The 57,671-nt window shown below is 72.6% G+C and carries 25 protein-coding genes and 3 pseudogenes (1 of these 28 running past the window's edge); 19 read left to right on the forward strand and 9 right to left on the reverse strand.

Annotated features, from left to right (window positions below; translation table 11 throughout):
• Positions 1–45: 45 nt before the first annotated feature.
• Positions 46–3,948: an amino acid adenylation domain-containing protein gene (locus tag ACIQMX_RS27415; RefSeq protein ID WP_402481945.1), complete on the forward strand. Its 3,903-nt coding sequence runs from the start codon at positions 46–48 to the stop codon at positions 3,946–3,948.
• A gap of 1,416 nt (positions 3,949–5,364) precedes the next feature.
• On the opposite strand, the gene ACIQMX_RS27420 is transcribed toward ACIQMX_RS27415, so the two are convergent.
• Entirely contained in the window at positions 5,365–6,564 is a 1,200-nt protein-coding gene (locus ACIQMX_RS27420) for a cytochrome P450 (RefSeq protein ID WP_402481946.1), read from the reverse strand.
• Positions 6,565–7,047: 483 nt separating this feature from the next.
• Here ACIQMX_RS27420 and ddaH point away from each other — a divergent pair, with 483 nt between their 5' ends.
• From ddaH to ACIQMX_RS27460, 8 genes and pseudogenes are all read left to right on the forward strand, one after another.
• Positions 7,048–7,890, forward strand: coding sequence for a dimethylargininase (gene ddaH / locus ACIQMX_RS27425; protein ID WP_363078487.1), 843 nt, complete (start codon positions 7,048–7,050; stop codon positions 7,888–7,890).
• A 380-nt stretch (positions 7,891–8,270) separates the two neighbouring features.
• Complete coding sequence (locus ACIQMX_RS27430; protein ID WP_402481949.1) at positions 8,271–9,434, forward strand: pyridoxal phosphate-dependent aminotransferase; 1,164 nt, start codon at positions 8,271–8,273, stop codon at positions 9,432–9,434.
• A 28-nt stretch (positions 9,435–9,462) separates the two neighbouring features.
• On the forward strand, positions 9,463–10,626 hold the full coding sequence (locus ACIQMX_RS27435; RefSeq protein ID WP_402481951.1) for a cytochrome P450: 1,164 nt from the start codon (positions 9,463–9,465) through the stop codon (positions 10,624–10,626).
• A gap of 77 nt (positions 10,627–10,703) precedes the next feature.
• Positions 10,704–23,198 (forward strand): SDR family NAD(P)-dependent oxidoreductase, encoded by a 12,495-nt coding sequence (locus tag ACIQMX_RS27440; protein WP_402481954.1) that lies wholly within the window; start codon positions 10,704–10,706, stop codon positions 23,196–23,198.
• A gap of 378 nt (positions 23,199–23,576) precedes the next feature.
• Positions 23,577–30,050: pseudogene (locus ACIQMX_RS27445) on the forward strand (SDR family NAD(P)-dependent oxidoreductase); the annotation flags it as partial.
• A pseudogene (locus ACIQMX_RS27450) lies at positions 30,047–30,796 on the forward strand (thioesterase II family protein); the annotation flags it as partial. The pseudogenes ACIQMX_RS27445 and ACIQMX_RS27450, both read left to right, overlap by 4 nt.
• A 42-nt stretch (positions 30,797–30,838) precedes the next feature.
• Positions 30,839–32,110 (forward strand): alpha-hydroxy-acid oxidizing protein, encoded by a 1,272-nt coding sequence (locus tag ACIQMX_RS27455; protein ID WP_402482391.1) that lies wholly within the window; start codon positions 30,839–30,841, stop codon positions 32,108–32,110.
• Entirely contained in the window at positions 32,107–34,950 is a 2,844-nt protein-coding gene (locus tag ACIQMX_RS27460) for an amino acid adenylation domain-containing protein (protein WP_402481957.1), read from the forward strand. The genes ACIQMX_RS27455 and ACIQMX_RS27460 overlap by 4 nt, the downstream gene beginning before the upstream one ends.
• 134 nt (positions 34,951–35,084) lie before the next feature.
• Here the strand turns inward: ACIQMX_RS27460 and ACIQMX_RS27465 are convergent, their stop codons facing one another.
• The 4 genes from ACIQMX_RS27465 to ACIQMX_RS27480 all read right to left on the reverse strand — a co-directional run bounded on the left by ACIQMX_RS27465 (position 35,085) and on the right by ACIQMX_RS27480 (position 38,518).
• Positions 35,085–36,398 carry a cation:proton antiporter gene (locus ACIQMX_RS27465; RefSeq protein WP_402481959.1) on the reverse strand — a complete coding sequence of 438 codons (1,314 nt, stop codon included), beginning with the start codon at positions 36,396–36,398 and terminating at the stop codon, positions 35,085–35,087.
• Positions 36,392–37,153: an alpha/beta fold hydrolase gene (locus ACIQMX_RS27470; protein WP_363077769.1), complete on the reverse strand. Its 762-nt coding sequence runs from the start codon at positions 37,151–37,153 to the stop codon at positions 36,392–36,394. The genes ACIQMX_RS27465 and ACIQMX_RS27470 overlap by 7 nt, the downstream gene beginning before the upstream one ends.
• Positions 37,154–37,264: 111 nt before the next feature.
• Positions 37,265–38,218 (reverse strand): chlorinating enzyme, encoded by a 954-nt coding sequence (locus tag ACIQMX_RS27475; RefSeq protein WP_363077771.1) that lies wholly within the window; start codon positions 38,216–38,218, stop codon positions 37,265–37,267.
• A gap of 27 nt (positions 38,219–38,245) precedes the next feature.
• On the reverse strand, positions 38,246–38,518 hold the full coding sequence (locus ACIQMX_RS27480; protein WP_363077773.1) for an acyl carrier protein: 273 nt from the start codon (positions 38,516–38,518) through the stop codon (positions 38,246–38,248).
• A gap of 494 nt (positions 38,519–39,012) precedes the next feature.
• Between ACIQMX_RS27480 and ACIQMX_RS27485 the strand changes: the two genes are divergently transcribed.
• The 8 genes from ACIQMX_RS27485 to ACIQMX_RS27520 all read left to right on the forward strand — a co-directional run bounded on the left by ACIQMX_RS27485 (position 39,013) and on the right by ACIQMX_RS27520 (position 48,873).
• On the forward strand, positions 39,013–39,231 hold the full coding sequence (locus ACIQMX_RS27485) for an MbtH family protein (RefSeq protein ID WP_363077775.1): 219 nt from the start codon (positions 39,013–39,015) through the stop codon (positions 39,229–39,231).
• A 59-nt stretch (positions 39,232–39,290) separates the two neighbouring features.
• The gene (locus ACIQMX_RS27490) at positions 39,291–40,241 is read left to right on the forward strand and encodes a thiamine pyrophosphate-dependent dehydrogenase E1 component subunit alpha (RefSeq protein ID WP_363077777.1); all 951 of its coding nucleotides are present in this window, start codon (positions 39,291–39,293) and stop codon (positions 40,239–40,241) included.
• On the forward strand, positions 40,238–40,468 hold the full coding sequence (locus ACIQMX_RS27495; protein ID WP_363077779.1) for an acyl carrier protein: 231 nt from the start codon (positions 40,238–40,240) through the stop codon (positions 40,466–40,468). The genes ACIQMX_RS27490 and ACIQMX_RS27495 overlap by 4 nt, the downstream gene beginning before the upstream one ends.
• Positions 40,465–42,675: a 2-oxo acid dehydrogenase subunit E2 gene (locus ACIQMX_RS27500; RefSeq protein ID WP_402481965.1), complete on the forward strand. Its 2,211-nt coding sequence runs from the start codon at positions 40,465–40,467 to the stop codon at positions 42,673–42,675. The genes ACIQMX_RS27495 and ACIQMX_RS27500 overlap by 4 nt, the downstream gene beginning before the upstream one ends.
• A 49-nt stretch (positions 42,676–42,724) precedes the next feature.
• Positions 42,725–43,735: a 3-oxoacyl-[acyl-carrier-protein] synthase III C-terminal domain-containing protein gene (locus ACIQMX_RS27505; protein ID WP_363077783.1), complete on the forward strand. Its 1,011-nt coding sequence runs from the start codon at positions 42,725–42,727 to the stop codon at positions 43,733–43,735.
• A 100-nt stretch (positions 43,736–43,835) separates the two neighbouring features.
• Complete coding sequence (locus tag ACIQMX_RS27510; protein ID WP_402481968.1) at positions 43,836–44,606, forward strand: thioesterase II family protein; 771 nt, start codon at positions 43,836–43,838, stop codon at positions 44,604–44,606.
• Positions 44,607–45,026: 420 nt separating this feature from the next.
• Entirely contained in the window at positions 45,027–46,262 is a 1,236-nt protein-coding gene (locus ACIQMX_RS27515) for a cytochrome P450 (RefSeq protein ID WP_402481971.1), read from the forward strand.
• Positions 46,263–46,629: 367 nt separating this feature from the next.
• Positions 46,630–48,873 carry an MMPL family transporter gene (locus ACIQMX_RS27520; protein WP_402481974.1) on the forward strand — a complete coding sequence of 748 codons (2,244 nt, stop codon included), beginning with the start codon at positions 46,630–46,632 and terminating at the stop codon, positions 48,871–48,873.
• 124 nt (positions 48,874–48,997) lie between these two features.
• Here ACIQMX_RS27520 and ACIQMX_RS27525 read toward each other — a convergent pair whose 3' ends face one another.
• Positions 48,998–50,218: a transposase gene (locus tag ACIQMX_RS27525; RefSeq protein WP_363077791.1), complete on the reverse strand. Its 1,221-nt coding sequence runs from the start codon at positions 50,216–50,218 to the stop codon at positions 48,998–49,000.
• A 660-nt stretch (positions 50,219–50,878) separates the two neighbouring features.
• Here ACIQMX_RS27525 and ACIQMX_RS27530 point away from each other — a divergent pair.
• A complete protein-coding gene (locus ACIQMX_RS27530) occupies positions 50,879–51,568 on the forward strand; it encodes an LmbU family transcriptional regulator (protein WP_402481978.1) in 690 nt (229 codons plus the stop codon).
• 69 nt (positions 51,569–51,637) lie between these two features.
• On the opposite strand, the gene ACIQMX_RS27535 is transcribed toward ACIQMX_RS27530, so the two are convergent.
• On the reverse strand, positions 51,638–52,282 hold the full coding sequence (locus tag ACIQMX_RS27535; protein ID WP_363077795.1) for an FMN-binding negative transcriptional regulator: 645 nt from the start codon (positions 52,280–52,282) through the stop codon (positions 51,638–51,640).
• Positions 52,283–53,523: 1,241 nt separating this feature from the next.
• A pseudogene (locus ACIQMX_RS27540) lies at positions 53,524–53,726 on the reverse strand (NADP-dependent phosphogluconate dehydrogenase); the annotation flags it as partial.
• Between the two features lie 217 nt (positions 53,727–53,943).
• Between ACIQMX_RS27540 and ACIQMX_RS27545 the strand changes: the two are divergent.
• Entirely contained in the window at positions 53,944–56,523 is a 2,580-nt protein-coding gene (locus ACIQMX_RS27545) for a DUF262 domain-containing protein (RefSeq protein ID WP_402481980.1), read from the forward strand.
• A 368-nt stretch (positions 56,524–56,891) separates the two neighbouring features.
• Here ACIQMX_RS27545 and gndA read toward each other — a convergent pair whose 3' ends face one another.
• Positions 56,892–57,671 carry the 3' portion of an NADP-dependent phosphogluconate dehydrogenase gene (gndA, locus tag ACIQMX_RS27550; protein WP_402481983.1) on the reverse strand. It continues 660 nt past the right edge of the window, so only the last 780 of its 1,440 coding nucleotides appear in the window; its start codon lies beyond the right edge, outside the window — the gene reads right to left on this strand; it ends in the stop codon at positions 56,892–56,894.

A 57,671-nucleotide genomic window follows, 5' to 3' on the forward strand; every position in this document is an offset into this window, starting at 1 on the left:
GGGGGTTCGGGTGGGGGTGGTCTGACTCCGTCGGATGTGCCGTTGGTGGAGGTGTCGCAGGGGGAGATCGAGGGGTGGGAGGCCCGGTATCCGGCGTTGCGGGATGTGTGGCCGCTGACCCCGCTCCAGTCCGGACTCCTCTTCCACACCGCCCTGACCGAGGAGGATGCCGCGCTGGACTCCTACCAGATGCAGTTGGTCTTCCACCTGTCCGGAGAGGCGGACCCCGAGCGGATGCGTGCCGCTGGGCAGGCGTTGCTGGACCGGCATGCCAATCTGCGGTCCGCGTTCGTTCCTCACGGTGGCAGTGGCTGGGTGCAGTTGGTCACCGAGGGTGTCGAACTGCCCTGGTCGGAGCGGGATCTGCGACATCTGCCGGAGGCCGGGCGTCTGGCGGAGCTGGAGGCGTTCCTGGCCGAGGACCACACGGTCCATTTCGATCCGGCGGCTCCGCCGCTGCTGCGTCTGGCCCTGGTCCGGATGACCGACGACCACAGCGAACTGGTCCTCACCGCCCACCACGCCCTGTTCGACGGCTGGTCGGGTCCGCTGCTGATGGAGGACCTGCTGCGGCTCTACGGCGCGTCGGGCGGCGGCGTCTCCGCTCTTCCCCAGGTGCGCGACTACCGGGACTTCCTCGTCTGGCTCGACGGCCAGGACCAGGACGCGGCCTCCCGTGCCTGGGCCGCGGAGCTCGAAGGCATCGACGAACCCACCCTCCTCGCACCGGCCGTCACCCCGGCCGAGAGCGGCGCGCCCGGCATCGGGCACGCCGACGTCTCCCTGGACATCGCGGAGACCAGAGATCTCGCGCGCCGGGCGGGTGAGCTCGGTGTCACGGTGAACACTCTGGTCCAGGGTGCCTGGGCGCTGCTGCTCGGGCAGTTGACGGGGCGTCAGGATGTTGTGTTCGGGGCCACGGTGTCCGGGCGGCCATCAGCCGTGGACGGTGTCGACTCCATGGTCGGCATGTTCATCAACACGCTGCCCGTGCGGGTCCCGCTGTCGCCGCACGTCACTCTCGCCGGTCTCATGACGGAGATCCAGGGACGCCAGACGGCCCTGATGGAGCACCACCACCACGGTCTGACCGACATCCAGCGGAGCATCGGACTCCAGACGCTCTTCGACACCCTGGTGGTCTTCGAGTCCTACCCGGTCGACAGCGCGGCGCTGGCCGAGGCCAACGAGGCCGCCGGCCTCACCTGCACCGGCATCCGCCCCTTCTCCACCACCCACTACCCGCTCACGGTGATGGCGGTGGCCACCCCGAACCTGCAACTGGGCCTGGACTACCGCAAGGACACCTTCGGGCACGAGGCGGTCTCGGAGATCGGCGCGCGGCTGCTGCGCATCCTGCGCACCCTGATCGCCGAGCCCGGGCGGGCCCTCGGCGCGGTGGACACCCTCGGGCCCGACGAGCGGACGTGGCTGCTGGAGGAGCTGACGGACACCGCGACCTGCGAACCGGAAGTGACCGTGCCCGAACTCTTCGCACGGCAGGTGGCGAACTCCCCGGACGCCGTCGCCATCGAGTGCGGCGACGTCTCGTGGACGTACCGCGAACTGGACGACCGGTCCGACCGGGTGGCCCGTGAGCTGGTCCGCCGTGGCGCGCGGCCGGAGACCGTGGTGGGCCTCGCGCTGCCGCGGAACCAGGACCTCGTGGCAGGCATGATCGGCATCCTCAAGTCCGGTGCGGCCTATCTTCCGATGGACCCGGCCTATCCGAGCCGACGTCTGGAGCACGTGCTCTCCCAGGCGGACCCACTGCTGGTGCTGACGGACACCGCGACATCGCAGGCCCTGCCGCTGGGCGGCCGGGAGACCTTCCTGCTGGACGGACCCGACGGACTCGTGGACGGCCCGCTGCCGCGCGCCGCCGGGGCCGCGACCGTCGGCGGTGTCCCGCCCCGGCCGCAGAACCTGGCGTACGTGATGTACACCTCGGGCTCCTCCGGAACGCCGAAGGGCGTGGCCATCACGCACCGGGGCGTCACCAACGGTGTGACCGGACTGGCGGGGGTGACCCAGGCGGCGCCGGGAGCACGGATGCTGGCGGGCACCTCGGTCAACTTCGACGTGTCGGTGTTCGAGATCTTCACGACGCTCTGCTCCGGAGGGACCGTCGAAATCGTGCGCGACGTGCTCGAACTGGCCGAGCGCGGCGACTGGACCGGAGGGGTGATCAGCTCCGTTCCCTCAGCCTTCGCCGAGCTGGCCGGCCGCGTCACCGGAAAGGTCCGGGCGGACACCGTCGTCTTCGCGGGCGAGGCCCTCTCCGCGGCCCTGGTGCGCCAGGTGCGGGAGGCGATGCCGGGAGCCCGGATCGTCAACGGGTACGGGCAGAGCGAGAGTTTCTACGCCACGGCGTTCGCACTCGCGGCCGACGACGTCTGGGACCGGACGGACAGCGCTCCCGTCGGGGCGCCGCTCGGCAACATGCGGGCCTATGTCCTGGGCCCGGGGCTCGCACCGGTGCCGCCGGGGGTCGTCGGCGAACTGTACGTCGCGGGAGCCATCGGGCGCGGGTACCACCACAGGCCGGGGCTGACCGCCGAGCGATTCGTCGCCGACCCCTGGGGTCCGGCGGGCGAAAGGATGTACCGCACCGGCGACCTCGCCCGATGGAACGCCGACGGAGTGCTGGAATACGCCGGGCGGGACGATGCCCAGGTGAAGATCCGCGGCTTCCGTATCGAGCCGGGCGAGGTCGAGGCCGCGCTCGCGACCCATCCGGACGTGGGCCTGACCGTGGCACACGTGGATGACGGCCGGCTCCTCGCCTACGCCGTTGCGGGGCACCCGGCCGGCCGGCTGGACCCGGCGGAGCTGCGCCGGTTCCTGGCCGACCGCCTTCCCTCCTACATGGTGCCCGCCGCGGTCGTACCGCTGGAGCGGCTGCCGCTGATGCCGAACGGGAAGCTGGACAGGGCGGCGCTTCCGCAGCCCGAATTCACCGCCGACACCTACCGGGAGCCCACGACCGCCGACGAGCGGCGGCTCGCCGTGATGGTCGCGGATGTGCTCGGTCTCGAACGGGTCGGCGTGGACGACAGCTTCTTCGACCTGGGGGGCCACTCGCTGACCGCGGCCAAGCTGGCGGGACGGATCGGCGAGGAGTTCGGAAAGGAACTCCCGATCCGCCTGGTCTTCCAGCACCCGACCGTGGCGGAGCTGGCGGTACGTCTCCGGGACGGTGCGGCACCGCAGTTCGAGGACCCGTATGCGCGGGTGCTGACGATCCGGACCGAGGGCGACGGCGAACCCTTGTGGTTCATTCAGCCCGGCTTCGGCCTGAGCTGGTCCTACCTCAACTTCGCGGCGCACATCCGTGACCGGCCCGTGTACGCCTTCCAGGCACAGGCCTTCAGCGGGGACGACGGGCCGGAGTCGGTCGAGGAACTGGTCGACGACTGTGTCCGCCGGATGTTGGAGGTCCAGCCCGAAGGGCCTTACCACGTCCTCGGCTGGTCGTTCGGTGGCACGGCCGCGCACGCGGTGGCGGCCGAACTGGCCGCGCGCGGGCACGAGGTCGGCCTGCTGGGCCTTCTGGACTGTGCGCCGGCCGACTACTTCGACGACGCGGAGATGCTGCCGCAGCAGGACGTCGAGCACATTCTGGAGGACTACATCGGCCACATGGTCGGAGCCGACGAGTACCGGCGCGTCCTGGAGACGTCCGCCAGGGCACTGATGACCCACGTGGCGATCCTGCAGAAGTACACCTCGCCCCCCTACGCCGGTGACGCGGTGTTCTTCCGCGCGTCGCTGAACCCGGACGATCTGTACGCGGGCGACGCGAGCCACTGGCTGCCTTACATCAGCGGCAGCGTGGAGCAGGTCGATATCGAGACCGGCCACCCGCAGATGTGCGACGCGGGACCGGCGGCGGAGATCAGCAGGATCATCAACCGGAAACTCGGTGCCCGTCGGCACGGCGGCTGACCGCGGTGGGCCTCCCCGCACATGCGGGAAGGCCCACCGCCCGGCGTGGGGCGGCAGGTTGTGGGCCGACTGGATCGTCGTGAGGCGTACGCCGGGCACGGGCGGGCGGGGACGCCGGCCCGAGCGACGAGCAGGAGTCGCGTTGCGTGATCAGGCCGGTGATCAGGGCCGGCGCACCCGCCCCGGCAGCGTCGGGGGCCGCCGCAGTCGGGTATCCCTGGGCCGCGTTCCGCTGCCGGGGGCCGCCTATGCCGGGGCCCGGCGGCGGCCCCCGGCCACCTCGATCGGCCAGGTGGCTGCCTCGGCGTCGGCGTCGGTCATCGGCTCCGCCCGGGGTGCGGCGCGGCCAGGCGGGCTCCCGCCTCGGCCCCTCCGGCGACGCGGCGTTCACCGGCGGTGACTTCTTGCGCGACCTCAGGTCCGAGTCGACGGGCCTGCCGGTCACAGCGCGGTCTCTCAGGTGCCGGCAGGTCGTCGATGAACCGGAGGACGAGTCCCGGATGCCGGCCGAAGATCCGCGTCGCGTGGACCCGACCGGTGCCGCGCCCGTAGCCGGCGCACCCGGCGCGCACACCCGAGCCGGCCGGGCGGCCGTCCTTCCGTCCGCGTTCCGCAGGCGCTCGTACGGGGTGACGCCTGCCGCCTCTCGAAGGGCAGGCCGCTGCCCTGCCCGGAGATGAATCCGGGCAGGGCAGCGCACAGTTCCTGGACCACGGCCGCGCTCGGCCGCGGCCACGTCCGTGTGACGACATCCAGGGACAGGAGCAGCAGGGCGTCTCCGGTCGAAGCGGCCCGGGAGCTGCCGAAGGCCGACCGGACGGTACGTCCCGCGTCCAGGACTACCCGGACGAGGTGTTCGTCGAGCGCCCCCACGAAGAGACCGGCCGGCCGCTGCGCGTGGTCGGACCAAGCACGAGCGTGACGGGGACCGGATCGAAGCCATCGGCGTCTCGGAGTTCATACGGGACGAGACGCCCGCGGCGCACGGCGTCACCATCCATCGGGCCGTGGCGGAAGAGCGAGGAGCTGTGCATCGGTTCCACGGCCGTCGCGGCGGCCACAGCCCTCGCCCCTGGGCGCGCCCAGGGGCTGCGCGATCGACGGGACCCGGGCGGTACGCACCCGCTCGCCCCATCAGCCGGCGTCCACCGGCCGCCCGGTCCGGTCCGGCCTGCCGAAGTGATGGGCGGCCGCCGAGCGCGGACCGGTTCGGTGAGCCCGGGCAGGGCCCTGTGCAGCCGGGGAGCGACGAGTCCCCGCGCCTGGCCGAACCACCGCATCCCGACGGCGCCGGCGGGGCCGTGGCCGCTGCCGCATCCCGACGGCGGCAGCCGTCCGACGCGGGCGCGGCGCGTGCGGGGCCGGCCGGCGGCCGGCCGGGTCCGAACGGAGGCCGGCTGCCGCTACCCCGTACGATTACCAGCTCACCGGCAGCTCGTGGAGGCCGTAGACCCCCTCCTCGCCCTTGAACCGCAGCTCGTCGAACGGGACGGCCAGCTTCAGATCCGGCAGCCGGGCGAGCAGCGTGTCGAAGACGATCTGGAACTCCAGGCGCGCCAGGCTCTGTCCGAGGCACTGGTGCGGGCCGTGGCCGAACGCGAGGTGGTTGCGGGCCGGGCGGTCGATGTCGAAGGTCTCCGGGTCCGGGAACACCGAGGGGTCGTGGTTGGCGGCGTTCCCGAGGCCCAGCACGCCCTCCCCGGCCCGTATCAGGCGTCCGCCGATCTCGACGTCCTCGGCCGCGACCCGGACCATCGCCAGCTCGGACACGGTGAAGTAGCGGAGCACCTCCTCCACCATGGCGGGCGTCAGGGACGGGTCGGCCCGGACGCGGTTCATCTGCTCCGGGTTCCGCAGGAGCATGGCGGTGCCGAGCGCGATCGTGTTGGCCGACGTCTCGTGTCCGGCGATGAGCAGCAGGAACGCCAGCCCCATCAACGCCATCCGGTCGTAGTCGCCGCTCTCCCGGTTCTTGGCGATCTGCCGGCTCAGCAGGTCGTCACCCGGCTCGTCCTCCTTCGTGGCGATCAGGTTCATCAGGTAGCCGGCCAGCGAGCCGAAGGCCTCGTCACGCTCCGTCTCGGACGCCGTGATGCTGACCAGCTTGACGCTGTTGGAGAGGAAGAACTGGTTGTCCGAAAGCGGCACGCCGAGCTGCTGGCACATCACCAGCGCCGGTACCGGCACGGCGAGTTCGGCCACCAGGTCCACCTGCCGGGGGCCGGCCAGGATGCTGTCGAGGCGCTCGTCGACGATGCGCTGGACCTGCGGTCGCAGCTCCTTGATGCGCTTCGCGGTGTACTCGCTGATGGCCTTGCGCCGTGCCTCGTTGTGGGCCGGTGCGTCCAGATTGATCATCGTCTGGATCGGCTGCTCGGTCGGCTTCTCCAGGCTGAACGAGGGGTAGCCGGGGTGCCTGTTGTCCGAGCTGAAGCGGGTGTCGCTCAGCATGGCGCGCACGTCGGCGTAGCTGGTCAGGGCCCAGACGGTGTCCTTGTTGGGCAGCTCGACGCGGCAGACGGGCTCCTCCTCACGGATCCGCGCGTACGCGGGGGGCGGGGAGAAGGGGCATTCCCGGGCGAAAGGGACCGTCCCCTGGGTGGTGTTCTCGGTCATCTCGTACTCCGTTCCTGATGGCGGTGGCCGGCGGGTGGATGCCGGCCCCACGGAAGGGTGACGGCACGTGTCGGTCCTTTTCCCTCGCGTGCGCGAGACGCATGCCGACTTCCTTGTCCCGCGCACCGGGAATCCGGGGAAGCGGAATGGGTGCGGGTTTCGGAATCGGTGGTGTCCGTCCTTTGCGGAATGCGGCGCTGTGAACCCTACGATGTGGCGGAGCATTCCAGCTATCGTCTTCCCCGGTGCCGCAGGAGCGGGATTGATCCGGTCCGGGAGACCTCCGGATCCGGAGATTGAATTCCTGGCGGCCGGTGTCCCGTCAACGGGACACGGTGCCGGGTCTCGCGGACCTGGGGCGGCATCCGCGCGGCGCGATGCAGGGCACCTGTCGGCGGCGGAATCCGCGCCGTGGCCCGCGCTTCGCGCGAACCTGTGGCGTCTCTCCATTCCAGACACAATCTGGCGAACAAAGGGGTAAACGTGTCAGACGAAACCAAGGAAGCCCCCCGGGCCGGTGACCGGCAGGCGGCGTCGAAGCGCTACCTGATGTGCCGCCCGAGCTACTTCGGCGTCACCTACTCCATCAACCCGTGGATGGAGCCCAGCAAGCCCTGCTCGACCGACACGGCGCTGGCCCAGTGGAAGAACCTCCACGACACGTTCGCAACCCTCGGGCACGACGTGCAGCTGATCGAGCCGGTGGCCGGCCTGCCGGACATGGTCTTCGCCGCGAACGGCGCCACTGTGGTGGACGGCAAGGTCCTGGTCGCGCGCTTCCGGCACCCGCAGCGGGCCGACGAGTCCGCGGCATACCTGGACTGGTTCCGCGAACGCGGCTGGCCCGAGGTGAAGATGGCGCAGTACACGAACGAGGGCGAGGGCGACTTCCTCTTCGCCGGCGACGTGATCCTGGCCGGTACCGGATTCCGCAGCAACGTCCGCTCGCACGACGAGGCGCGGGAGTTCTTCGGCCGCCCGGTGATGTCCCTGATGCTGGTCGACCCGCGCTTCTACCACCTCGACACGGCACTCTCCGTCCTCGGTGACGGGCAGGTCATGTACTACCCCGAGGCGTTCTCCGCGGGCAGCCGGGCCCAGCTCGCCGAACGTTTTCCGGACGCGCTGCTCGCCGAGGCGGCGGACGCCGAGGTCTTCGGCCTCAACGCCCTGTCGGACGGCCGGAACGTGATGCTCCCGCACCGGGCCACGGGGCTCGCGGCCCGCCTCCGGGAGCGCGGATACGAGCCGGTCGGGGTCGAGCTCGGTGAACTGCTCAAGGCGGGCGGCAGTGTGAAGTGCTGCACGCTCGAACTGCGGGACTGACACCCCGCGCACGGCCGGCCCCGCCCTGATGACGGGACGGGACCGGCCGTCATCCGGCTCGGTCGCGGACCGCTTTCCGGTTCACCATTCACGGGCCGGAGGGTATGTTCGAGTCCAGTCGGGGATCGGCCTGGTATTCGGCCCGATGCGCATTTCCGGGGACCGGTGACCGGGCGGGGTTTCTTCGCTCCAGCGCTGTCCGGAAGTCCCTTTCCTTCGGCCCATCATTCGAGTGAATCCCCGGAAATTCCCCCTGGATGGCGAAGGGGTGTCACGTCCGGGTTCGGCGGGAAACGAGAGCGACTTCCCATGGATGACCCGGACGCCACCGTTCCGGATTTTCCTTCCCATGAAGCACGTGAAATTCAGGAAGAGGGGACATGACGCATTCCACGAAACGCCGGGCACACGTCTCGTCGAGGGCCGCCGGCCTGCGGGGCAACAGTCTGGGCGAGCTCTTTCTGATGGCGCGTGCGCGGGGGGCCATCGACCTGGCGGTCGGCACACCGGGATACCCCGAACCGTCCCGCGACATCATCGACGCGGCGGCCGAAGCCATGCGGGCGGGCCGCAACCAGTACGACCACCCGTCGGGAGACCTCCTGCTGCGCGAGCGGATCGCCGCGACGCTGCACACCCACACCGACCCCGCCACCGAACTGACCGTCACCGTCGGGGCCACCGAGGCCCTGTGCGTCGCCCTGCTCGCCACGCTCGACCCCGGGGACGAGGTCGTGCTGATGGACCCGGGCTACGAGCAGTTCAAGGCCGCGGTCACGCTCGCCGGGGCCGTACCCCGCTTCGTCCCCCTCCACCCTCCGGCCTGGCGCTACGATCCCGCGGACCTCGCGGCGGCGTTCACGCCGCGCACCCGGGCCGTGCTCCTCAACAGCCCCAGCAATCCCACCGGCAGGGTCCTGGACCGCCGGGAGCTGGAGGAGATCGCGGAACTGTGCGAGCGCCACGATGCCACCGTCATCTGTGACGAGGTCTACAGCACCTTCGTCTTCGACGGCCGCCCCCAGATCTCGGTCACCGAGGTGCCGGGACTCGCCGAGCGCAGCATCGTCGTGGGCTCGCTCTCCAAGAGCCACGCGATCAGCGGCTGGCGCCTCGGGTTCCTGCGGGCCGACGCGGCGCGCACGGAGGTGCTGCGACGGGTGCACGAGGTGACCACCAACGGCGCGGCCACCCCGCTCCAGGTCGCGGTCGGCATGGCCGCCCTCTCGGTGGACCTGCCGAAGGCCACCGCCGAGATGGGGCGCCGCCGGGATCTGGCCCAGGAGATCTTCTCCCGGGCGGGCATGAAGTTCGCCCCGGCGGAAGGCGGCTGCTTCCTCTTCGCGGACGTCGAGCCGCTCACCGGCGGCCGGACGGACGGCACCGCGTTCGTTCACGAACTCCTGGAGAGGGCCGGGGTGCTGCTGGTCCCGGGTGCCTCCTTCTTCGCGGACCCCGCGCGCGGCGAGCAGTACGTGCGCATCGCGTTCAACCGGAGCACCGAGGTGCTGCACGAGGTCGATCGCCGGATCCAGGCCGGATGAGAACCCACGGACGAGGGGGAGTGCCCGCATGAAGGAGTGCACGGTCGACCAGTCGGGACCGCTTCCGGGTTTTCTCCGCGACAGCGCCGGTGACGTCGTACCCATCCGGACACCCGCGGGCGACACCATGTGGCTGGTGCGCGACTACGCGCTCGGCCGCCAGGTGCTGACCGACAAGCGGTTCAGCAGAGCCGCCGCCGCGACGCCGCACGCGCCCCGGTTCAACGACGCCCAGCCCGTTCCCGACTCCATGATGAGCATGGAGGGCGACCGGCACACCCGGCTGCGGCGGATCGTCAGCGGAGCGTTCTCCACGGGGCGCATCGCCGCCATGGGCACCTTCGTCGAGGAGCTCGCCGACCGGCACCTGAACGCCATCGCCCGGCAGGGTCCGGGCGCCGACCTGATCGCCGGCCTCGCCACCCCCCTGCCGCTCGCCGTGCTGTGCTCGGTGCTCGGCGTTCCCGAGGAGGACGGCAACCGGTTCCGCGACTGGGTCGAGGTGCTCTTCGACATCTCCGCCAGCACCCCCGTGGAGAAGGCACGCCGCCGCATCGAACTCGCCGAGTACATCTACGACCTGGTCGACCGCAAGCGCCACCGGCCCGAGGACGACCTGCTCACGGTACTGATCGGCGTCCACGACCGGGGCGACCTCACGATGAACGAACTCCTCACACTCGGTCTCACCCTGCTGATGGCCGGCTACGAGACCACCGTGGGGCAGATCGGTCTGTCGGCGCTCTCCCTGCTGTCCGATCCGACGGCCTATGCGGAACTGACGAAGCAGCCCGAGCAACTCGCCGCCGCAGCCGAGGAACTCCTGCGCCTGAACCCCGCCACCCCCCTCAGCTTCCCGCGTGTCGCCGTCGAGCCGGTCGAGGTCGGCAGCGTCACCGTCCAGGCCGGCGAGGCCGTCATGGTCTCGCTGCTGGACGGCAACCTCGACGCCGACGTGTTCGCCGGGCCGAGGTCGCTCGACCTCACCGGACGGGACGCGGTGCACCTGACCTTCGGCCACGGTGTGCACCGCTGCCTGGGCGCGCCGTTGGCGCGGCTCCAGGTCCGCATCGTGCTGGAACAACTGCTGCGGCGGTTCCCGACGCTGCGGCTCGCCGCCGTCGACGAGCCCGTGGTCTGGAAGGGCGGCCTCGCCACCAGGGGGCTGTCCCGCCTGCTCGTCGACTGGTAGCGGGCCCCGCGCCCGCCGCCCACTGCCCGCCGGTAGTGCCGTCCACGGCACGCCCACGACCTGGAGCGAGAACTGACGTGTCTGCCGACGACCACAAGCGCACCGAGACCGGGTCCACCGGAAAGCCCCTGACCACCGCCGCGTCGCCGGGGGCGGAGAGGCCGCGGTCCGCGTCCGGGGCACAGCCCTTCGGTACGGGCGCCGTGCCGCTGGTCCTCTCCGGGGCGACACCGGCCGCCGTACGGTCCCAGGCCTCGCTGCTCCAGCGGCATCTGGAGGACGGCCGTCCGTCCGTCGGCGACCTCGGGCTCTCCCTCGCGCTGCGGCCCGCGCTCGACCACCGGACGGTCGTCCTGGCCGAGGACGCCACAGAACTCACGGGCGAGCTGAGAGCCCTGGCCGAGGGCCGCGGTTCCGCCGGGCGGGTCTCCGGAACCGCCGGGCCGAGCGGGCGGACCGTGTTCGTCTTCCCCGGGCAGGGCTCCCAGTGGGTGGGCATGGCCGCCGGGCTCCTCGACAGCTCCGAGGTGTACCGCGCGTCCGTCGAAGCGTCGGCCCTGGCCCTCGCCCCGTACATCGACTGGTCGCTCGAGGACGTGCTGCGCGGGACGCCGGGCGCCGCGTCCCTGGACCGCGACGACGTCGTGCAGCCCGCGCTGTTCGCCGCGAGCGTCGCGCTCGCCGACCTGTGGGCCTCGTTCGGAATACGCCCCACGGCCGTCGTCGGGCACAGCAACGGTGAGATCGCCGCGGCCGTCGTCGCCGGGGCACTGTCGCTGGCCGACGCGGCCCGTGTGGTCGCCCGGTGGAGCCGGCTCCAGGCGAGCATCGCCGGGCAGGGCGGGATGCTCTCCGTGTCGGCGTCCGTGGACGAGCTGGAGACCGTGCTCGCAGCGTGGGGCGACCGAGTGGCCGTGGCGGCGGTCAACGGGCCCCGCTCGGTCGTCCTGTCCGGCGACCGCGAGGCTGTTGACCGGCTGCTCGTCGCGTTCGCGGACGAGGGAGTCCAGGCCAAGCGCATTCCCGTGGACGTGGCAGCCCACTCCCCGTACATGGACGTCCTGCGGGAGGAACTGCTCGACGTCCTCGCGCCCCTGCGGCCACGCGCGGCGACGGTGCCCTTCCACTCCACCGTGACCGGCGGACGGATCGACACCCCCTCCCTGGACGCCGGCTACTGGTTCGGCAACCTGCGCGGAACCGTCCGTCTCGACGCGACGATCCGTACGCTCGCCGACCACGACGCCTTCGTCGAGATCAGCCCTCATCCCGTCCTCACCATGTCGCTCCAGCAGACGCTGGACGACATGGAGTCCGCCGCGATCGTGGTGGAGACGCTGCGCCGGGGACAGGAGGGGAAGCGGCGATTTCTGACCTCACTGGCACGGCTGCACGTCCACGGGGCCGAGGTGGACTGGCGCCCGGCCTTCGGGCCCGGCGCCCGGGCCGTCGAGCTTCCGGCGGACACGGAGCCGCAAGCGGCAGCAGAGGCGCAGCCGGCCGAGGACAGCGGGCCCGGCCAGGAGGAGACCGTGAGCCGGTTCCTCGAACTGCTGCGCGCCGAGACGGCCCTCGTCATGGGGCTCGGTCCCGACGACCTGCCCGATGACGCCACGGCGTTCCGGGACGTCGGACTCGACTCGGTGACGGCGGTGGAACTCCGCAACCGGCTGGTCGACGCCACCGGTCTGCGGCTTCCCGTCACCCTGCTCTTCGACCACCCCACGCCGGAGCGGCTCGCCGCCTACCTCGCCGCCGTCACGGCCGGCACCCGGACGGTCACCGCGACGGCCGCGGTGCGCCAGGACGCCGACCCGGAGGACCCGGTGGTCGTCGTCTCCATGGCGTGCCGCTTCCCCGGCGGGGTCACCACGCCGGAGGACCTCTGGGACCTTGTGACCGGCGAGAAGGACGTGATCTCCGGCTTCCCCGTCAACCGGGGCTGGGCGCTGGACGCCCTCTTCGACCAGGACCCCGGGAGGGCGGGCCGCTCGTACACCCGCGAGGGCGGTTTCCTCCACGACGCGGACCTCTTCGACGCCGAGTTCTTCGGGATCAGCCCGCGCGAGGCCGTCGGCATGGACCCCCAGCAGCGCCTGGTCCTGGAGACGGTGTGGGAGGCCCTGGAACGTGCCGGGATGGACCCCGCCGCGCTGCGCGGCAGCGGGACGGGGGTCTACCTCGGGGCGCTCGCCCAGGACTACGGCCCACGGCTGCACGAGGCGGACGACAGGGCCGGCGGGTACCTCCTCACCGGCAACTTCACCAGCGTGCTCTCCGGCCGGGTCGCGTACACCTTCGGACTTGAGGGCCCCGCCGTCACCGTGGACACGGCCTGCTCCTCGTCGCTGGTCGCCCTCCACCTCGCCGCCCAGGCGGTGCGCAGCGGCGAGTGCCGGCTCGCGGTCGCCGGCGGCGTGACGGTGATGTCCAGCCCGGGCATGTTCGTGGAGTTCAGCCGTCAGCGCGGACTCGCGCCGGACGGCCGCTGCAAGGCGTTCGCCGGCGAGGCGGACGGCACCGGCTGGGCGGAGGGTGCCGGGGTCCTCCTCCTGGAGCGGCTGTCCGACGCCCGCCGCGAGGGCCACGAGGTCCTGGCCGTGGTCCGCGGCACGGCGATCAACCAGGACGGTGCCAGCAACGGGCTCGCCGCGCCCAGCGGGCCCGCCCAGGAACGGGTGATCCGCGCCGCCCTGGCCGCCGGCGGCCTGAGCGCGGGCGACGTCGACGCCGTCGAGGCGCACGGCACGGGCACCAGGCTCGGCGACCCCATCGAGGCGCAGGCCATCCTCGCGGCCTACGGACAGGACCGCGGCGGCGCGGGACCGCTCCATCTGGGTTCGCTGAAGTCCAACATCGGTCATGCGCAGGCTGCGGCCGGGGTCGGCGGCGTGATCAAGATGGTCCTCGCGATGCGGCACGGTGTCCTGCCGCGCAGTCTGCACATCGACAGCCCCACCGAGCACGTCGACTGGACCGCGGGTGACGTCCGGCTGCTCACCGAGACGGTTCCGTGGCCCGAGTCCGACCGCCCGCGACGCGCCGGCGTGTCGTCCTTCGGAATCAGCGGCACCAACGCCCACGTCGTCCTGGAACAGGCCCCCGGGCCGGCCCCCGAGGAGACTCCCGGGAGCCTCCCGGCTGCGCCTGCCGTGTCCGTGACCGCGCCACTGCCCGGGTACTGGCTGCTCTCCGGCCGGACCGAGGAGGCCCTGCACGCCCAGGCCGACCGGCTCGGCGCATTCCTCGACGCCCGCCCGGAGACCGGCGACACCCGTACGCGGACCGGCGGCATGCGCCCGGACACCGAACTGCGGGACATCGGCCTGACGCTGGCCGAAGCGCCGGCCAGGTTCTCCCACGCGGCCGCCGTCGTCGCCGGGGACCGCGAGGGCTTCCTGCGCGGCCTCGCGGCGCTGGCCGGCGGCGAACCCTCCGCCGACGTGGTCCGCGGGCCCGCTCCGTCCGCCCGCGGCGCGAGGGGGGCGAGGGCCCGCACCGCCTTCCTCTTCACCGGCCAGGGAAGCCAGCGGGTCGGGATGGGCCGCGAACTGTACGAGACGCACCCGGTGTTCGCCTCCGCCTACGACGACGTGTGCGCCCAGTTCGACCGGCATCTGCCCGCCCCCCTCAAGGACGTGGTCTTCGCCACGGGCGAGGACGACGCGGACGCACCCGGCCCGCGACTGGACCGGACCCAGTACACCCAGCCGGCCCTCTTCGCTCTGGAAGTGGCCCTGTTCCGGCTGCTGGAGCACTACGGGATCCTCCCGGACCGCGTCCTCGGCCACTCCGTCGGAGGGATCGCGGCCGCCCACGCCGCCGGTGTTCTCGGCCTGGCGGACGCCTGCACCCTGGTGGCGAACCGGGCCCGGCTGATGCAGTCCGCACCCGACGGCGGAGCCATGACGGCCATCGGGGCGACGGAGGAGGAGATCCGCACCTCGCTCGCCGGGTACGAGGGCCGCCTCGACATCGCGGCCGTGAACGGTCCCGCCTCCGTGGTCGTCACCGGCGACCGGGACGCCGCCGCCGAACTCGCGGACGCCTGGCGGAAGAAGGGCCGTCGCACCAGCCCGCTCAAGGTGAGCCACGCCTTCCACTCCCCGCACATGGAACCGGTCCTGGAGGAGTTCCGCGAGGTGGCCGCCGGGCTGACCTACCACGCCCCGCGCATCCCCGTGGTCTCCGACCTCACCGGCGCCGTCGCCACCGCCGAGGAACTGGCTGACCCCGGCTACTGGGTCCGCCATCTGCGGCACACCGTCCGCTTCGCCGACGGGGTGCGCACCCTCCAGGAGGAGGGCGTCCAGGCATGGGCGGAGCTGGGGCCCGCCCCCGTGCTCGCCGCCATGGCCGCCACCTGCCTGGGCGAGGAGGCGGGCCGGCCGGTGGCGCTGCTGCGCCCCGACCGGCCGGAGACCCACACCGTCGCCGTGGCCCTCGCGCATCTCGCCCTGCACGGCGTACGACCGGACACCGCACGGCTGTTTCCGGGCGCCCGGCGGACGGTACTGCCCACGTACGCGTTCCAGCGCCGCCGCTTCTGGCTCGACGCCGCCGCCGCGACGGGGGACGCCGCCGCGCTCGGCGTCACACCGGCGGGCCACCCGCTGCTCGGCGGCGTGACCGGCCTCGCCGACGGCGACGGTCTGCTGCTGACCGGCCGTCTCCAGCCCCGCACCCACCCCTGGCTGGCCCAGCACGTCATCGGGGGCACGGTGCTGCTGCCGGGCGCCGCGGTCGTCGAACTCGCGATGGCCGCCGGGGACCGGGCCGGCTGCGACCGTCTGCGTGAACTCGTCCTGGAGGAGCCGCTGGTCGTCCCGGAGGAGGGTGTCCGGCTGCAGATCTCGGTCGGTGCGGCCGACGCCACCGGCGAGCGGCACATCACGATGCACACCGGCCGCGACGCCGGCGCCGGGCCGTGGGGCGAGGGGGAGTGGACCCGGCACGCCACCGGCGTGCTCACCGCGGCCGGACCCGTCACCGGCGCGGCCGAAGACCACTGCCTGCCGCCGGAGGGCGCGGTGCGGCTCGCCCACGATCACCTCTACGAAGGCCTCGCGGAGGCCGGCTACGCCTACGGGCCCGCCTTCCGAGGACTCGAAGCCGCCTGGGAGGACGGCGGCGACCTCTACGCGGAGGTCGTGCTGCCGGAGGAACTGCACGCCGAGGCCGCCGACTACGGCATCCACCCCGTCCTCCTCGACGCCGCCCTGCACCCGCTGCTGCTCGCCGCGCCGCCCGATTCGGGAGTGCTGCGGCTCCCGTTCTCGTTCGACGGCGTCACCCTGCACTCCACCGGTGCCACCCGGCTCCGGGTGCGGCTGACCGGCGCGGGGAGCGGCACCTGCGTCCTGACCGCGACCGACCCGGCCGGCGCGCCGGTGCTGACCGTCGACGCCCTCACCCTGCGGCCCGTCGAGGCCGGCCGGATCGCAGGCCGGGGAGCCTCCGGCCAGGAGGGTCCGCACCACGTCGTCTGGCAGCCCGCCCCGCCGGGCGACGCCACCCCCGGCCTGCGGTGGGCTCTCCTCGGCGACGCCACCCCGGACACGGACGCCCTCGACCCCATGGCCTTCACCGATCCTGCCGCGCTGGACGCCGCGCTGGCCTCCGGTACCGCCGCCCCCGACATCCTCGTCCTCTCGCCCTCCGGGGCGCGGGGGCAGCACGACGAGCCGGCCCTCGTGCGCACTGCCGTCCGGACGACGCTCGCCGTCGTCCGGCACCTCCTCGCGGACCCGCGCCTTGCTGCGACGCGGCTCCTGCTCCTCACCCGGGGAGCCGTGGCCGCCGTCCCGGGCGACGACGTTCATGACCTGCCGGCCGCTGCGGCCCGAGGCCTGGTCCGTACGGCCGCGAGCGAGCACCCGGGCCGCTTCGCACTCCTCGACGTCGACGCCGCAGACCCCGCCGACGTGCGGTCCGCCGCTGCGGCGGCCAGTGGCGCCGGACTCGAATGCGCCCTGCGGCAAGGCCGGTTGCGGGTGCCGCGGCTGCGCCGTGACACCGGGCGGAGCCGCCCGGCCGTGGGCGGGGACCCGGCGGTTCTCGACCCCGAGGGCACCGTCCTGATCACCGGCGGAACCGGTGGTCTCGGCAGTCTGATCGCGCGTCACCTGGTGGTCCGGCACGGAGTCCGCCACCTCCTGCTGACCAGCCGCAGAGGTGATGCCGCACCCGGCTCGGACGCGTTGACCGCCGAACTGGAAGGGCTGGGCGCGCACGTCGCCGTCGTCGCCTGCGACGTCGCCGACCGCGAACGCCTCGCCGCGGTCCTCGACGGCATCCCGCCGGAACACCCGCTGTCGGCCGTCGTCCACACGGCCGGTGTGCTGGCCGATGCCACACTGGAGAACCTCACGCCCGACGACGCGGGCCGGGTGCTCCGGGCCAAGGCGGACGGGGCGTGGCATCTCCACGAGCTGACCCGGCATCTGGACCTCGGCGCCTTCGTGCTCTTCTCCTCCGTCGCCGGCCTGCTCGGGAGCGCCGGCCAGGGTGCCTACGCCGCCGCCAACGCGTTCCTCGACGCCCTGGCGCAGCACCGCCGCGGGCAGGGACTGCCGGCGACCTCGCTGGCGTGGGGGATGTGGGAGCCCACCGAGGGCGGGATGGCCGGGGAACTGGCCGGCGCCGACCTCGCTCGCTGGGCACGCTCCGGCATGCGGCCGCTGACCGCCGAACGCGGAACGCTGCTGTTCGACGCCTCGCTCGCCCTGGGCGAGCCCCTGCTCGTCCCCGTGGAACTCGACCTCGCCGCACTGCGCGACTCCGGTGCGACGCCCCATCCGCTGCTGCGCGGGCTCGTCCCCGCGCCCCCTCGCCGGGCAGCCGCGGCGGACGGCGCCGCCACGTGGGCCGAGCGGACGGCGGTACTGGCCCCGGCCGACCGCCGAAGGGCCGTCCTCGAACTCGTCGGAGGTACCGTCGCCGCTGTACTCGGCCTCGAGTCCGCCGCGGCGGTCGATCCGGCCGCGGCGTTCCGGGAGCTGGGCCTCGACTCGCTGTCCGGCCTGGAGCTGCGGAGCCGTGTCGCGTCGGCGACCGGTGTCACCCTCTCGTCCACCGTCGTCTTCGACCACCCCACCCCCACGGCTCTCACCGACCATCTGCTGGAGCGCCTCGGCACGGCGTCCGCCGCGTCGGCACCCCGGGCGGCGGTCCGCACCGCGGCCCCCCAGGACGACCCGGTCGTGATCGTCGGGATGGCCTGCCGCTACCCCGGCGACGTGCGCACACCGCAGGACCTGTGGAGGCTCGTCGACGAGGGCACGGACGCCATCGGCCCGTTCCCGGAGAACCGTGGCTGGGACGTCGAGGGCCTGTACGACCCGGACCCGGACCGCGCCGGGAAGTCGTACACCCGCCATGGCGGCTTCCTGTACGACGCCGACCGCTTCGACGCCGAGTTCTTCGGGATCAGCCCCCGCGAGGCGGCGGGCATGGACCCGCAGCAGCGGCTCCTCCTGGAGACCGGCTGGGAGGCCGTGGAGAGCGCGGGCATCGCACCCACGGCGCTGCACGGCAGCCGTACCGGCGTCTTCTGCGGTGTGATGTACAGCGACTACACCTCCCGGCTGCACACCAAGCCGGAGAGCGTCGAGGCCTACGGCTTCATAGGCAACTCACCGAGCGTGGTGTCCGGACGGGTCTCCTACACCCTCGGTCTCAAGGGCCCCGCCATCACGGTGGACACGGCCTGCTCCTCGTCGCTGGTCGCCCTGCACCTCGCCGCGCAGGCCCTGCGCAGCGGCGAGTGCGAGCTGGCTCTCGCCGGCGGGGTCACGGTGATGGCCGCGCCGACCACGTTCGTCGAGTTCAGCCGTCAGCGCGGGCTCGCGCCCGACGGCCGGTGCAAGGCGTTCGCGGACACCGCGGACGGTACCGCCTGGAGCGAGGGCGCCGGCGTGCTCCTGCTCGAACGACTTTCCGATGCCCGCCGCAACGGTCACGAGGTGCTGGCCGTGGTCCGTGCCTCCGCCGTCAACCAGGACGGCGCGAGCAACGGACTCACGGCCCCCAACGGCCCCTCACAGGAACGGGTCATCCGGGACGCCCTCGACAGCGCGGGACTGGCACCCGCCGGGGTCGACGCGGTCGAGGCGCACGGCACGGGCACCCGGCTCGGCGACCCCATCGAGGCCCAGGCCCTGCTGGCGACCTACGGCCAGGACCGTGCGCCGGACACGCCCCTCTACCTGGGCTCCCTGAAGTCCAACATCGGCCACGCGCAGGCCGCCGCGGGCGTGGGCGGCATCATCAAGATGGTCATGGCGATACGTCAGGGAGTGCTGCCCCGCACCTTGCACCTCGGCGAGCCGACCTCGCACGTCGACTGGGAGGCCGGAGCGGTCAGTCTGCTCACCGAGGCCCGTCCCTGGCCCGAGCACGCGCACCCCCGCAGGGCCGGTGTCTCCTCGTTCGGCGTCAGCGGAACCAACGCCCATGTGATCATCGAGCAGGCGCCCGCGGGCACCGGGGCCGCCCCGCGCACCGAGGAGCCGGCCGGGTTGCTGCCATGGGTCGTCTCGGCCCGGGGCGCCGACGCGCTGCGCGCCCAGGCCGCACAGCTGCGGCCGCTCGCCGTGCAGGCACCGGGCGGCACGGAACTCACCGCCGCCCACCGGGACACCGGCTACTCCCTGGCGGTGTCGCGGTCCGCGCTCGCCGACCGGGCCGTCGTCCTCGCCTCCGACGAGGCGGAACTCCTCGCGGGCCTGGACGCCCTGCGGGCCGGCCGCACGGCGGGCAACGTGGTCACGGGCACGGCCGACCGCCGCGCCCGGACCGCCTTCCTCTTCACCGGCCAGGGCAGCCAGCGTCCCGGCATGGGACGCGAACTCCACGCCCGCTTCCCCGTGTTCGCCGAGGCCTTCGACGCGGTCTGTGACCGCATGGCGGCCGTCGCCGGCATTCCCCTCAAGGAACTGGTCTTCGCCGACGAGGGCACGGACGAGGCCCGGCGGCTGGACGAGACCGGCTGCACCCAGCCCGCGCTCTTCGCCCTGGAGGTCGCGCTGTTCCGGCTGCTGGAGCACGCGGGGGTGACGCCCGACCAGCTTCTCGGGCACTCGGTCGGCGAACTGGCCGCAGCGCATGTCGCGGGCGCCCTGGACCTGTCGGACGCCTGCGCTCTGGTGGCCGCGCGAGGACGCCTCATGCAGAGTGCGCCGCAAGGCGGTGCCATGGCCGCCGTGGAGGCCACCGAGGCCGAGATACGTGAGGCGCTGGCCGCCTACGCCGGACGCGCGGACCTGGCGGCGGTGAACGGGTTCACCTCGGTCGTCGTCACCGGGGACGAGGACGCGGTCACGGAACTGGCCGACGCCTGGCGGGCGAAGGGCCGTCGGACGTCCCGCCTGCGGGTGTCCCACGCCTTCCACTCGCCGCACATGGACGCCGTACTCGCCGAGTTCCGCGAGGTCGCGGCGGGTGTCACCTTCTCGCCGCCGCGGATCCCCGTGGTCTCCAACGTCACCGGGCGCGCGCTGACATGGGAGGAGCTGTCCGATCCCGACCACTGGGTGCGCCAGCTGCGGGGCACGGTCCGCTTCCTCGACGGGCTCCGCCACCTCGCCGACGACGGCGTCACCCTGTGCCTCGAACTCGGCCCGGACGCCGTGCTCACCGCCCTGGTCAAGGGTGCCGCCGCTGCCGAGGAGGACTTCGGGATCACCGTCGCGGCCCCGCTCCTGCGCCGTGGCCACGACGAGGTCCGCACCCTCGCCGCGGCTCTCGCCGAGGCGTACACCGCAGGCGCGGACGTCGTCTGGAGCGGCTTCTTCCCCGGCGGGCGGACCGTTGCCCTGCCGACCTACCCCTACCAGCGCAGGCGCTACTGGCTGAGCGCTCCCGCCCCGGCCGCCGTACCCGCCCGCGGGGGCGGCCACCCCCTTCTCGACACCTCGGTCGATCTGGCCGGCGGGCAGGGCCTGCTCCTCGGCGGACGGCTGGACCCGGCGACCCGGCCCTGGCTCGCCGACCACGCGGTGGCCGGCTCGGTACGGCTGCCGGGCGCCGCGCTCGCCGAGCTGGCCCTGTACGCGGGCGGCAGGGCCGGCACGCCGCACGTCGGCGAACTGGTCCTGGAACAGCCCCTGTCGCTCACCGGCCCCGTCGACGTCCAGCTGCTGGTGTCCGGGCCGGACCCGGACGGCAGCCGGGCCCTGACCGTCCATTCCCGCCCCGGCGCGGCGGCGGGCGGCGAGTGGACCAGGAACGCCACCGGGCTGCTGCTGCCCCGGGGGCCCGGCGCGGACGCCGATGCGGGCGTCCTGCCGCCCCCGGACGCGGCGTCCGTCCCTCTGGAGGGCCTCTACAGCCGGCTGGCGGACCGCGGCTACACCTACGGCCCCGCCTTCCGCGGGCTGCGGGCACTGTGGCGCCACGACGACGACCTGTACGGCGAGGTGGAGCTTCCCGCGGACGTCGCCGAGGACGGCCATCCGCTGCACCCGGCCGCGCTCGACGCCGCCCTGCACTGCCTGCTCGGCGCGGCCGGTGACGACGGCCGTCTGCTCGTCCCGTTCGCCTGGACCGGTCTGACCCTGCACTCGGCCCGTGGCCGGACCCTCCGGGTACGCCTGCGCCGGGAGGAAGGCGACACCTGGTCCCTGCTCGTCACCGACGGCACCGGAGCCCCCGTCCTCACCACCGCCGGTCTCGCCCTGCGCGAACTGCCGCCGGAACCCGCCGTGCCGGCCGGCACCGCAGCCCTGTTCCATCTCGACTGGGCGGAGCACGAGGCCGCCGGCACACCCCCCGCGGGCGCGTGGACCCTCGTCGGTTCCGGTTCCGGCACCGACGCCCTGTGTGACGCCGTGCGCGTCACGGGCGTGCCGGTGCGCACGGCCGCAGGGTTCGACGACCTGGTCCGCGCGATCGACGGCGGTGCCCCGGTCCCCTCCGTCGTCGTGTCCCTCGCATCCGGCGGAGCCGCAGCACCCGGCACGCTCGCCGCACCCGGCGGGGCCGGGGACGACGGGCCCGCCCGGGCGGACACACCGGACCCGCACACGGTCCTGGACCTCGCCCGGCGCTGGCTCTCGGACACCAGGTTCGCGGGGTCCCGGCTGGTCGTCGTCACCCGCGACGCCGTCTCCACCGGGGCCACCGGCATCCCGGACCCCGGACAGGCCGCCGTCTGGGGCCTGATCAGGTCCGCCCAGTCCGAGCACCCCGGCCGTTTCGTGCTGGTGGACACCGACGGCCGGCCCGAGTCCGTGCGCGGAGCCGTGCGGGCGGCGGAGTCCGGTGAACCCCAGGTGGCCGTCCGGGCCGGCCGGGCCCTCACTCCGGTGCTGCGCCCGCACCGGGCCGGCCCGGACATTCCCGCGCCGTTCGACGAGGACAGCCACGTGCTGATCACCGGAGGCCTCGGCACCCTGGGCCGCCTCATGGCCCGGCACCTGGCGGACCGTTACGGCGTGCGGCGGCTGATCCTGACCGGCCGGCGCGGCATGCGGACGCCGGGCGCCGGGGAAACCGTGGCCGCGCTGGAGCGCCTCGGCGTCAGGGTGACGGTCGCCGCCTGCGACGCGGCCGACCGCGCCGCGCTGGCCGCCGTACTCGACGCCCACCCGCCGACCGCCGTGGTGCACGCGGCCGGGGTACTCGACGACACCGTCGTCCAGAGCCTCACCCACGAGCGGCTGGCGGCCGTCCTGCGGCCGAAGGCCGACGCCGCCCGCCATCTCCACGAGCTGACCCGGCACCTGGGACTCAGCGCGTTCGTCCTGTTCTCCTCGTTCGCCGGCATGCTCGGGACCGCCGGACAGGGCAACTACGCCGCGGCCAACGCCTTCCTCGACGCGCTCGCCGTGCGGCGCCGAGCGGCGGGTCTGCCCGCACTCTCCCTGGCCTGGGGACTGTGGGCGGGCGAGGGCGAGATGACGGACAGCCTCGGCGGGACGGACCGCCTGCGCCTGGCCCGCGCGGGCGTGGGCAGCCTGACCGCCGAGGAGGGCCTGGCGCTGTTCGACGAGGCGCTGAGGCGGGACGTGCCGGTCCTGGTCCCCGCGCGCCTCGAACCCGGCACGCTGGACGCCCGGTCGGCGCCCCGGATCCTGCGGGAACTCGCCCCGGCCGCCCCGCCGCGTACGCCGAACGTGGCGGAGCCCGGCGAGGACCGGCCGGCCGCGCTGCGCGAGCGGCTGGCCCGCGCCCCGCACAACGAACGCCACCACATCGTCCTGGAGTCCGTGCGGGCCGAGGTCGCCGCCGTCCTCGGCCTGGGCGCGGACGACCGGGTCTCCGCCGACCGCCGGTTCCAGGACATGGGGTTCGACTCCCTCACCTCCCTCGAGCTGAGGAACCGGCTGAGCGCCGCCACCGGGGCGTCGCTGCCCCCGACCGTCGTCTTCGACCACCCCAGCCCCGGAGCGCTCGCCGAACGTCTGGCGGCCGGGCTGACACAGCCGCCGCAGGGGGACGGCCGGGTCCCACCGGACCCGGGCGGCACCCCGCAGGAATCCGCGGGTCACGACGACACCGCGCTCGACGCCATGACCCCGGACGAACTGGTCCGCCTGGCACTGGGCGACGCCGGTCCGGACACCCCCTAGTGCCGTGGCAGGAAACGTTCGCCCCGCCGCGACGCCCGGCACGCACTCTCGCCGCACCGGCCGGAAGCCCGAGTACGCCCCGTACGAGGACCTCCGGCCGGCACGCGGAGAGCAGGAACCGGACGCCGCTCCTCTACGGGCAAACGCTGCCCGCCGCGGCACTGGAGAGGGGGCCCGGCAGATGCCTGCGGTGTCGCGGCGCCCGGAACGCATGCCCGCGGAGTTGCCGAGAACGCCCGCGGCACATGGGCGCGAGGCCGCTCCGGCGCCCGGCCCAGGCTCTTCGCGACCGCCCGCACCGCACGCAGCACCTTCGCCCGCACTCATTCGGCAGACACCCCTAGCCGCGAACTACGGAGAGACACGATGACGGCCACATCCCCTGATCAAGTCGTCGACGCGCTGCGGGCGGCGTTGAAGGAGAACGAGCGGCTACGGACGGCGGACGCCCGCCGGGCCGGACGCGAGAACGGACCGATCGCCATCGTCGGCATGGCCTGCCGCTACCCGGGCGGCGTCGCCTCTCCGGACGACCTGTGGCGGCTGGTCGCCGACGAGGTGGACGCGGTCGGGCCATTCCCCGCCGACCGCGGCTGGGATCTGTCCGCCCTCCACGACCCGGACCCGGACGTCCCGGGCACCTCCTACGTCGACCAGGGCGGCTTCGTCCGGGACGCCACGCGTTTCGACGCCGAGTTCTTCGGCGTGTCGCCCCGTGAGGCCCACGCGATGGACCCGCAGCACCGACTGCTGCTGGAGACCGCCTGGGAGGCGTTCGAGGACGCGGGCGTCGCCCCGGCGGCGGTGCGCGGAAGCCGCACGGGTGTGTTCGTCGGCACCATGTACGACGACTACGGCTCCCGGCTGTCCCCCGCACCGCCGGAGTTCGAGGGTTACCTCGGACTGGGCAGCGCCGGCAGCGTCGCCTCCGGGCGCATCGCCTACACGTTCGGCCTGCGGGGCCCGGCCCTCACCGTGGACACGGCCTGCTCCTCGTCGCTGGTCGCCCTGCACCTCGCCTGCGCCTCGCTGCGCCGCGAGGAGTGCACGCTGGCCCTGGCCGGGGGAGCCACCGTGATGGCGACGCCCATGCCGTTCGTGGAGTTCAGCCGTCAGCGCGGCCTGGCCCGCGACGGTCGGTGCAAGTCGTTCGCCGCGTCCGCCGACGGCACGGGGTGGGCGGAGGGAGCGGGGCTCCTCCTTCTGGAGCGGCTGGAGGACGCCGTCCGCCTCGGCCACCCCGTGCTCGCCGTCGTGCGTGGCTCCGCCGTCAACCAGAACGGCGACAGCAACGGGCTGACGGCCCCCAGCGGCCCGGCGCAGGAACTGGTCGTCCGTCAGGCGCTCGCCGCCGCCCAAGTGGCCGCCGACGAGGTCGACACCGTCGAGGCGCACGGCACCGGTACCTCGCTCGGCGACCCGATCGAGGCACGGGCACTGCTGGCCACCTACGGTGCGTCCCGCCCGGCGGACCGGCCGCTGTACCTGGGATCGCTCAAGTCGAACATCGGTCATTCGCAGAGTGCCGCGGGTGTCGGCGGCGTCATCAAGATGGTCATGGCGATGCGCCACGGCATCCTGCCGAGGACGCTGCACGCGGACGAGCCGACCCCCCACGTCGACTGGTCGGCGGGATCGCTGGATCTGCTGACCGAGGCACGGCCCTGGGCCCGCCACGGGCGTCCGCGCCGGGCAGCCGTCTCCTCCTTCGGCATCAGCGGTGCCAACGCCCACGTGGTTCTGGAGGAGGCGCCCGCGACGCCGCCCGCCCCGCCCGCCGCCGCGGCGCCGCGGTTGCCCGCCGTGCCGGTGGTGCTGTCCGCGCACAGCGGGACCGCGCTCAGGGCCCAGGCAGCCCGGCTGCTCGGCCGGATCACCGAACAGCCGGCCCGGCTGCTCGACCTCGGCTTCTCGCTGGCGACCACCCGGGGTCACCTCGAACACCGCGCGGTCCTCCTCCCCGACGACGGCGACGGGCTGATCGCCGGCCTGCGCGCACTGTCGGCCGGTGCGGACGACGCCCCCGCTGTACGGGGCAGGGCGGCCGAGGGACGGACCGCGTTCCTCTTCGCCGGCCAGGGCGCCCAGCGGCTCGGCATGGGCCGCGAACTCCACCGGGCCTTCCCGGCGTTCGCCGAGGCGTTCGATTCCGTCTGTGCCGAGCTCGACAGCCGTCTGCCGCGCCCGCTGCGCGAGGTGCTGTTCGCCGCGGAGGAATCCGCAAAGGCCGCGCTGCTGGACCGCACCGAGTACACGCAGCCGGCCCTCTTCGCCTTCGAGGTCGCGCTGTTCCGGCTCCTGGCCTCGTGGGGGGTGCGGCCCGACGCGGTCCTCGGGCACTCGGTCGGCGCCGTGGCCGCCGTCCACGCCGCGGGTGTGCTCTCCCTGCCCGACGCCGCGGACCTGGTGGTCGCCCGCGGCAGGATCATGCAGCAACTTCCCCCCGGAGGAGCCATGGTGGCTCTCCGGGCCGGCGAGGAACGTGCCGCCGAGCTGATCCGGGGCCGTACGGACCGGGTCGCGGTCGCCGCCGTCAACGGTCCCGCGTCCACCGTGCTCTCGGGAGACCGCGCCGAACTGGTTGACGTCGTGGCCGCATTCGAAACGGACGGCGGGAAGGCCACCTGGCTGCCCGTCAGCCACGCGTTCCACTCCCCCCTGATGGATCCCGCGCTCGACGAACTGCGCACCGTGGTGAAGGGACTGACCTTCCACGAGCCCGAGCTGACCGTCGTCTCGGACCTGACCGGCCGGCCGGCCGGGCCCGGCACACTTGCCGATCCCGAGTACTGGATCCGCCACGCGTCCAGCCCGGTCCGCTTCCGGGACGGTGTGCACGCGCTGGCCGATCTCGACTGCACCCGCTTCCTCGAAGTGGGGCCCGCCGGCGACCTCACCGCCATGGCGGACGACTGCCTCGCCGAGGACACCGCCGGCGGCCGGCGGCACACGCTCGTCCCGGCGTTGCGGCGCCGCCGGCCCGAGACGACCGCCGTCCTGGACGCACTGGCCCGGCTGCACGTCTGCGGCACCGTCGTCGACTGGGAAGCCGTGTTCGCCGGCCGGGGAGCGGCCCGGACCGCCCTGCCCACCTACGCCTTCCAGCGCGACGTCCACTGGATCGAACGCCCGCCGCGGACCGGGGACGTGCGGGCGGCAGGGCTCACCGGCCTCGACCACGCCGTGCTCACCGCCGTCGCGGACGTACCGGAGACCGCGGCCACCCTGCTCACCGGGCTGCTCGGCCTCACCACGCACCCATGGCTGGCCGATCACCAGGTGGCGGGCCAGGTCCTCGTCCCCGGCACCGCGCTGCTCGACCTCGCCGTGCGCGCGGGCCGGGAGACCGGCTGCGACCGCGTGGAGGAACTCGTTCTGGCCTCGCCGCTCGTCGTCCCCGAGGACGCCGACATCCAGCTTCGGGTCCTCGTCGGCGGCCCCGGGGACGCCGGCGCCCGGGAGATCACCGTCCACGCCCGCCGGGCGGACGCCGGCGCCACGGAGGACTGGACCTGCCACGCCCGGGGCACGGTCTCCCCGGGCGGCCCCGACGACGACGCCGAAGCCACCGCCGAATGGCCCCCGCCCGGCGCCGAGCCCGTCACCCTCGACAGCCTCTACGCCGGGCTGTCCGCGGACGGGCTGCACTACGGGCCCCGTTTCCGCGGCGCCGAAGCCGTGTGGCGGCGCGGAAAGGAGATCTACGCCGAGGTCGCGCTGCCGACGGCGAACGCCGCGGCCGGTGGCGTCCACACCCTGGACCCGGCCCTCCTCGACGCAGCCCTCCACCCGATCGCGCTCGGGGGCCTCCTCGAAGGCACCGGCGCCCAGCTGCCGTACGCGTGGTCCGGCGTACGGGTGCACACAGCGGCCGAACGGGTGCGGGTCCGCCTGACCCCCGTGGGGCCCAACGCGGTCTCCCTCCTCGTCACCGGCACCGACGGCAGCCCCGTCGCGACGGTCGCCTCGCTCGCCCTACGCCCCCTTCCCGCCGGAGCGGGCCGGGACGAGGAGCGCGACGGCCTCCTGCTCCCGTCCTGGACGGCCCTGGCCGAACCGCTCGCCGCGCCGGTGACCGGGCGCTGGGCACTGATCGGGGACGAGCGGGACGTGCCGGCCGGCGCTGACGTCCGTGTCCACCGCGACCAGGACGGCCTCGCCGCAGCCCTCGCCGCCGGGGGCCCGGTGCCCGACGTCCTCCTGCTGCCGTGCCGGGCACCCGGTGCCGGGACGGAGGCGGAGGGCGTACGCGCGGTGCTGCGTCAGGTCCTCGACGCAGCACGGTTCCTGCTCTCCCACGAACGCCTGTCCGGCACCCGACTCGTGGTGCTCACGCGCCAGGCCGTCACCGTGCTCGGGGAGCGGCCCGCGGACCGGTCCGCGCACCGCGCCGCCTGGGGCCTGATGGGTGCGGCGCAGGCCGAACAGCCCGGACGCTTCGTCCTCCTCGACGAGGACGGGACGGACGCCTCCCGGGCGGCCCTCGCCACCGTCCTCGCCGGAGCCCTGCGCACCGGCGAGGCCCAGCTGGCTCTTCGCGGCGGCACCGCCCACCGTCCCGGCCTCACCCCGGCCGCCCCCACCGCGACGCTGAAGCCGCCGGCCGGGGAGCCGGACTGGCGGCTCGACTACGTGGCCAAGGAGTCGTTCGCCAACCTCACGATGGAGCCCTGGCCGCAGGCGGGCGAGCCGCTGGCGCCCGGCCGCATCCGGGTCCGGATGCGCGCCGCCGGGCTGAACTTCCGCGACGTCCTGCTCGCGCTCGGGGTCATCCCGCCCTCGGTCGACCCCGACGCCGCAGGCAGCGGTCAGGGCGGCGAGGGCGCGGGCGTGGTCGTGGAGGTCGGGCCCGGCGTCACGGACCTCAGCCCCGGCGACCGGGTGCTCGGCCTGTTCTCGGGCATCGGCCCCACCACGGTGACCGACCGGCGCCTGGTCTGCCCGATCCCCGAGGGCTGGTCGTACCGTCAGGCGGCCGCGGTCCCCGTCACCTACCTGACCGCCTACTACGGACTGGTGGACCTCGCCGGACTGCGTGCCGGTGAGTCGGTCCTGGTGCACGCGGGCGCCGGCGGCGTCGGCACAGCCGCCCTCCAGATCGCCCGCCACCTGGGCGCCGAGGCGTACACCACGGCGAGCCCCGGGAAGTGGGACGCCCTGCGGGGCACCGGCCTGGCGGACGACCGTATCGCCTCGTCCCGCACGCTCGGGTTCGAGCAGCTGTTCCTGAAGCGGACCGGGGGCAAGGGCGTCGACGTCGTGCTCAACTCCCTGTCCGGGGAGTTCGCCGACGCCTCCCTGCGCCTGCTGCCGCGCGGCGGACGCTTCCTCGAGATGGGAAAGACCGACCGCCGCGACCGCGATGCCGTGGCCCGGGAACACCCCGGTGTCGACTACCTCGCCTACGACGTCCGAGATCCCGGACCTGACCGCATCCAGGCCATGCTGCTCACCCTGCTCGGCCTGTTCGAGCGGGGTGAGCTCCGGCCGCCGCCCGTGGCGGCATGGGACGTCCGCAGCGCACCCGACGCCTTCCGCCACCTGGCGGAAGCCCGGCACATCGGCAAGGTGGTCCTGGAGCTCCCGTCGCCGGACGAGCTCTGGGACACCACCCGGGCCGTGCTGATCACCGGCGGCCTCGGCTGGCTCGGCCTGCTGACCTCACGTCACCTGGCAACCGCGCACGGCGTACGCCGGCTGGTGCTCATGGGCCGCGGCACACCCTCCGAGGACGCCGCGCGGGAGATCGCCGCCCTCCGGGAACTCGGCGCGGACGTCCGCACGGTCTCCTGCGACGCCGCCGACCGGGCCGCCCTGTCCGCGGCCCTGGAGACCCTGGCCGACGACGGCGTCCGCATCGGCGGGGTGGTGCATGCGGCAGGCGTCCTCGACGACGGCGTACTGACCGCGCTCACGCCGGAGAAGCTCGACCGGGCTCTGCGGCCCAAGGTCGACGCGGCGGTGAACCTGCACGAACTGACCGCCGGTCTGGACCTGTCCGCGTTCGTTTCGTACTCCTCCCTGGCCGGAACCCTGGGATCGGCGGGCCAGGGCGGATACGCCGCCGGCAACGCGTTCCTCGACGGCCTGATGGAACGCCGGCGCGCCGCCGGACGGCCCGGTGTCTCCGTGGTCTGGGGCCTGTGGGACACCACGGGCGGCATGGGGAGCGGCCTCGACGCGACCGGAGTGGCCCGCATGGCCCGGCTCGGCGTACGCCCCCTGCCGGCCGGCACGGGACTGGACCTGCTGGACGCGGCGGTCCGCCGCGACCGCCCGGTGGCCGTGGCCGTACGGTGGGACGCCGAGGGCCTTGCCGAGCAGAGCCGCAACGGGGCCCTGCCCCCGCTGCTGGAGACGCTGGTACCCGTCGCGACGCGCTCCGGGACCGGCAGGACCTCCGAAAGCCCCGCCCCCGAGGCGCCGCACACGGGCGACGCGCTGATGGACCTGGTGCTGCACGAGGTTGCCGGCGTACTCGGCCACGCCTCGGACAGCGCCGTCGCCCCGGACAGCGTCTTCGACCAGATCGGCTTCGACTCGCTGACCGCCGTGGAACTGCGCAACCGCCTCGCGACCGCGACAGGGGTACGGCTGCCCGCCACGTTCGTCTTCGACTGGCCGACGCCGGACGACCTCGTCGCCCACCTCCGGGAGCTCATGCCGCCCGCCGGCGGACCCGGCACGCACGATGCGGCGGCCCCGTCCGTCCTCGAGGAGGTCGCCAGACTCGAGTCCGCGCTCGGGGAGAGCACCCTCACGCACACCGAGCAAGCCGCAGTGGGCGACCGCCTGCGCCGCCTGCTCGATCAGCTGGCCATCACCACCGAGGACGGGAGCCCGTTGTCATGACCCAGAACTCAGCCGGCGCCACGGCCGGCGGGGCACTGCGCACCGCCTCCCCGGCCGGTGCGTCACTGCGGGACGACCGCTGGACACGGGCGTTCCACACCCGGCGCGACAGCTCCGCGCGGCTCGTCTGCTTCCCGCACGCGGGCGGCGCGGCGAACACCTTCGCCCCGCTGTCCGCCGCCCTGCCCGAACACGTCCAACTGCTCGCCGTGCAGTACCCCGGAAGGCAGGACCGCCGGGGCGAACCGTGCGCCGCGGACATAGCGGCCCTCGCCGAGGGAGTGGCCGGGGCACTGGAGCCGGACGACGGGCGGCCCCTGTACCTCCTCGGCCACAGCATGGGGGCCCTCGTCGCCTTCGAGACCGCACGCCTGCTGGAGGAACACGGAGCGGTGGCGAGGCTGTTCGTATCGGCGGCCCGGCCGCCGGCCCAGGACTGGGAGGAGCCGGACCTCGACGGTCTGGGCGACGACGAGCTCGTCTCCGGGCTCCGCAGGCTCGGCGGCGTCCCCGAGGCCCTGCTGCGCGACCCCGACAGCCTCGACGAGGTACTGCGGGTGCTGCGGGCCGATCACCGCCCGCTGCGCCGCTACCGATGCGCCCGGGACACGGCCCTGCGGACACCCGTCACGGTGCTCCTGGCAGCCGGAGACCCGAAGAACACCCTGGCCCAGATGGGGGAGTGGGACCGGCACACCAGCAGCGCCTACGACGTCGAGACCATCGACGGCGGCCACTTCGCCCTGACGGAGCACGCCGCGACGACCGCCGCTCTGCTGCTGCGCCGGATGACCACCTCCGGCCGGGCGGAGGCCGGGACCTCCGAGAAGCCGACCGCCCCCGCCGACCTGGTCCGCGAGATCTACCTGGCCGGGCCCGCGGCCGCCGCGGAACGTCCCTCCACCGACCTGACCGCGCTCGACGCCGCAGCCCGCGACGTCCTCGCCCCGAACGCCTACGGCTACGTCGCGGGAAACGCGGGCACCGGCACGACGGCCCGCGCCAACCGGGCGGCGTTCGACCGCTGGAGCCTCCTGCCCAGGATGCTGCGCGGCGTCACCTCGCGCGACCTGTCGGTGTCCCTGTTCGGACAGCGCCTGGCGGCCCCGGTGCTCCTCGCGCCGGTGGCCGCGCAGACCGTGATGCATCCCGAAGGAGAACTCGCGGCCGTCCGCGGCGCCGCCCGCGCGGAGGTGTCGTTCGTCCTTTCCGGCTTCTCGTGCCACAGCATGGAGGAGGTCGCCGGCGCGGCAGGCCCGGGGCCGCGCTGGTTCCAGCTGTACTGGCCCTCGGACCTCGAGCTGGCCGAGTCGCTCGTGCGCAGGGCCGAGGCGAGCGGCTACTCCGCCCTGGTGCTCACCGTCGACAACCCCGCCTTCGGCTACCGTCCGGCCGACCTCGACCACGGCTACCTGCCCTTCGTCCAGGGCGCGGGTCTCGCCAACTTCACCGCGGATCCGGTGTTCCGGGCCGCGCTGCCCGAGAACTCCGGCCCCGCGGACGTCGTCCGCCACTGGGCGGCCATCTCCGCCAACCCGGGCCTCACCTGGGACCGGCTGCCCTGGCTGCGGCGGCTGACCCGGCTTCCCATCCTGGTCAAGGGCATCCTGCACCCGGACGACGCGCGCCTGGCCCTCGACCGCGGCGCGGACGGCATCGTGGTGTCCAACCACGGAGGGCGCCAGCTCGACGGCAGCGTCGCGGCGCTGGACGCCCTGCCGGCGGTGCGCGCCGCCGTGGGGGACCGCGTTCCGGTGCTGATGGACTCCGGAGTACGCACCGGAAGCGACGTGGTCAAGGCCCTAGCCCTCGGTGCCGACGCCGTCCTCTACGGCAGGCCCTACCAGTACGGCCTGGCACTCGACGGGGAGCGGGGCGTCCACCACGTCCTGCGGTGCCTGCTGGCCGAACTGGACCTGGCACTCACCCTCAGCGGCTGCGGTGCCGTCCGCGACATCGCCGCGGACCTGCTCACCCCTGCGGGGCGTTCCCTGGGGCCCTTCCCGGCGCGGACGGGAGGGGCGCCCGGCGCCTCCTGCGGCGAACCTGACGCGCGATGACGAACCAGGCTCAGGAGGAGACGGCACGTATGAACCCGCGGTCCTCGGCGCAGCCCCGCCCCCGGTCCGCCGCAACGCCGGCGGCCCGCAGACAGGTGCTGGCGTGGCGCCTGACCGGACGCCTCCGCACGGACGACCTGCGGACGGCCTTCGGCGATGTCGTGGCGCACCACACCCTGCCGGCCCGGGACGGCAGGGTTCCGGACCCGGTGGACGCCGCGGTTCAGGTCCTGGACGTGACGCCCGGCGAAGTGCCCACGGCCGTACGGGACTTCGCCGCCGTCGGTGCCGGCGCCCGGGGCGGCCCGCCCGCCCGCGCCGCGGTCCTGCGCACCGGGCCCGACAGGCACGTGCTGCTGCTGGGACTCCACCCTTCCGTAGCCGGCGGACCGTACGCGACCCGGTTGGTACGGGATCTGGCCACCGCCCTGGCCGCCCGCCGGTCGGGCGGGGCGCCCCGATGGGACGGGGCGCGGGGCGCCGGCCAGGAGCCGGCTGTCGCCGAGCCGGTGGTCCCCGAGGTCCTCGCCGACGAGGCGGCCCACTGGCGGGCCGAACTCGCCGGAGTGCCCGCGCCGTTGCCGCTGCCCGTCGACCGGGCACGCACGGCGGCCGGCGGCCGCCGCCGGGGTGTCGTGCCGCTGGAGCCGGACGCCGCGCTGTACGAGGATGTCCGCGGGCTGGCGGCGGACCGCGGCACGAGCGTGACGACGGTGCTCCAGGCGGCGCTCGCCGCCCTCCTGCACCAGCTCGGCAGCGGGAGCGACGTGCCGATCGGCACCCGTTCGGCGGACGGCGCCGGGACCTGGGTGCTGCGGGCCGATCTGTCCGGCAGCCCCGCCTTCACCCAGCTGCTGGACAGGGTGCGCGAACGTACTCTGACCGCGGCGAAGCACGCCCAGGTGCCGTTCGCGATCCTCGCCGAGGCGCTCCTGCCCGAACTGCCGCCCGCCCATCACCCCCTCTTCCAGGTGATGCTGGACACCGGCCCGGGCCGGCCGCGATGGCCCGGCGACGGCCACCTGCCGGGGCTGACCGTCACCGAGGAACGCTTCGTGGCGGAGCCGGCGGCATCGTGCGATCTCGTCCTGAGGTTCTCCGCGGACGCACCCGCCGGCACCGCCCCCGAGCCGGGAGAGATCGAGTACGACGCGGCTCTGTTCGACTCCACCACCGTGGCTGCCCTGGCCCGCCGCTTCCTCGCGGTCCTCGGGCAGGCAACCAGGAACCCCGGCATCCCCGTGGACCGCCTTGACGTCCTGGAACCGGCCGAGCACCGGCGGCTCCTCGTCGAACTGCTCGACACCGCGGCTCCCAGACCGGCCGTGTCGGTGCCCGAACTCGTGGCACGGCAGGCCCGCCGGACCCCGGACGCGGTCGCCGTGGTCTGCGATGACGCACAGCTGACCTATCGCCGGCTCTGCTCCCGGGCCGACCGGCTGGCCCGCCGCCTGGTGCGCGCCGGTGCCACGCCGGAATCGGTCGTCGCACTCGCGCTGCCGCGCTCCGCCGACCTGGTCGTCGCCCTGCTCGCCGTCATGCGAGCGGGCGCCGCGTACCTGCCCATCGACCCCCGTTACCCCGCCGAGCGGCTCCGCCACCTCCTGGACGACGCCGGCCCCGGCCTGCTCCTCACCGACACGGCGACGGCGACGGAACTGCCCGCGCACACCGTGCCCGTGTTCCTGCTGGACGAGCCGGAGGCGCCGGATCCGGGGGACGGCACGGAGCTGCCCGCCCCGCCGCAGCCGGACCGGCTCGCCTACGTGATGTACACCTCCGGGTCGACCGGCACCCCCAAGGGCGTCGCCCTGACCCACGCGAACATAGTCAACGGTGTGTGCGGGCTGGCGGAGGTCGCGGGCTCCGGGCCCGGTACCAGGATGCTCGCCGGGACTTCGGTCAACTTCGACGTCTCGGTCTTCGAGGTGTTCACGGCCCTGAGCACCGGTGCCACGGTCGAGGTGGTGCGCGACGTGCTCGTGATCGCGGAACGCGGGGGCTGGAGCGGCGGCGTGCTGCACACCGTCCCCTCGGTGTTCGCCGAGCTGCTCGGCCAGGTGAGCGGCAGGCTGCACGCCGACACCCTCATGTTCGCGGGGGAGCGGCTGCCGCCCGAGCTCGTGCGCCAGGTACGCGAGGCCGTCCCCGGAGCGGCGATCGTCAACGCCTACGGCCAGACGGAGAGTTTCTACGCCACGACCTGTACCGTCCCGGACGGCTGGGAGGGCGCGGGGGTGCCGATCGGTCGTCCGATCGGCAACATGCGCGCCTATGTGCTCGGTCCCGGGCTCGTCCCGGTCCCGCCGGGGACGACGGGGGAGCTGTACGTCGCGGGCTCGGTGGCCCGGGGCTATGCGGGCCGGCCCGGCGCGACCGCGGAGCGGTTCGTCGCCGATCCCTTCGGCGCGCCCGGGGCGCGTATGTACCGCACGGGTGACATGGCCCGGTGGAACGCCGAGTGGCAGCTGGAGCATCTCGGCCGCCGAGACGGCCAGATGAAGCTGAGAGGATTCCGGATCGAGCCCGCGGAGATCGAGGCCGCGCTCACCGGCCACCCCGGTGTCGCGCATGCCGCTGTCGCCCTGCGGCCCGATCCGGCGTCCGGCGGCAGCCGGCTCGTCGCGTACATCGTCCCGGCCGCCCCCGCCGACGGCGGCCCGGCAACCGCGCCGACGCCGCGCACCCTGCGCCGCCACGTGGCCGACCGGCTGCCCGGTTACATGATCCCGGGGGCATTCGTGACCCTGGACCGTCTGCCGCTGGCACCCAACGGCAAGCTCGATCATGCGAGTCTGCCCGATCCGCCGCGCCGGACGGCCCCTCCCGCACGCCCCTGACCGGGCCCGCCCGGAGCACGCGTGAGGGAGCCGGTGTCCTGCGGACACCGGCTCCCTCACGCGTCGTGGGGTGTGCGGTCACGTCGTGGGCACGCGGAAGGGAGCCCGGCGGTGCCGGGCTCCCCGGGAGGGTCTCAGGCCGCGCTGAACTCCCGCTCCCGTTCGATCTCGGCCGAGGTCGTGGGGATGCTGCGGGTCGCGTAGCGAAGCATCGGCGGGGCCATCATCGAGGTGACCACGGCGACCAGGATGATCACCGTGTAGGAGGCCGTGGTCAGCACACCGAGCTGGAGACCGACCGTGGCCAGCACGATCTCCACCACGCCGCGCGCGTTGAGACCGGCGCCGATGGCCAGTGCCTCGCCGTGGCTGAGCCGCCCCATCCGGGCCCCGGCGTACCCGCCGACCAGTTTGGAGACGACGGCGACCGCCAGGATGACCACGCCGGCCAGGAACACCTCGGGCCGGGCCAGGGCCCCCAGGTCGACCTGCAGGCCCGCTGTCGCGAAGAACAGCGGAGCGAGGACGGACATGACGAAGGGGCGTGCGGCGCTCAGCGGCTTGCGGCCCGCCGGGCCGAGCGATCCGATGACGAGGCCGCAGAGGAACGTACCGAGGATCGGCTCCATCCCGAGCGCGTGCGTGCCCGCCGCCGACGCGATGATCATGACGACGATGACCGCGATGCCGCTCTCGGGGTGCTTCTCGCTGCCGGCGCGCGCGAGGATCAGACGGGCCAGCGGCCGCCCCACGACTGCGGTGAAGGCCAGTACGGCGATCAGATAGGCGACGGTCCTGACCACCGGTCCGAGCTCCACCCCGGTCGCCGCCATGGCCGACACGATCGAGAGCAGCAGCCAGCCCACGATGTCGCTCACGGCGGCGGAACCGACGATCAACTGGCCGACATCGCGGTGCAGCAGACGCATGTCCAGCAGCGTCTTGGCGATCACCGGGAGGGCACTGATCGCCACGGCGATCCCCATGAACAGGGCGAAGGTCGTGCGGTCCGTGTCCGGGCCCATCAGTGCGGCCGGCACCACGACGCCGAGGCCGATGCCGAGCGCCAGCGGCAGCAGCACGCTGCCGGCGCTGACGTACCCGATGGTCCGGCCCCTGCGGCGGAACAGGTTCAGGTCGATGTGCGCGCCGGTCACGGCGACCAGCAGCAGCACACCGAGCTGTGCCACCGCGCTCAGCAGGTGCGTCTGGGACGGGTCGCGGGGCAGCAGCCAGCCGGAGAGGCCGGGCATCAGGTTCGCGAAGACCGAGGGGCCGAGCAGGACGCCCGCGGCGAGCTCGCCCACCACCGCCGGCATCCGCAGCCGCATGGCCACCCGCCCGAGCACGACGGCCGAGGTCAGGAGCACCGCGAACTGCAGAAGGAAGACCAGCATCTGGTGATGGCTGATCCCCGGCACCGGCCCGCCCGCGAGCGATGTCACCATGTCGATTCCTTAGCTTGAGGGGTGGGGAGGGCGGCGCCGGAAGCCGGGGCCGATTCCCCGGTTCCGCCCGCCAGGGCGTTGAGGACGGCCCCTGCGACGGCGGACGGATTCGCCGCGGAGAGCAGATGCCCGCCCGGCAGGGTCACGACGGAGCACCGGCCCGTCGTGTGCCGGGCCCAGGCGCCGAGCCGGCCGGTCGAGGCGTCCTCGCTTCCGGCGACGACCCGGATGTCCCCCGCGCAGCGTGTGGTGCGCAGCGCCTCGACGAAGGAGCCGGACAGGAGCAGGTCGTCCCGGATGAGGGGAAAGGCCCGGGCGGACAGGACCGGGTCGGCCATGACCTCGGCCGGTACCTCGCCGCCCATCGCCGTCAGCATGGCGACCGCCTCCGCCGGGCCGGACGTCCTCCAGGAGCGCGGGGACTCCCGTACCGATGGCGGGGTGTTGGACACGGCCAGCAGGACCGGCGGGTCGGCCTGGGGAAGCTCCGCCGCCAGCGCCAGCCCCGCGTACGCGCCGAGGCTCTCCCCGTACACGGCGTCGACCGGCCCGTCGATGCGGCCGGCCAGGTCCCGTACCGCAGCGGCGGCGTCGGTCACGCGCGGTTCCTCGAACCGCTTCCCGTGGCCCGGGAGTTCCAGGGCACGGAAGTCGACGCGGTCTCCGAGCGCCCGCCGCAGGGGGCGGAAGTAGCCGGCACCGCAACCCGACGGCGGGACGAAGGCGATGACCGGCTTCGCGGCGTGATCGTCCATGACGCTCCGGGGAGTCGGCGGCCGGGGGCCGGTGAGCATCGGACCCCGGCCGCTGGCGGATGGGTACCGGGCGGGGGCGCCGGGCGGCGCCGTCCCCGCCCGGGCGGTGCGTCAGGCGGACCGGTACTCGGTCCCGCGCAGCGTTGTGGTGCCGATCTTGTTGTGGCCGAAGGTGTCCTTGCCGCTGACCAGGACGGCGGACCACTTCTCCAGCGAGATGTCGCCGCCGTACTCCTCGATGCGGTCCGTGTCCGGGTAGACCCGCACCGATGTGGGGACGTAGCGGGAGGCGAAGCCCATCCGGTAGCCCTTGCCGGTGGAGATGTTCGGCAGCGAGGCGTGCATCAGCGTCGACAGGAAGATGACGCACTGCCCCTTCTCCATCACGAGGGAGACCGCGTCCTCCTCGTTGGGCTTCCAGTCGGGGTCCACCTGGAGCTGCCGGTAGTCGTAGCCGAAGAAGCCGCGCGGGACGCCGTCCTTGACCTCCGCGTTGATGCGGCCCTGGTCGTAGTCCATCGTCCGGGTCTCGTCGTAGTTCATCTTGGTGTGGGTGCCGGGGATGATCTGCAGACAGCCGTTCTCCTTGGTGGAGTCGGTGAACGCGGTCCACACCGTCAGCGTGCCGCCGCCGAAGTTGCTGTCGGTCTCGCCGGGCCACAGCAGCTGGGGCTTGCCGCTGGCGTTGGCGAACGTATCTGCCTGGTGCCAGTCGGTGCCCTCGTCACCGGGGTACTTCGGGAAGAACTCCGTGCGCCAGCAGAGCAGGTCGGGGCCCAGGAGGGTGGCGACCTTGTCGGTGATCCTCTGGTTGCAGATGTGCTGGGCCAGCAGGTCGACGTCGAGGTGGCGGTCGTAGTTGAAGATGTTCGGGGCCCCGATGCCCGCGTCCACCTCCGGGTAGGCGGCGTGGGTGCGATCCAGCGACTCGCGCCGGATCTCCTTCCACATCCGGTCCATCTCTTCGGGGGTGTAGATGGTCAGCGGGCCGATGAAGCCGTTCTCGTGGAACGAGGTGACCTGCTCGTCGGTCAGGGAGAAATCGGTACGTTCGCTGGTGGTCATTCCTGCTCCCTCGCCTGGTGGTCGTCTTCAGTGGGTCTTGGGCGGCAGCGACTTCGCCGCGGCGACGCCCAGCGACTCGGAGTAGGCGGTCCTGTTGTCGAGGACGACTCCGAAGGTGTCGCCGAGGTACTTGTTGAGTCGGGCGAACGTCAGGGAATGGCCGCCTATGTCGAGGAAGTTGTCGGAGGCCGTGATCTCCTGATCGTCCAGCTCGGTGCGCAGCCACTCGACGACGGAGCGCTCGATGTCCGTGCCGCCGGTCGCAGTGAGCTCCTCGCCGCTCGCCGGTGAAACCTGCATGGGTCTTCTCCTCGTTGCTTTTCCGTGCGTGCGTGTGCGGTCCCGCTTCACCGGAGGAATCCGGGACAAGTGCTCGTGCACAGCGGATTCCGGTTCCGTTGCCGGGCACGGGGAAATCCGTCCCGTCCGCTGGAATTCACTGCCTGATCGCGGCCGGCCGCCCCGTGGGCCACGGCACGCCGTCGAAGTGGAATTGATCCGACGTGGAAGAAGTCGTCGGCGTCACGCTAGACCGGCCAGCGCGACCGCATCAAGTCCCGCTCGGCCCGCGGCTGTCCCGTCAGCAGGACACGGCGTCCCTGCTTGACTGGTCAGGCCTGTGGGACCGGGACGAGGCGGTCGCGGCGGCGGTGACGCCCGTTTCGTACCGCGCATGCGTGCGGTGAATTCCGGGATGGTCAGTTCGCGTGAATGCTGTATAGCCTTCGGTCGTCATGGAACGGAGTCCGGGCATGTCGTCCGGCGCGTAACTCCATTGCGGGAAAGGAAAAGCGATGGCGAATCCTTTCGAGGACGAGAACGGTACATATCTGGTTCTGGTCAACGACGAGGGACAGTATTCCCTCTGGCCTTCGTACGTCGACGTGCCCGCCGGCTGGACTCTGGCCAAGGGCCCCGACGGACGGCAGGCGTGTCTCGACTTCATCAACGAGAACTGGACCGACATGCGGCCCAGGAGCCTCGTGGAGGCCATGGCGCAGGACAACCGCTGACCTCGCCGGCCCGGCACCGTTGCACGGCCTGGCACACCGAAGAGAACCGCGGAGGAGACATGCGAGGGAAGGCGACCGACGCGTTGCCCGACGTCACGAAGCTCGCCGACGAGGACCTCGAACTCCTGTTGCTGATCAGGAATTGCGAGCTCGCTCTGTTGGACCTGTTCGCCGAAGGAAAGCTCAACGGCACCACTCACACCTGCCTCGGGCAGGAGTACGTGCCGGTCGCACTGGCCCCGCTGATCCGCGACGACTTCGTCTTCAGCAACCACCGCGGCCACGGCCACTACCTGGCGAGGTTCGCGGATCCGGCCGGGCTGCTGGCGGAGATCATGGGCAGGTCCGGCGCCGTGTGCGCCGGGGTGGGCGGCAGCCAGCACATCTATCGCGAGGGCTTCCTCTCGACGGGCGTGCAGGGCCAGAGCCTGCCGGTGGCCGCCGGTGTCGCGCTGCACCTGCGTCGGGCGGGGGAGGGACGCATAGCCGTCGCGCACATCGGTGACGGCACCTGGGGCGAGGGATCGGTCTACGAGGCCCTGAACATGGCCCAGTTGTGGAAGGTCCCGCTGCTGGTGGTCGTGGAGAACAACGCGATCGCCCAGTCCACCCCGACCACACGGCAGATGGCGGGCACGGTCGCGGACCGTGCCGCCGCCTTCGGGATCGAGTACCGCGGACTGCGCACCACCGACGTCAACGCGATCCGCGAAGAGCTGGCCCCCGTGGTGGAAGGCGTGCGCCGGAACGGCACGCCTGCGGTGGTGGAATTCCACTGCCTGCGGCTCGGACCGCACAGCAAGGGCGACGACACCCGCTCCGAGGAGGAGCTGGCCGACGTCCGTGCCCGGGAGTGGAGCGTCGCCTACGCGCAGCGCTTCGGGGACCAGTTCACCGCGATCGACGCACGCACCCGTGCGCGGATCGCCGACCTCGTGGCGGATGTGTCCGCCCGGCCACCGTCGAGCTGGCCGGCGCTGACCGACTTGGGAGTGGGTGTCACCGCGTGAGCGCACTGGACAGGATCGTCGCCGAGGTGCTCGGCGTCGAGGAGACGCAGATCGACGACGCCACCGGCGCGGCCACGACCGCGGAGTGGAGCAGCCTGCGGCACGTGCAGATCGTCGCCGCCGTGGGCCGGGAGTTCGGGGTGCGCCTCACCCCCCGGCAGGCCCGGTCCTGCCGCAGTGTGGGCGACCTGCGCAAGCTCCTTGTGGAGAAGGGACTTCCGGCATGAATGCGGTCGCCGGCGACCCGCTCGCCTCCATCGCGCCGCGCGTCGCGGAACACCTCAACCGCGCGCTGCACCGTCTGTTCGCCCGCGAGGAGCGGCTGTACCTCCTCGGCGAGGACCTGGTCGACCCCTATGGCGGAGCGTTCAAGATCACCAAGGGACTCTCGACCGGCTACCCGGACCGGGTGCTGTCCACGCCGCTGAGCGAGGGCGGCATCGTCGGGGCAGGCGGCGGGCTCGCCCTGTGCGGCAACAAGGTCATCGTCGAGATCATGTTCGGCGACTTCATCGCCCTCGCCTTCGACCAGTTGCTCAACTTCGCCTCGAAGTCGGTCTCGATGTACGGACACGAGGTGCCCGTACCCCTGGTGGTCCGCTGCCCGGTGGGCGGCAGCCGAGGCTACGGGCCGACGCACAGCCAGAGCCCGCAGAAGCACTTCATCGGCATCCCCAACCTGGTGCTGTACGAACTCTCGCCGTTCCACGACGCGGAAGCCGTACTGGATACGGCCCTGACCCGGGGAGTGCCCGGCATCTTCTTCGAGGACAAGGTCCTCTACACGCGCCGCATGTACCGCGACGGCCGGGTGGACGACCAGTTCCGCTACGAGATGCTCGGATCCGCCACCGGATGGGCGCACGCCTTCCCGGAGGAAGAGGGCGGCGCCGTGCCCGACGCGGTCGTCCTCGCCCCGGGCGGCATGACCCACCGGGCCCTGGACGCGGCTCGTCGGCTGCGGGCCGAACACGGCCGCTCCGTGCACCTGCTGACGCCCGCCCAGCTCCACCCGCTCGACCTGGCCCCCGTGCTGCCGCTCCTCGCCTCGGCCGGGCGCATCGTCGTGGTCGAGGAGAGCACGGCCGGCGGCACCTGGGGCGCCGAGGTGGCCCGGCTGCTCCACGAGCGGATCTGGTCCTCGCTGCGAGGGCCGGTCCTGCTCCTCAACTCCGCCGACTCGATCATCCCCACCGCCGCGCACCTGGAGAGCCAGGTCCTGCTCGGCGCGGACCGCATCACGGCCGCCATCGCGGCCGCCGCGGGCTGGGGCAGGGCCACAGGGGCCGGGGTACCGGCCGGCGAGGCAGCCGGGAATGCGGAGCGGGAGCCCGGCGTCCCGCTCGTCGTGCCCAAGCTCAACAACAACGACACCACCTATCTGGTCACGGACTGGCTGGTGGACGAGGGCGAGTGGGTCGAGCCCGGAACCGATGTCGTCTCGCTGGAGACCTCCAAGGCCGTGCAGGACATCGAGGCCACCGGGGCAGGTCACATCCACCGGGTGGTGACGGTAGGGCAGGAGACGGAGGTGGGGGCGGTTCTCGCCGTGCTGCTGCCGCAGCCCCTGCCCCTGGGCGGGCAGGTCCCGGCGGCCCCTGCCTCCGCGGCTCCTGCCTCGACGGCTTCTGCCTCCGCGGCCCCCGTCCCCGAACCGCGGACAGAACCGCCCGCGCCCGCGCCTGTGCCGCCCGTGCCCGGGTCCCGCGCGCCGGCCCGGGTACAGATGCTCGACCGGATCCAGCTGGGGACCGCGGCTGTGGTCACCAGGAGCCACCGTGAGATCCCGACCGGTTTCACCGTCGTCCGCGCGGACGTGGGTGCCACCCTCGACGCGCTGGCGGAGCTGGGCGAGGAGACGGGCACCACGTTCGGACTGGCGGAAGCCGTGATCAAGGCGGTGGCCGCCCAGTTCGAGGAGTTCCCGCTCTTCTTCGGCTCGCTGTCGGACGACCGAACCGTCGGCCTCGCTGACGCACCCCATGTCGGCGTGACCGTCGACACCGACGGTTCTCTGTACGTGCCGGTGATCCGCCATGCGCACGAACAGTCCCTGGAGGACGTCGCCGACACCCTGATGGAATTCAGGATGAAGGCGCTGACGAAGGACTTCCTCGCGCAGGAGCTGGACGGCGGGAACATCGCCGTCTCCCTCAACCCCGATCCCGGTGTGGTGCTGGCGCATCCCATCGTCCTGTGGCCGCAGTTGTGCATGGTGTCGGTCGGCGCGGTCGACGAGGAGTACCGGCCCGGCGCCGACGGGACACCCCGTACGGTCCGGTACGTACACCTCGGACTCGCCTACGACCACCGGGTGGTGAACGGCCGGGACGCGGTGCGCTTCCTCAACGGGGTCAGGGCGGTCCTGGAGCGCCGCGGCGAAGCGAGGCGGTGGCTCGGGGACGCCGCGCTGACGACGGAGGGACCCGCGTGAGCGCCCCGGCACACCAGGGTCATCGGGCGGCGACGGAAGGAGGGTTCCCGTGGACTTCGGGATGATGGGGTTCGGGTCCGCGCTCGGCGAGAGGGCCTCGGTGGCCGGCATCGTGCCGGAGTACACCGCGGACACCGAGCGGGTGCTGGCCTACGGCTACCGCAACGTGCACAGGTGCCCGCCGGAGGTCGGCCTCACGGACCTGTCGGTGGACGCGGCCCGCAGGGCGCTCAAGGATTCGGGTACCGAGCCCGAGGAGCTGGACCTGGTGGTGATGGCGATCACCGACATTCCCGAGTATCTGTACTGGGACGCGGCGGCGAGCCTCCAGGCACGGCTCGGCGCCCACCGGGCCGAGGCCGTACTGATAGCCCAGGGATGCGCGGGCGGCATCACGGGTTTCGACACCCTGGCGGGCCGGTTCGCGACCCACCCCGAGTACCGGCGGGCCCTGTTCGTGGGTGCGAACCGCACCGCCGAGGCGTACTGGAACCGGATGGAGACCCACTCGCTCCTGTTCTCCGACGGTGCCGCGGCGACCGTCGTGGGGCGCGGGCACCCGCGGTTCCGCTGGCGCGGCGGCGAGGTGATCACGGACGGTCGCTACGCCGACTTCTTCCTCATGGAACACGGCGGTGCGCTGCTGCCGTTCACGCCCGGCGACGAGCAGCCGGTGGCACGGGACGCCTGGGACATGATGGAATTCTTCGACTACGACTCGGACCGGTTCGAGGGCTTCATCGAGCTGATGAACGACCGGGTGCGCGAGGTGGTCCACCGCGCCTGCAAGCGGGTGGGCGTCGAACCGAGTGCTCTCGCCCGGGTCGTGCTGCTCAACGACAACGAACAGACCCTGAAAGTCCTCGCCGGCAAACTGGGGGTGCCGGAGAGGAGCACGAATCTCGGCTTCTCCCTAGAGCACGGCCACTTCGGCGCAGCCGACCACCTGCTGAACCTCCAGCAGCACCGGGACGCGGGCGACCTCGCCGAGGGTGACCTGGTCGCCCTGGCAGGCATGGGGCGCGGGATGCACTGGGGGTGCGCCGTCATCGAGTGCTGACCGGCTGCCGGGCCCGGGGCCGGCGGACGTGCGCCCCCGGGCCGGGTGCAGCCATCCAGGACGACGGGACCGCCGGCGCGGTCCCAGACGGGACACGGACGTGACCGAGGCAGTACAGGACACCACGACGACCATCACACCGGGCCGGGGCGACTGGACCCGCCGGTTCCACCCCGCGCCGGACGCGGAGCGCCGACTGGTCTGCTTCCCGCACGCCGGGGGTTCGGCGTCGTACTTCTTCCCCGTGTCGCGGGCGATCGCGCCGTACGCCGATGTGCTCGCGATCCAGTACCCGGGCAGACAGGATCGCCGGCACGAGGCATGCGCCGAGAGCATCGGCGCACTCGCCGACGCGCTGACGGCCGAACTGCTGCCCTGGTTCGACCGCCCGGTGACCTTCTTCGGCCACAGCATGGGCGCCATGCTCGCGTTCGAGGTGGCGAGACGGCTGGAGCGCAGGGGGGTCGCCCTGAACGGCCTCTGCGTCTCCGGCCGTCGGGCGCCGTCGCGGTCGCGGGAGGAGAGGGTGCATCTCGGAGGCGACGAGGCTCTGCTGGCGCACATCGTCCGGCTCAGCGGCACGGACTCCCGGGTCCTGGGGGATCCGGACCTCCTGCATCTGGTCATGCCGGCGATCCGGGCCGACTACAAGGCGGTCGAGACGTACACGTACACGGACGGGCCGCCGCTCAGCTGCCCGGTCCTCGTCCTCACCGGCGACGATGACCCCCAGGTGACGCTGGACGAGGCGCGGGCGTGGGCGGAACACACCGACGGCGGATACGAGTTGAAGGTGTTCCCCGGAGGTCACTTCTACCTCAACTCGCTCGCGGCCGACGTGACCGCGGCTGTCAGGGCGCATTTGGGCTGACGCGGCCCCGGCGGTCCGCCCCGACCCAGGCCCGGTTCGTCCGGACCTGGGTTCCGCCATGCCCTCGGAGGGTTCTCGGCAGGCCCGGACCGTGGCCAAAGTGGCGCCATGTATGGGCTCATTTATTCGACCGTGGCGTTATGGCCTCTCGCTCCGCGTCGGGCGCCGGAGGAGGCGCGGCCCACGGTGGCGGACTGTCAGAACGTGCTCTGTACTGCGGATTTCCCCTTCCTGATGCTCGGGGGCCTCTGGATAACGGGCACCTGTCCCGGGGCGGGATCGCGCCACTGTGGGGTGGCTCATGCGCCATGCCGACTCAATGCCCTTTGTGTTGCGCCATAACGGTGCCATTATGGCGTTACGCATCGCGCTCCGGCCTGTGTCCGGATCGACGAGAGGAAGAGGAGAAGGAGCCACGACATGACGCCTCCCACGTCGTCCGTCTCGCCCATTGCCCGTCTCGCCGACCGCTGGGGAGCGCCCGCACAGCACTTCTGGATCCGTGGCGTCCCGCCCCGCTGCCCGGTCGAGTTCGACGAGGAACTGGGCGTGTGGAACGTCTACGGGCACCACGAGGCCGTCGCCGCACTCTCCGACCCGACGTCCTTCTCCTCGGACACGTCACGCCACTTCCTGCCCGACCCCGGCGCGTACGACAGCAGTGGTGTCCTCACGGAGCTGGACCCGCCGGAGCACCACACCCTGCGGAAGCTGGTCAACCGGGCGTTCACGCCGAAACTCGTGGCCGCCATGGAGCCGTGGATCGCCGATGTCACCGACGAACTCCTCGACTCGGTCGACGGCCGGGACGGGATCGAGCTGATAAACGATCTCGCCTACCCGCTGCCCGTGACCGTCATCGCGGTCCTGCTCGGCGTCCCCACCGCCGACCGCGCCCTCTTCCGGGAGTGGGCCGACCAAGTCTTCCGGACCGCCGTGCCTCCGTCCGTCAACGGCAGCGAGGAGCAGACGGCAGGCATCGACGCCTCGTTCGGCCTCGCGCGCCGGATGACCGACTACTTCGGCGAACACGTGGACGACCGCAGGCGCCACCCGCGCGAGGACTTGCTCTCGGGCCTGGTCGGGGCGGAGGCGGACGGCGAACGGCTGACCGGACAGGCCCTGGTGAACTTCGTCCAGCTCCTCTTCCTCGCCGGGTACGTGACCACCGCCCTGCTCCTCGGGAACACCGTGCTCTGTCTGGACACCCACCCTGAGGAAGCCGCCCGGGTGCGGCGGGACCGCGCGGCGGTGCCTGCCGTGATCGAGGAGTCCCTGCGCCTGATGACCCCCTTCGAAGTCGTGCATCGCGTGACGACGCGAGCGACCGAACTGGGCGGCCGACGGCTGGCCGAGGGGGAGATGACCGCCCTGTGGCTCGGCGCGGCCAACCGGGACGAGCGGGTCTTCCCCCGCCCGCACGCCTTCGACCCGGCCCGCGGCAGCGGCCCCCATCTCGGCTTCGGCCGGGGTATCCACTACTGTCTGGGCGCCTCTCTGGCAAGGCTGGAGGGCCGGGTCGCGATCAACACGCTGCTGGACCGCTTCCCCTCCCTGCGCACCGACCCCGGCAAGCCGCCCGTGTTCATGGAGTCCCCGGAAATCTCCGGTGCCAGGACCCTGCCCCTGCTCACGGCCCGTGGGGGCCGGGGGTGAGGGCGCCGTCCGGCCCCGCCGCGCACCGGTGTACCGGCGTCCGGGGGCGGCGTCGGCCGCCCCGTGGCCGACGGCACGGACCCGCGTGTCCCGCGGGGAGCCGCGCAGGCGTTCCTCGTCCCCGGGCCCCTCTCAGGACGGGCACCTGTGCCGGCGGCAGGTACGGGGCAGAGGGCCGGCCCACAACGACATCCCGCTGATCCGTACCCGTGTTCCGCCGGAGCCGTCCGCTGATCCGTACCGGTGTTGCGCCGGAGCCGTCCGCTGATCCGTACCGATGTTCCACCGCAGCCGTCCCGCTGCGGGCAGGGGGCCGTCCCTGTGCCCGCCTTTGCGACAAGGCCCCATTCAGAAGGAGTTCCCCGACATGGCCCTCTACCTCAGCAAGCTCGGCCGGCTCGCGTTCCGGCGCCGGGGGCTGACCGTCCTCGTATGGCTCTTCGTCCTCGGCGGAGTGGCCTTCGCCGCCTCGTCCGCTCCACCACCACCTGCCGACACCTTCTCCATGCCGGGCACCGAGTCGCAGAAGGCCTTCGACCTCCTGGAGGAGAAGTTCCCGGCGGCCAGCGCCGACGGCGCCCGGGCCCGGGTCGTCCTGCAGGCGCCCGAGGGCACGAAGATCTCCGACCCGGGGCCCAAGGCGCAAGTCAGCAAGCTGGTCGCCGGTCTGACCGGAACGCCGCAGGTGGCGAGCGTCGCCGACCCCTTCACCACCCAGGCGGTCAGCAAGGACGGCACCACGGCGTACGCGACCGTCTCCTACAAGGCCGTCGCCATGGAGCTGACGGACGAGGCGCACGACACCCTGCTGAAGGCGGCGGACGCCGCGCGCTCGGACGGCCTCACCGTCGAGATCGGAGGTGACGCGGTCCCGGTGGAACAGGCCCTGAACGGCACGGCCGAGATGATCGGCTTCGGTATCTCCGCCGTCATCCTGCTCGTCACCTTCGGGTCGCTGGTCGCCGCGGGCATGCCCCTGCTGACCGCGATCGTCGGCGTCGGGGTCGGCGTCTCCGCCATCGGCGCCCTCGGCAGCACCCTGGGTCTCTCGTCGACGACCACGACCCTCGCTCTGATGATCGGCCTCGCCGTCGGCATCGACTACGCCCTCTTCATCGTCTCCCGCTACCGCGCCGAGATGGCCGAGGGCCGCGGGCGTGAGGAGGCCGCAGGTCACGCCGTGGGCACCGCGGGCTCGGCCGTGGTCTTCGCCGGCCTCACCGTCATCGTAGCCCTCGGCGGTCTCGCCGTCGTCAACGTTCCCATGCTGACCAAGATGGGCCTCGCCGCGGCGGGCACCGTCGCCGTGTCCGTCCTGGTCGCCGTCACGCTCGTCCCCGCGCTGCTCGCCTTCGCGCCGGTGCGGGTGCTGCGCCGCAGGGACCGCAAGGCGGCCAAGGGCAAGCCCCTTTCGGCACGCCGGCGCCGCAAGGCGGCGAAGCGCGCCGCCCGGCAGAAGCCCAACATGGGAGCCCGCTGGGCAGGCTTCGTGCTGCGGCGCCCCGCCGCCGTGCTGCTCTTCGGAGTGCTGAGCCTCGGCGCCATCGCCGTCCCCGCCACCCAGCTGGAGCTGGGGCTGCCGGGCGAGGGCACCATGGCTCCCGACACGACACAGCGCAAGGCGTACGACCTGCTCTCGGAGTCGTTCGGTGACGGCTTCAACGGACCGCTCATGGTCACCGTCGAGGCCGATGACGCCAAGGGCGTCGCCGCCGAGATGGGTGAGGAACTTGCCGGACGGCCCGGGGTCGTCGCCGTGAGCCCTGCCGTGCTCAACGCGGCCGGCGACACCGCGATCATCAACATCGTCCCGGAGACGGGCCCGTCGGACGAAGAGACCGAGCAGCTCGTCAGGACCATCCGCCAGGACCTGGGCGCCCGTGCCGACACCGGCACCGAGGTGCTGATCACCGGTCAGACCGCTCTCTTCATCGACTTCTCCAAGACACTCAACGACGCTCTGGTGCCGTACCTCGGGCTGGTCGTCGGGCTGGCCTTCCTGCTGCTGATGGTGGTCTTCCGTTCGGTGCTCGTGCCGCTCAAGGCCGCGCTCGGCTTCCTGCTCTCGGTGTCCGCCGCCCTCGGAGTGATCGTGGCCGTCTTCCAGTGGGGCTGGTTCGCCGACATCCTCGGCGTCGACCAGCCGGGGCCGATCATGAGCACCATGCCGATCTTCATGATCGGTGTCGTCTTCGGACTCGCGATGGACTACGAGGTCTTCCTCGTGACCAGGATGCGCGAGGCCTACGTGCAGGGTGAGTCCACCGAGGCGGCGGTCGTCACCGGGTTCCGGCACGGAGGCCGGGTCGTCGCCGCCGCGGCGCTCATCATGACGAGCGTGTTCTCCGGATTCGTGATGGAGGACAACGACTTCGTGAAGATGGTGGGTCTCGCCCTCGCCCTCGCCGTCGTCTTCGACGCCTTCGTCGTCCGCATGGCCATCGTTCCCGCACTCTTCGCCCTGTTGGGCGACCGGGCATGGTGGCTGCCCAGGTGGCTGGACCGGCTGCTTCCTGACATGGATGTCGAGGGGGCGAAGCTCGCGAAGGAGCAGACCCGCGGGACCCCGCCGCGTCAGCGAGGCGAGCGTGCGAGCGCGGACTCGCGCTGACGACACGGCTGTGGCAGAGCGCCGCGTCCCCCGGGCGGCCGCGGAAAGGCGGCCTCCCGGCAGGCTTCCCCGGTGCCGGACCCGCTCGCTCGGAGGAGGTTGTACGGCACGGAGGAGAGCCGTCTCAGATGTCCTTGCCGCGGCCCTCCCGCTCGGCTCCGGAACCCGGCCGGCGCTCCTCGGCCGGGGGGCGCCGGGCGAGACGGTCGTACGTGTACGCAGCCGAGACGAGGACCATGTGGTGGTACCAGCCCGGAAGCGACCGGCCCTCGAAGTCGAGCAGTCCGAAGTCGCGTTCCATGCTCTCGACCGAGGACGCCGTTCCCGAGGCCAGGGCCGCGAGCGACGCGACGCTGCCGAGATCGTGCTGGGTGAGGCTCGTGACCCACAGGTGTCTCGGACGGGAGGCCGGGAGAACCTCGACGAAGAGCCGATGCGGCGGACCGACCGGTCCGCGCTGCTTTCCGGAGAGATGCACGAGCCCGCTGCGTGTCCGGGTGGTGCGCCGGCTCCCGTCGGGCGCGGTGACGACGACCGTCTCGGGCGAGCTCAGCGCGGTGCCGGCCCTGGCCACCAGCCGGGCGGCGGTGGTCGGTTCACCCTCGCCGACCGGGAGGACGGTCAGGCTGGGTGGCACGGCCATCACGAAGTCCCGCCCCCGGCGGCCGAGTCCGTGCGTGAGGAGGGCGACGTCCGGATCGCTGCTCATGTCGGCCACGACCGTGGCGGACATGCCGCCCGGACGGGCGCCCAGCGCGTCGACCAGCTGGAGTGCCTGCGCCCACATCGGGCGGTAGGGCATGGTCTCCGGTATGCGGGCGCGACGCCGGAGCCGCTCGTCCTCGGTCCATGGCATCGGCAGGTGCAGGCGCCAGCCGACGGGGACCTGTACGGGACCGAAGCACATGAAGGCTCCCAGTCCCAGCTGCCCTTGGAGAGTGCGCCCCGAGGTGAGGTCGAAGTACCGGTGCACGCCGACCGAACTCTCGCCGCGTTTGGGAACGATGGCCCGGCCGATGGCGCAGACGGGATCGGGGCCGTACCGCTCGGCCCATTGTGTGAGCGCGCCCAGCACCGCGTCCCAGTCCCAGGGGCTCAGGCTGACCAGTTGCCGCAGTGACTGTACGGCGGTGGCGGAGGTCGAGACCGTCTGGGCGAGGCGGCGGACGGACTTCTTGCCCGGCGTGGTGAGCAGCGCCTCTACGTAGGCGTGCGCCCATCTTCGTTGGTCGGCCCGCCTCAGGCTGCCGAAAACCGCGTCGGTGAAAGGGGCGAATGAGGACGTTAAGTCTTCTTCCGGCCCGCCGAGCGCTGCGTCCGAGGATCGTGTACGTGACATCATCATGGCGCAATAACTCCCCCGAGGTGTTACTGAGCGTTCCGCACGCCGAGTGTAGGGCGGCCGCACCGGTGGCGCCACCATGCTGCTCGGGTGACTAGATGTGGTGCCTTTGGTGGCGCACCGGGGGTTCGCGTGTTTGGGTGCGCCGGCGGGCGGTCGGAGAGCGGGTCCGTGGGGGCCGCGCACCGTTCCGGCTGCGGCTACGCCCCCGCGCGGGGGTGCCGGTGCCGCCTGTGGTCAGGGCTGATCCCTCGTGGGAAGCGCGGTCGGGCCGGGTCGTACCTGGCCGGAAAGTTCGATTGGCCCCGCTGTGGGACTTGACCATCCCTTGACCAAAGGCTGATTTCGCGCCAATCATGGTGCGCCCGCGGGTTCGGAGGATTGTTCGAACTCTGCAAAGTAGTGTCCGATGACGCCAAGATCCTTGAACCGGTCCCGGCGTCGGGTTCTACTCGGAGGTGCCCGAAGCAATGTCCATGCCGCATGTTTCACCCCGCGATGCAGCGATACGGGTCAATATCTCCGCCACCCGAAGAACTGTGATCGAGGGATCAGGGGTGATCGGATGAATGCGGTGGAAGAGGATTTCGGGTGAATGGATCCGTGACGGCCGACGCGACAACCGAACCCCCCATGCTTGCGGGCGCGATTGATGGAGGTGCGATGAAAAACCGGGCCGAAGAGCTCGAAGGCCAAAAGGCCGTTCTGTTCGGCAGGGTCTCTGAAGGAGGGCTGCGGCAGCGAAAGGCCGGCGGCCACGAGGTGCACCGCGACCAGGTTCTCACGACACAGGTCGGACTTCAGATACCGGTGGGACTCACCTTCGAAGACTGGGAACGGGCCGGTCGTCAGCTCTCCGGGATCCTGAACTCCTCGTCGTGGTGGCTCGGGGACTGGCTGGTGTACGGCAAGGACCACTATGTGGACCGGTACCAGCGCGGGATCCGCGCCGCGGGGCTCCAGTATCAGACTCTGCGCAACTACGCCTGGGTGTCGCGCCGCTTCGAGTTCCACCGCCGCCGCGCCGCGCTCAGCTTCCAGCACCACGCCGAACTTGCGTCCATGCCCGTCGACGAGCAGGAGTTGTGGCTCGACAAGGCGGAGCGGCTGAAGTGGACCACCAAGCAATTGCGCAGCGCCATCCGCGTCGAGCGCAAGGGCGACCCTCGGTGCGAGGAGGAGGAGGCGGACGCGACACGGCGACTGGCGGTCCCCGACAGCCGTCTGCAGTGGTGGCACAAGGCTGCCGCGCAACTGGGCAGTGACCTGGACCAGTGGGTGCTGTCGACTCTGGACGAGGCCGCCGAGCACGTCCTGAAGGGGGCTGCCGGGCGGGCCGCGCTCACGGACTGACCGTACCGGTGGCGGCGGAGGCAGACGAGCGGGACTGCCCCCGCCGTTCGTCGTGGCGGGGCCGGTGACTCAGGGCAGCCGGCTCATCAGATCGGCCGTCTCGCGGTGACGTGTGCACCCGCTCGACGCGAACGACTTGTGTACGCGCTCCTGCACGTGGGCCTCCTGTTCCTGGCTCAGCTTGAACATGCCCTCCGCTCCGGACACCCGGACCCGGAAAGCGCCCACCGCGGGCACGATCTCACGGAAGTACGCGATCGACTCGGCCATGTCCCAGCCGTGACCGAAGTCGCTCTCGTACGCGCGCACGGTGGACTGGACCACCCCGAGAGTCTCCTCGACCGACTCGATCTTCTCCACCGTCCCGTGGACGTGTACCGAGGTGAAGTCCCACGTCGGAGCCGCCGGAGTCGTCTCGTAGACGGTGGGGGAGACGTACGCGTGCGGACCGGTGAAGGTCAGCAGGACCGTGCTGCCCGTGCTGATCGCGGACCAGTGCGGATTCGCGCGGTTCATGTGGGCCAGCAGCGTCGCCCCCGTGAGGTCCGCCGCCGGACCGGCGTCCGCCGAGGGGTCGGCGATGACCGGCAGGTGTGTGGCGAACGGGCCGGCCTCGGGGCTGCCGTTGCTCGCCATGAGGGCCAGCGGATTCCTGCGTATCAGATCGGCCATCCAGGATGGATCCGGCTCGCGATACGGTCGGGGTACGAACATACGGTGCTCCTCGGTGATCTGCTCGGAAACCAATACCGATTCAACGATGCTTTCTGGGCCCTCGATCCTCGGTGTGTCAAATGCCACGACAATGATTCGAGTACGGATCTCGGTGTCCCGCCGACGGGACACCACTCGCCCTCGTCGTGTTCTCGCAGCCGTCGAATCCCGGTGGTCCTTCCCATTCTGGTGTGCACATATCGCGAGTGCAATGAACGGATGAAGTCCGCCAGGATGCGTAAGGATGTGGATATGCAGAAAGGCGGCTGCGCTCTCCAACGGAATGTGCCTGCTCGGGGGTGCCGAGAATGCGGCCGTTCTCTCCGGCCTTCGTGCGTGCCGGCGAGCGGCGGTCTTCGCCCCCTGGGTGACTAGACCATTGACGGCTGAACGTGGCGCCGGTGTGGCGAACGGATGTCCGGGGCCACATGGGCGTCTTGACGGAACCGTTACGGGTCCGCTTTGGCCGCCTTGTGCGCTGCTCCTGCCGGTACGGAAACTTTACCCGGGCCCGGAGAGCCTGGGAAAAGCCTGCCTGTCCCTCCTGCCCCATTCCTTCCGCGTCTCTCCGGCCCGGCTGCCGGGCGACGCCGGACCGGGTGTGGCGCGTCGGCGCACCGACCGCGGCAGGTCCGCACGGCACGGCTCGACGCAGGGGCGGAGACCCGGAACCTCGTGGCAGCAGGGGCGCCGCCGGATGAGGGGAGCGCTCCCCACGCCGTTGACCACGCAGGATGCCTTTGGCGCCACGAGGTCTCGAAATGGCGTCACGCCTGTGCCATTCTTGGGGAGTGGGCCGTGCCTCCGTACGCGGCCGCTGTCGGAACACCTGGTCGGCGCGGGCGGTCACGGGCGCCCTCACCGAGGGCGGAGGCGGCCCGGCTCGCCGGGGGCGCCGGCGACCGCCGCGGGTCATCGGCGGCCGCCCACCGGAGGCGTCATGCCGTCGGCCGGTGCCACGCCGAGTTCGGCGACGCGCGTCCCGTCCGTGACCGCGCCACCGGTGGCGGGCGCAACAGCGGGGCGGGACGGGCCCGTTCGGCGGGGCGTTGACGTGGGGCCGGTGCACGGCACATGCCGCGGACCGTGCGAGGCCAAAGCGGCGTGGCCCCGTCCGGCAGCGCGGTGACGCAGGGCGGGAGCACGGCACATGCCGCGGCCCCGAGCAGGACGGTCACCTGGTGTGCTCGTCCTGCGCACTCGAACGGGCCTTGGAGGCCGGCTGGCAAGACTCCAAGGCCGCGCGGCCCGGGAATCCGATCCCCCGCTTCCCGGGCCGCTCTACCGGCCTCGGCGATGCCGGAGACGGGAACGCCCAGGGCGAGGGCGATCTGTAGGGGCCGGCGGCCGGTGCCTTCTGCTCCGCCCGGTCGAGCACGACGTCCACGAAGGGCCTGCCGGTCGCCGCGTCGACGTGCGAGAGCACTTCTGCGGTGATCTCGACAGCCCTCCGCCCCCTGAAGCGTCCGAGCCGGGGACCGGCCTGCCGCGCGACCGCGACGCCCGAGTCCTGCCCGTCGCCGCCCCCACGTCTCGTTGCCCGATCTCGATCGTTTTGCGGAAGAGCGTCGGTGGCACGCCCTATTGTCGGTCTCCAAGCACCACTGTGCGGGGCGCACGGGTGCGGGGGTCGAGGGAATCCAAGGGGAGCGGGTACCACTGTGCAGGCCAAAGAGACGCTGTTCGCCGACCTCGTGCAGGGACGGGCTCAGCAGTTCCAGGTGCCGCTCTACCAGCGGACGTACTCCTGGACGGAGAAGCAACTGGCCCAGCTGTGGAGCGACATCCTCGATCAGGTGGACCTGCTGGAGACCGGGGAGAGAGCGAGCGCGCACTTCCTCGGCTCCGTGGTGCTCGCCCCGTCCCCGCAGAACGAGGCGACGTTCCCTCGCTGGCTGGTGGTCGACGGACAGCAGCGGTTGACCACGATCTCTCTCGCGCTCTCCGCCATTCGGGACCACCTCGCCCAGAGCCGGCCGGACGAGGCCGAGCGGATCGACGAGGAATACCTGATCAACAAGCGGAAGAACGAGAACGACCGGTTCCGTCTCCTGCCCACCCAGGCCGACCGGCCGCACTACGCCGCGCACATCCGCGGCACCCACGAGGGGCAGGCGGCGGGGGACAACGTGTCGGTCGCCTACCGGTTCTTCCGCCGCAAGCTCGTCGAGGCGGAGGACCCCGCCGACCCTCAGGACGTCCTCCGGATCGAGCAGGCGATCACTTCCCGGCTCACCCTGGTCGCGGTGACCGCCGAGGCCGGTGACAACGTCCACCGTATCTTCGAGTCCCTCAACAACACCGGCCTCAAGCTCAGCCAGGCCGACCTGCTGCGCAACTACCTCTTCATGCGGCTGCCGACCCGTGGCGAACTGGTCTACGAGACGTACTGGCTGCCGCTCCAGGCCAGCCTGAGCAACAGAGAGCTCGAACAGCTCATGTGGCTGCAGCTCGTGCTTGACGGCGACGACCGGGTCCGCCGCCAGGACCTGTACGCGGCTCAGCAGCACCGCTTCGAGCAGACCGAGGTCAGGGAAGCGGACATCGAGGCGTACGTGAAGGAACTGCACCGCCGGTCCATGCACTTCCGCAAGGTGGTCCGCCCCGACGAGGAGGGCGATCCGGCTGTCCGTGCCCACCTCCGCCGACTCGACGCCTGGGAGGCCGCGGCCACTTACCCGGCGCTGATGCTGCTGCTCGACCGTCGCGAACGTGGAGAGACCGACTCGGCGGAGACGGCCCGCGCCCTGTCCTACATCGAGAGCTTCCTGGTACGCCGCACCGTGTGCCGCGTACCGCCGAACAACCTCAACCGGATCTTCCAGTCGGTGCCCGCCCAGCTTCCGCTGGACGTCCCCGTCGCCGACGGCCTGCGCCAGCTCCTCTCCGCCAGCAACCGCTACTGGCCCGACGACGACGAACTGCGCGAGAAGTTCAGGACCGCGCCCTTCTATCTGTACGGCCGGCCGGAGCAGCGCAAACTGGTCCTCCAGCGGCTGGAGGAGAGCTACGACCACCCCGAGCCGGTGGACTTCTCCGCCGCGAAACTCACCATCGAGCACGTCCTGCCGCAGTCGGCGGGCGACGACTGGCTCCGAGTTCTCGCCGAGGACGCCACCGACGGCGAGACCCCGCAGGACGTGCACGCCCGACTCCAGCACACCCTGGGCAACCTGACCCTCACCGCCCAGAACTCCGAGCTCTCCAACCACCCCTTCGACCGCAAGCAGGACCTGCTGCACAGCAGCCACCTGGAGATGAACCGCCGTATCGCCGCCACCGACCGCTGGAGCGCCCGCGAGATCGGCGCCCGTGCCGACGAGCTGGCCGAGCGGGCCTTGGCGCTGTGGCCGTCCCCGCTGCGCGGGGTGGGCCGAGCCGAGCGGAGCCGCGACTGGCAGCTCGTCCACCAGGTCCTCGCCGCCCTGCCGCACGGCACCTGGACCTCGTACGGTGACCTCGCCGCGTACATCGGCTCCGGCGCCCAGGCGGTGGGCAACCACCTTGCCCAGACCAAGGGCGTCGTGCACGCCTACCGCGTCCTCAACGCGGAGGGCCGGATCGCCGACGGCTTCCGCTGGGCCGGCCCGCAGCCGGAGGGTGAGGACGTACGGGCGCGACTGAGCGCCGACGGCATCCACTTCACCCAGACCGGGGCCGCGGACCCCGCGCAACGCTTGGCCAGCACCGACCTGGCACTGCTGCTGGCCGGTCCCGACCAGGAGGAGTCCTCGGAGCGCGCGGTGGCGGCGGGGCACGAGGGAGCGGAGCCGGAGGAGGAGACCCGGGCCGAGCGGTTCCTCCGCCAGCTCGCCGCGGACGACACCCCCGAGACCGTGGGCGCGGTGCGTACTCTCCTCGCCCGGTGGGAGGAGCTGGGCGGCTGGGTCGGCTACGGGGCCGGCCAAGTCACCACCAGCGCCTTCCTGATGCTGGGCGCGGCAGGTCTTCCCGGCGCCGGGATCTGGCCGCTGGTGCTCTACCCCGGCGGTGGACGCGGTGGTTCGGCGGAAGTGGTCTTCCAGTACCTCGCCACCCGCGAGCCCTTCACCGACCGCCCGCTGCGCGCGGAGCTCCTCGGCCGCGTCAACGGTCTGGACGGCGTCGACATCCCGGAGGGGAAGCTGGAGTTGCGTCCCAACTTCCGGTTGGCCTTGCTGGAGAAGGACGGGAACCGCGACGCGCTGGCCGAGACCCTGACCTGGTTCCGCGACCGCTGGGTCGGCAGGGACGTGTCCTGAGCTCTGAATCCGGCCCCGGGAGGCGTGGGCTCGCACGTTGAGGTGTCGCGTATTCGAGCGCCGCTGCGTCGTCCGCCCCTTGCCGATGCCGGCTGCCAAGGCCTCGGAGTACAGACCGGCGGACGCGTCGGGCCATCGCCGGCCTGCTGTCCCAGGCAGACCGCAGACCGGATCCTGGCTTGGCAGCCGTGAGCACCGTGGCTCCATTCCTCTTCCTTGCGTCCTTGCGTCCTTGCGTCCTTGCTTCCTTGTGCGCCGGGGTGCGACGGACGAGAGCGTGGCCCGTCCATCTCCTCCGATCTCCTCAGCCTCGCGCCGATCATCACTGAGGCGATTCCGCCCCGGCGTCGGCATTCGCGGGTGGTCGGTCAGTTCTCGAGTTCGCTCTTGTCGTCGCCCCAGAGGGTGTGGAAGGTGCCCTCGCGGTCGGTGCGGTGGTAGGTGTGTGCGCCGAAGTAGTCGCGTTGGCCCTGCGTGAGCGCTGCCGGGAGGCGCTCGGCGCGCAGGGAGTCGTAGTAGGCGAGGGTGGCGGCGAAGGCGGGGGTGGGCGTGCCCTGGGTGACGGCGGTGGCGATCACGGTGCGCCAGTCGTCCTGTGCGGCGGCGATCTCTTCGGCGAAGCTCTTGTCGGAGAGGAGGCTCGGTAGTTGGGGCTGCGCCTCGTAGGCGCTGGTGATGCGGTCGAGGAACGCCGCGCGGATGATGCAGCCGCCCCGCCAGATCGCGGCGACCTTGCCGAGGTCGACGTCCCAGTCGTACTGGTCGCTGCCGGCGGCGATCAGGTGGAAGCCCTGGGTGTAGGACACGATCTTCGAGGCGTACAGGGCTTGCTCGACCTGGTCGGCGAAGGCCGCCGCCTTGTCCTTGGGCAACGTCCGCGCGCTGGGCCCCGCGAGGTGCCGCGAGGCCTCCCGCAGGTCCGTGTGGCCGGAGACGGCACGGGCGAACACCGCCTCGGCGATTCCGGACACCGGCACCCCGAGATCGAGAGCGATCTGCACGGTCCAGCGCCCCGTGCCCTTCTGCTCGGCCTGGTCCAGGACGACGTCCACGAACGGCTCACCCGTCGCCGCGTCCGTGTGTGCGAGAACCTCCGCGGTGATCTCGATGAGGTAGGAGTCCAGCCGCCCGGTGTTCCAAGTCCGGAA

The sequence above is a fragment of the Streptomyces sp. NPDC091416 genome (assembly GCF_044756845.1).
In the GTDB taxonomy this organism is placed as follows: domain Bacteria; phylum Actinomycetota; class Actinomycetes; order Streptomycetales; family Streptomycetaceae; genus Streptomyces.

Bases quoted from the DNA above. Each gene is read 5' to 3' on its own strand.
- ACIQMX_RS27420 (WP_402481946.1), bottom strand. From the start codon at position 6,564: ATGACCGAGAACACCACCCAGGGGACGGTCCCTTTCGCCCGGGAATGC.
- ACIQMX_RS27430 (WP_402481949.1), top strand. From the start codon at position 8,271: ATGACGCATTCCACGAAACGCCGGGCACACGTCTCGTCGAGGGCCGCC.
- ACIQMX_RS27435 (WP_402481951.1), top strand. From the start codon at position 9,463: ATGAAGGAGTGCACGGTCGACCAGTCGGGACCGCTTCCGGGTTTTCTC.
- ACIQMX_RS27455 (WP_402482391.1), top strand. From the start codon at position 30,839: ATGACCACCTCCGGCCGGGCGGAGGCCGGGACCTCCGAGAAGCCGACC.
- ACIQMX_RS27460 (WP_402481957.1), top strand. From the start codon at position 32,107: ATGACGAACCAGGCTCAGGAGGAGACGGCACGTATGAACCCGCGGTCC.
- ACIQMX_RS27465 (WP_402481959.1), bottom strand. From the start codon at position 36,398: ATGGTGACATCGCTCGCGGGCGGGCCGGTGCCGGGGATCAGCCATCAC.
- ACIQMX_RS27470 (WP_363077769.1), bottom strand. From the start codon at position 37,153: ATGGACGATCACGCCGCGAAGCCGGTCATCGCCTTCGTCCCGCCGTCG.
- ACIQMX_RS27475 (WP_363077771.1), bottom strand. From the start codon at position 38,218: ATGACCACCAGCGAACGTACCGATTTCTCCCTGACCGACGAGCAGGTC.
- ACIQMX_RS27480 (WP_363077773.1), bottom strand. From the start codon at position 38,518: ATGCAGGTTTCACCGGCGAGCGGCGAGGAGCTCACTGCGACCGGCGGC.
- ACIQMX_RS27485 (WP_363077775.1), top strand. From the start codon at position 39,013: ATGGCGAATCCTTTCGAGGACGAGAACGGTACATATCTGGTTCTGGTC.
- ACIQMX_RS27490 (WP_363077777.1), top strand. From the start codon at position 39,291: ATGCGAGGGAAGGCGACCGACGCGTTGCCCGACGTCACGAAGCTCGCC.
- ACIQMX_RS27500 (WP_402481965.1), top strand. From the start codon at position 40,465: ATGAATGCGGTCGCCGGCGACCCGCTCGCCTCCATCGCGCCGCGCGTC.
- ACIQMX_RS27515 (WP_402481971.1), top strand. From the start codon at position 45,027: ATGACGCCTCCCACGTCGTCCGTCTCGCCCATTGCCCGTCTCGCCGAC.
- ACIQMX_RS27520 (WP_402481974.1), top strand. From the start codon at position 46,630: ATGGCCCTCTACCTCAGCAAGCTCGGCCGGCTCGCGTTCCGGCGCCGG.
- ACIQMX_RS27525 (WP_363077791.1), bottom strand. From the start codon at position 50,218: ATGATGATGTCACGTACACGATCCTCGGACGCAGCGCTCGGCGGGCCG.
- ACIQMX_RS27530 (WP_402481978.1), top strand. From the start codon at position 50,879: ATGAAAAACCGGGCCGAAGAGCTCGAAGGCCAAAAGGCCGTTCTGTTC.
- ACIQMX_RS27535 (WP_363077795.1), bottom strand. From the start codon at position 52,282: ATGTTCGTACCCCGACCGTATCGCGAGCCGGATCCATCCTGGATGGCC.